Genomic DNA, 47,366 nt, shown 5'->3' with positions numbered 1-47,366 from the left:
ATTCAATATGTTGCGGGATTTTTTCGTGTCAGAAAACGACATTTTCGTCCGGTTTTTCGTCAGATTTCGGCAAAAATAACGCAATTTTAAACGGCAAAAACCGGCAATTTTCATGCCGGTTTTCAACAAGACAGAATGCCAAATGCCGTTACTTGACCCCGGTCATCTCCGAAAGCACATCCGCCACCTTTGGCCCTGCCACCAGAATAGGAGCGCCGTCTTCCAGCACATTGGGGGCATCGAGAAAGCCATTGCACCAGCCCCCCGCTTCGCGCATCAAAACAATGCCCGCCATGCAGTCCCACGGGTTGATATGTGGTTCAAAATAGCCAATCAACCGGCCCGATGCCGCATAGGCCATCATCAGCGCACAGGAACCATTGCGAATAAACATCCCCTCGCGGTCCAGAAGATCGGTAAGAAAGGGCACAAGTGCGCCACTTTCCGTCCGGTGTGACATGCCAACGCCCATCACGCCCGCATTGACATTATCCACCTGGCTGGCGGCAATCGGCTTGCCATTGACCGTCGCCCCCTGGCCGATACAGGCGGCAAACAGCTCGTCGCCATTGGGTTCGTAAATCAGGCCAATAACCGCCCCGTTCCCCACCATCAGGGCCACCGAAATCACCCAGGTCGGCATTTTATTGACAAAACACGCCGTGCCATCAATCGGGTCAATCACCCACAGGCAGTCATTTTTGCCGCGATCAATGCCCATTTCCTCGCCGAGATACCCATCATCGGGAAATTTCGCCGCAATCTCGCGACGGATAACCGCTTCAACCTCTTTATCGGCAATGCTGACCACATCAAGCGGATTGGCCTTGCTTTCAACAACCAGTTCATCCACCCGACGATAATAATCCATCGCCACCCGGCCCGCTTCGCGCACCACCGTAATGGCATGTTCAAAACGCGCCGCAATGTCACCATCGCCCATCACCGCCGTTACCGCATCTGCCGCTTCTGCCATGTTTTTTTCCTTTTCTATTACAGGTCACTGACCCGAGACAAGCGCAAGACCCCGTGCCGCAAAGCCGATCCCAACTTCGCTGCCCGCCCGGATCGGCGCATCGATCCGTCCGTCAATCACAAACAGTTCGCCCACTTCACACTGCACGGTGTAATGCATGGCGCTACCAAGATATGTCGCATGCGTCACGTTACCCTTTAGCGACATTTGCGCCCCTTCCGCGCCATCGCTCAGGCGCACCGCATCGGGCCGAACGGCAACTTCAACACTGCCAAGGCCATGTCCACGCTGGCGCAGCGTCACCCGCTCCCCGCCAATATCCACATCGGCCATCTCCCCGTTCAGGGCAAAAACCTCGCCCGTCACAAGGTTCGCATCGCCAATAAAATCGGCAATAAAGGCCGATGCCGGTTCTTCATAAAGCTGGCGCGGGGTGCCCTGCTGGGCAATCACGGACCGGTTCATGACGATAATCCGGTCCGAAACCGCCAGGGCCTCTTCCTGGTCATGGGTCACATAAACCGCGGTTAAGCCCAGCTTTTGCTGCAAATCACGAATTTCGGTGCGCACATGGCGGCGCAGTTTTGCATCCAGGTTTGAAAGCGGCTCATCAAGCAACAAAACCTCTGGCTCCAGCACCAATGCGCGCGCCACCGCCACACGCTGCTGCTGCCCCCCCGAAAGCTCGGATGGCAACCGGTCGCCATAATCCGCCAGTCCCACAAGGCCCAGCCCCTCGCGCGCCCGGTCATGGGCTTCGGCCTTTTTCTGCCCGCTCACCGTCAGGCCATAGGCCACGTTTTCCACCACGCTCATATGGGGAAACAGCGCATAGGACTGAAACACCATGCTCACATCGCGGTCCGTCGCGGGCAGATGCGTCACATCCTTGCCCCCAATCATGATCCGCCCGGTCGTCGGGTGTTCCAGCCCGGCAATCATGCGCAATGTCGTTGTCTTGCCACATCCGCTTGGCCCCAACAGGGTCACAAGCTCGCCAGGGTGAATATCAAACGACACATCATCAATCGCCGTAACCGCGCCCTTGCCATAGGTCTTGGTCACATTTTCAAATACGACCGACCCGGCCCGTGTTTTCAGTGTCATGAATGTTTCTCCCGTAAGCCATTCAGGGCAGTTTTCCCGCCTGTTGTCGTTGTATCGCTGGCAACCCGGTCTTCGCGGCGCAGCTTGCGTTTGCCAATCAACCCCTGCACCACGACAATCACCGTCAGCATCACCAGGATCAGCACGCTGCAATAAGCAATCGCCACGCCATAACGCCCGTTTTCCACCAGCCCGATAATGTAGGATGTCGCCATGTTATGGTCCGCACTGACCAGAAAGATCACGGCACTGACCGACGTAATCGCACGCACAAAGCTGTAAACAAGTGCGGCAACAATGGCCGGGCGCAACAGCGGCAATATCACCTTGCGAAAGGTCGTAAAGCTGTTCGCCCCCAATGTGAGGGAGGCTTCATCCAGGCTTTTGTCAAGCTGGCTCATCGCTGCAATCCCGCCACGTACCCCGACGGGCATATTGCGAAACACAAAGCAGATCACGAGGATCACACCCGTGCCGGTCAATTCCAGCGGCGGCACGTTAAAGGCCAGAATATAACTCACCCCAATCACCGTGCCGGGGATGGCAAAGCTCAGCATCGTGCCAAATTCAAAGGCATTTTTGCCCCTGAAATTTTGCCGCACCAGCAAATAGGCCGTCGTCAAACCAACTGCCGCCGTCAAGGGGGCCGCCAGGATCGAAATATTCAACGTCGTCCAGAATGAATCCCACGCCGCCCCGGCCCAAACGATGCCGTGGTCGCTCCAGCCAATGCCAAAGGCCTCAACATAGTTATCCAGCGTCAGGCTGTTATCAAAACCCCAGCGTTTGACAAAGGCACCAAAGAAAATCATGCCGTAAATGACAATGGTAAACAGCGCCCAGGGAATGGCCGTGCCATAACATACCCGGCGCAAACCGGTGCTTAGCCCCACATGCGCGCCATTATCGGCCTTGCCCGAAACCGTGGCGTAGGATTTTTTACCCAGCCAGAAACGCTGTGCGGCAAAGGCCGAAAGTGTAAAGACCAGCAGAATAATCGCCAGCACTGCCGCCCGGCCCTGGTCATTTTGTGCACCGACAATGGCAAAGAAAATATCGGTCGATAAAACCTCGTAATTGCCGCCCAAAACCATCGGATTGCCGAAATCGGCCATGCTTTCGATAAAGGCCAGCAAAAACGCATTGGCAAGGCCCGGCCGCATCAAGGGCAGCGACACATTGACAAATGTCTGCCACCGATCCGCCCGCAGGGTTTGCGATGCTTCCTCCATCGACGGGCTGACACCCTCGACAACGCCTATCAAAACCAGAAAAGAAATCGGGGTGAAGGACAAGGTCTGGGCAAGCCATATTCCAGGGAGGCCATATAACCACCGACCTGCCTCCACCCCGAGGAGATCAGCAATAAACTGCGTTACAGTTCCCGATCTGCCAAAAAGAAGGATAAGGGCCAAACCAATCACGAAAGGCGGGGTAATAATCGGCAGCACCGTTAAAACGCGCAGCGATTTTTTCCAGCGAAACCCTGTTCGTGTCACCACCAGCGCAAAGGCCAGCCCCAATAACGTTGTCGAACTTGCCGTCAATATCGCCAGAATGGCCGTATTCCACGCCACCCCGCAAACACCCCCGGCAAAACATCCCAGTCCCCACACCGTGGGCGAGACAAAATTGCGCATAAAGGCCGCACCCGAAAGCGCACCGTCCATATCGACAAAGGCGCTCATCAAAATGCGTGAAACCGGGAAAAACACAAATGTCGCCACCAGCACAATGATGGTGCCAATCGCGGTTGTCACAAACACATCCCCGCGCATGGTGCCGCGCGCCGCCAGCCCGGCACAAAACAGCACCACAAAACTGGCCGCACAAAACAGCGCGCCATATCCCAGGCCATATTGGCGAACATCCATTTCGCCAAACAGGCTGGTCAGCCAGGCGTAATTGAACCCGAAAACACCAATGGCAAATCCCTGTGCCAGCATATAGCCAAGGCCAAGTGCGCCCGATGCAATCAGCACCCTGCCAAAAACCGGGTCCTGGCGCGGTCGGCCAATCACGGCCAGCGGGGCAATCAAACATATTGCAACCGGCAACAGCCACGGCCTGTCATACACAAAACCCTGCAAAATCGCCGGGGCATAGTCGCCATAAAACGGATAGCCATCCGTCAGCCATTCCAGCGTCCAGAAACCATATTCCTGCTGGTACCACGGCAATATGACAAATCCGATCCAGCCGATCGACAGCCAGAACCACAACAGTCGGCGCACGGGGCAGTCTCCTGTTTAAAAATCATATCTCGGGAAAATAATCAGGCAGCAGGAAAGGCAGGCAAACCCGCCCTTCCACACCCAAAACAGAAGCAACAACGCACTTATTGCGGCGCTGTTTTCACTTCTTCATCCCAGCGCGACAACAGGTGACGGCGGGTCTTCTCCGAACCATATTTGGCAAAATCGTAATCGATCAGCTTGATGTCCGTCAGGCGCGGGGCATTTTCCGGCACCGTGGCATCTTTGTTGGACGGCACCTGATAGGATCCGGCCTTTTCCGCCATCGATTGTGCTTCGGCACTTAACGCAAATTCATACCAGATCTTGGCATTCTCAAGGTTGCGTGCCCCCTTGATGATGCTCATCGATCCCACTTCATAGCCCGTCCCCTCGCAGGGCGAAACGATTTCAATCGGCGCACCCTGTTCTTTTTGCGTCACCATGTCGTGCATAAAAGTAATGGCAATGGTGGTTTCGCCAATCGCGGCCGCCTTGATCGGGGCAGAACCGGACTTGGTATACTGGTTCACATTCCTGTGCATGTCCTTGAGGAATTTAAACGCCTCTTCCTCGCCAAACAGCTGCACCAGGGTTGCCAGCGCGGTATAGGACGTCCCCGATGAATTGGGGTTTGCCACCTGGATTTCGCCCTTATAGGCCGGGTTCGCCAAATCCTTCCAGCATTTCGGGGCGGGCAGGCCCTTGCTTTTTAAAAGGTCGGTATTATAGCCAATGCCAAGTGCGCCGGCATAAACGCCCACAGTGCGGAAATTGGCATTCTCGGCCTGGCGTTTCGCCCAATCCTGCAAATTATCCAGCAAGGGCGATTTGTATTCCGTCGTCAGGCCTTCGGCCGCAGCCTGCAAATGCGGGTCGCCCGTGCCCGCCCACCAGATATCAAGCTTCGGGTTGCGGGCTTCGGCACGCACCTGGGCATAGGCCTCGCCAGAGCTTTTGCGCACCATCGATACATCAATATCGTATTTTTTCTCGAACTCGGCTTCCATCAGTTCGCACCAGGCATTATCGGCCGAACATACAACATTCAAACGGCCCGCCGCCTCGGCGGACAGGCTAAAAGTCAGGGCACCGGCCGCAAAGGCGCTCCCCAGCAGAATTGTCTTCAGTTTCATTGGAATCCTCCCGATTCAGTCGCATTTCGTTGAATGCACACGTGTGCGCTACTCGTTTGCGCTTCCACATTGGAATAAATAACCCAATTTCGTTATCGATTGACAGATAAATTCCATTTCTCTGTCATAAAAATGTAACAAAAATTGTAAATATCTGTTTTATATACTGTTTTCTTATCGGGATTTAACAGCCAAATGCTCCAGGGACCACTCAAACTATCCGGTTTCAGGCCATCCTCAAATGCACACGTGTGCGCATCTACATTCAAAGACGCCAAATATCAACGAGTCACAGTAATTCAGCCCATTTCTTAAACGGTGCTATATTGCACCGCCTGCCCGTCAGGCACTTGTCCGGCGGATCAGCTCAACAGGTAAAACCGCACGTTTCATCCCCCTGCCGTCAGGCCCCGTCATAAACCGGGCCAGCCGCGAAACGGTTAATTCGGCCAAATCTTGCGCACTTTGCCGGATGGTTGTTAAGTCGTAGGCCCGCTGGCTGCTCGCGGTAATATCGTCAAACCCCACCACCGCCAGATCCTGGGGAACTTTCAATCCCAGTTCAAAACGCGCCGCATCCATCAGGCCCAGCGCGATATGGTCCTTGCCGCAAAAAATGCCATCTGGTGCATCCGGGCGGCCCAAAATCTCCAGCCCGGCCTGAAATCCGCCGTCATAATCCGCACTCCTGCAGCCCAGCGGCGTAAAACGGACCTCGCCACTGGCAAGGCGCGGCGCAATGGCGGCAACAAAGGCCTCCCCGCGGGCATTACCGCTATAGGTACCGCCGCTCATATTCAAAAAACCCAAATGGTGTTTGCCTGCCGCCAGCAGGGCTTCGGCGGCCAGGCGACCACCGGCTTCATTATCGCAATTCACCACATCCGCCCCTTCCAGCAACCCGGCCCGGTTCACCAGCACCACGGGCACATTGCGGCGAATAAAATGCTGCCCAATCTCCGGCGACGGGCTTCCCGATGTCACCACAACCCCGGCCACCTGATATTGCAATAAATGCAGCATGGACCGCGACATATGCTCGGGCTCGGACACATCAATCACCAGGGGCCGATAGCCAATTTTCTGGATCGCACTGATCAAATGGTGCAAAAACTGCACCCGAAACGGGTCTTGCAGCCCCGATGTCACCAGCCCGACCAGGTCGCTTTTGCGCCGGTTCATCGACCGCGCAATCTGGTTAATCTGGTATCCCAGCCGCTCGGCCGTTTCCAAAACCCGCTGGCGGGTTTCCTCGGAAATCCGCCCGTCGCCCGACAGGCACCGCGACACCGTTGATCGTGCAACGCCCGCCTCCCGCGCCACATCGGCCGATGTGACGCCCCGATGATCCGGGCTGGTATTTATTTTATCTGGCCTTTGCTGCTCATCACCCACGCCAAAAACTCCCGCGCTTGATCATCCGCCAACCACCCGGCATATGAACCATTCATGTGGGCTCGTCCTTTCCGGCCAGCCCCATGCCGGTCCCATGCCAGTCCCGTGCCAGCCCAATTTGTATGACTTTATTGTTTTGCGCACAAGCGCACACGTGTGCGCGCATTGCGCCAGAAAACCACATCCACAGGATGCAGGGCACATCGTCAGTTTTCTTTGACCACAGCCGGTTAAAAAATCTATGCTTGTTTCCTCATATTCTTTGCCCCACCGGCGCGCAGTTTGACCTGCCCGACAATAAAGAAATCAGGAGACAACAAAATGGGTAACGCCACCCCTTCCAAAACCTGGACCTGGCATCAGGGTACCTGGCACGAAGGCAACCCGGCCATTATCGGCCCGGCAACACATGGCATGTGGATGTCTTCCACCGTGTTTGACGGTGCGCGCCGCATCAATGGCAAAACGCCGGACCTCCGCCCCCATTGCGCCCGCGTCCTTCAATCCGCGCGCCTTATGGGGCTCGAACCGACCATCACAGTCGATGAAATCCTCGCGCTGGTTGCCGAGGGGCTGACCAAATTTAATCCCGATGTTGCGCTTTACATCAAACCGATCATTTACGGCGAAACCGGCTTTTTGGCACCGGATGCCGACAGCGCCCAGTTTGTGCTCTGCATTAACGAAAGCGCCCTGCCCGATGCGATTAAAACCGGCTTTAGCGCGCGAAAATCCAGTTTCCGCCGCCCTTCCCCCGAAACCGCCCCGACAGAGGCCAAGGCTTCCTGCCTCTATCCCAATGTCGGCCGTGCAGTCAACGAAGCCAAACAAAGCGGTTTTGATACCGGCGTCATGCTCGACCCGATGGGCCACGTTGCCGAATTTTCCTATGCCAACCTGTTTTTCGCCAAGGATGGCACCGTTTACACCCCGGCCATTAACGGCACCTTCCTTAATGGCCTGACCCGCCAGCGCGTGATCCAGTTGCTTACGGATGATGGCATCACCGTTGTCGAAAAAGCCGTGAAATACAGCGAACTAGAAAATGCCGACGAAATCTTTGGCACCGGCAATTTCTACAAGGTCGCCCCCTGTGTGAAACTCGACGACCGCAACCTCCAGCCCGGCCCGCTCACCAAACGCGCCCAGGAACTTTATTGGGCTTTTAGCGAAGCCAGCTAACCCGGCCCCAACACCCTTTCATATTCCACGCGCAAAAGCCGACACCATCCCGTCGGCTTTTGCCTTTTGGAGATATGCCACCACCCCGTCACACCACGTCACGCCATACTATGCGGATCATTCATGCCTGAAACCTTCCTTAATGACGCAACCCCGCGCTGGCTTTTGGGGCAGATCGCCAGTTTCATCGCTCTCGGCCTGTTCATTGCCGGTTTCGCCAGCAAGGATGACCGCAAACTGTTGCTTATTCTAATGGCGGCAAATACCGCTGTGGTGGCACAATTTGCCCTGCTGGGAAGCTGGGTTGCCAGTGCCATGACCGGGATTGTCATTTTGCGCATCCTGCTGGCACGCCATTATCACGGCAATTACCCGGTCATGATCAGCCTGCTTTTGCTGACCATCATCGCCGCCTGTTTCACCTGGCAGGGATGGAGCGACGCCCCTGCCCTGATCGCCGGGCTGCTGGGCACCATTGCCATGTTCCTTTTTCATGGCATTGTGCTGCGCTGGTGGCTGTTTACAGCGGCCTTTTTCTGGGTGCTCAGCAACCTTGTCGCCGGGGCCATTGGCGGCATAATCGCCGAAGCCCTGGTGATGATCATGAATCTGGTCACGATCTGGCGGTTAAGGAAAGATGCCCAACAGCACCCTTCCCTTTAAGTTGATGGCCGTTACATTACGGCCCGCACGCCGCATTTCCGAGCTTCAAAATATGATCCCTGATACAGGGGTCGGCATCCTTCAGCGAAAACTGGAGCAACCCGTCATCTCGGCCGCTGACTTTGACATAAAGCTTCTCGCCATTCGTGCGGATCAATTCATAAATCTGATCCCCCACATTATAAACGAGCTTGACCTTTTTAAATGTCCCCTCAAGCAAAGGCTGTTTCACACGGGTCAGGAACACCCAGTTTCCGTCGGACACACGCTTTACGGCAATGAAATCATTATCATGTTTGCCGCCCCGCGTTGATTGCGCCAATATATAGTCTGATGCTCCGCCCGGGATCACCTCGGCACCGTTTTCATCAAAAAAAGTCGTTATATTCCCGCGTTGCGCCTTATAATATCCCCAGTCCTCCAAATAAAATATTTCATCATAACCGGGTTCGATAAAAACCTTTCCGGCATCAAGGTCAAACAAACCAACCTTGCGATCATTCTTGATCCGGACAAAATCCCTTTGCGTCATATTTTGCCCGTTATACCAAAACCCCACGTCGTCATAGATGGGTGGAATAAGCAGCTTCATATGCGCATCATACATTTCGGTTTTAAGCTTTTCGCCCTTGCGCCGTGTCACAATAACACGCCCGTCATCGTCGAAATAAATACCGTCTGACGGCTTTAGCGACAAAAGCACCTCGCCCGTGTCGGACGCAACAACGGTTTCCTTTGAATCGGCCGTAATCAACGTATCGCCCAGCAGCCGCAGCCCGTGCCCATTGGAATCGATCTCGTAATAGGACCCCACGCGCGACGAACCATGCTTTGCAACGAACGCATCAAAAATATTCTGCACTGACGACATATCGGACTGATCAATCAGCGTCGCAATCGCCATGCAATAGCTCGGGCTTTTCGAGACGCCCGATATGTTCAGATATACATCCTTGCCCTGATACGGTTTTTGAGCCTTGAGCAGATAACTGACAACGCAGCTATTCTCGAAACGATCCTCTGATCCAATGGAATACTCGAAAATTTCAAACCGCCCGTTCTTCCTGGAAACACTGGCATCGGAATAGTCTCTCCAGTCCCGGTCAATAGCAGCCCACGTTTCGCGCAGCCGTTTTTCATCAAGAATCTCGACATAACCCTGCAATTCTGGCGCATTTTCGTCCCCCGGATCAAACCGCCAGTCCTCCCCGAACTGTGTTAAAAAGCCATTCGGCTGCAAAACATTCTGCACGTGATTCAGCAGCATTTCCTCAAAACCGGATTGTGCATCCGGATACATATCCGGAATGGGCGAGGTCAAATAATCCTCCACCACAATGTCCGTTACCTTATCACCCGATACAGCCGATTTTATAATGGCAACAAAATCCTTGGCCTCGGCCAGATCAACCGCATTTCCCGAAATGAAATATCGTTCCTGATCATCCTTTAGCGTTTTGATAATCCGATAACCGCCATCGGCCTTGCGACCGACCAGAATGCCATCGCCCACATCCCGGAAATTTTTGTATTTCCTGTAAAATTTGGCATAAATGTCGTCTTCATACGACAACCGGATTAGATAAAATTCAATTTGCCCCAAGGGCCTGTCTTCCGGTGACGTCGCCCGCAAAACATCATCGGACGCAAAATATGTCATCGGCACATTAATCGAAAAACGGTTATAGAAAACGCCTTTTCGCCACCCGCCCGTCAGGGGTTTTACGGCTTCCAGTTCGGCAAAGTCCTGTTCCGCAGCCCGGTTCTCGGTGCGCCATTTTTCAATCACCGGGGCGTAAAATCCGGAATCCTTTGAAATCACATACGTTTTAGGGGCATACATCCCCGTTTCACCCCCTGAAGCGCGGGACGAAAAATGAAACTGCTTTTGCTTCTGCCTGTGGGGAAGCAACACAAAGGCGCCATCCTGCACCGTGTAGAACGCACCGGAAAGACGTGTGGAAAACGGATAAAGATATTGCAGGAACGGGACATCGAGATAATAAACCGGGCCGCCGCCATTTTCCCAATGCAACACCAGGATCGGAAGATATGAATAAGCCTCAATCCAGTCCTGCTTTTCATCGTCCGGGGCAAAGTCTTGCTCAAAATAATATCCCGGCGCAATACCGCGAAAGACAATAATAACCAGAAAAAGACATAGCAAAACAGCCATGCCGATCAGGCCAGCCCGCAGGTTACGCTTCATTATCTCAACCATCATTTGTTTTTAATTTTATAGAACACTAACTTACCGACCACCCTGCACCGGCTCAACCGGAAATTTTCTTTCCAACAGCCCCAAAAAATAAAGCCAGTCTCATCGACTGGCTTCCAAAAGTTTCAGGTGCAAATAAGCAATGCCATGCCCGCAGGGCGGGCTTATTGCCCCGTGTCGGCAGGCACCATCGGCGCGCTTTGCCCGGCCATATAGGGGTAATTGGCAAAAATCGCGGCAATTGCCTCGTTAATAGCGGAATCCGGGTAAGAATCCCCGTCCGTTCCCAGCCAGTTGCCGGTCTTGCCTTCCCACACGGTTTTGTTGGTTTCCCTGTCAATCAGGTCAATCACCACCTCGCCGCGCACATAGGTTTCTACCCGGCCGGTATCACCAAACAAGGGCACGCCAACACCAATACCGCTTCGCCCGCCAGACCCGTAATAGCCGCCATAGGACGGCCCCGGTCGCACCACCTGCTGGTCACGCGTATCAATATGGTAATCCACCAGCAGATCCGGATGATGAATATCAAGCTTGTAGCCATGTGCCTGCATCTGGGCGGCGATCCGGTCTTCCATGCGCTGCCCGGTCAGGGTGGTATATTGTCCATCCCTGTCCTTGCCTGCCGATTCCACAAAGGCATAGCTGTGATAGGCGCCAAAATCGGTCGCCGGGTTCTGGTCAACATCAACACGCGGCCCGGTTGCACAGCCCGCCATCATCAAACCGGCAACAACAACCAGCCATTTAGGGCGTTTAAATGCCATCTCGTTACTTTCCGTTTTGTTTACCTGGGTCAAAACTGCCAGTACCGGCGGACATAATCATGAAACTACGGCATTTTTTTGCCGGTCTGATTTTATGGACAATTTTGAATCAAAAAGACCCGCCATGTTCCGGCGGGCCTTCGTCATATCGCGCGGTCTTTGGGAAAATCAGGTGCCTTACGCGCCCAAATCTTCGCCTGCCAACGCGCGGTCGATCAAAGCAACGCTTTCGTCAATGCCATACAGCGCGATGAAGGATCCCATGCGCGGGCCCTGTTCCTGGCCCAGCAGAATTTCATAAAGCGCCTTGAACCAGGCCCGCAGATCGGCAAAGCATTCGTGCTTCTTGCCAATTTCATAAACTGCATTCTGGATCTCGCTGCCGCTGGTGGCTTTATCCAGCCCCACCAGCACATCGCGCAGTTCCACAAGGGCGGCGCGTTCTGCCTCGCTGGCTTCGCGGTATTTTTTCGTCGGTTTAACGAAATCGCGGTAATAATTCACCGCATAGCCCACCAGCTTATCCAGGTAAGGCGCATTTTCCGGCGTTGCCCCATCGGCATAGCGCGAAATAAAGCCCCACAGGACATCCTTGTCGTCGGTATTACAAACCGAGACCAGGTTGAGCAAAATACCAAACGAAATCGGAATATCGCGGTTCGGGGCCGTACCGGCATGAATATGCCAGGCCGGGTTCTGAAGCAGCTTCACCGGGTCGGTTTCGGTTTTCAGCTTCTCGGCAAATGTCAGATATTCATCCACCGTTTTCGGGATGACATCAAAATACAACCGCTTTGCCGCCTTCGGCTTCTGAAACATGAACAGCGACAGGCTGTCTTCCGGCGCATAGGTCAGCCATTCCTCCACCGACAGGCCATTGCCCTTGGATTTGGAAATCTTCTGGCCATTTTCATCCAGAAACAGTTCGTAGTTAAAGCCTTCCGGCGGGGTGCCGCCCATTGCCTTGACAATCTTGTTGCCAAGCTCGACCGACGGGATCAAATCCTTGCCCGCCATTTCATAATCCACACCCAGCGCATACCAGCGCATCGCCCAGTCCGGCTTCCACTGCAATTTGCAGTTCCCGCCCGTTACCGGGGTCTCCACAAGCTTGCCGGTTTCCGGGTGTTCATAAACAATGGTGCCTTCGGCGGCCTTGATTTCCACAATCTTGGCCATCAGCACTTTCTGGGTATCCTGCTCGACCGGCATGAACGGGCTATAGGTCGCCCGGCGTTCTTCGCCCAAGGTCGGCAGCATGATTTTCTGGATCCTGTCGTAAACTTCCAGAACCCGCAGCAAGGCGGCATCAAACATGCCCGAACGATAGCAATCGGTCGATGACTTGAATTCATATTCAAAGCCAAAACCGTCAAGAAACTCGCGCAGGCGGGCATTATTGTGATGCGCAAAGCTCTCGTATTTGCCAAACGGGTCCGGCACGCTGGTCAGGGCCTTGCCCAGATGCTCTGCCACCATCTCCCGGTTGGGAATGTTATCGGGCACCTTGCGCAGGCCGTCCATGTCGTCGGAAAAGCAAAACAGCTTGGTCGGAATATCGGACATGGTTTCAAAGGCGCGGCGGACATAGGTTGTGCGCGCCACTTCGCCAAAGGTGCCGATATGCGGCAGGCCCGACGGGCCATAACCGGTTTCAAACAGGACATAGCCTTTTTCCGGTTTCTTGTCTTTGTAACGCTGCACCAGCTTTTGGGCTTCGGCAAAAGCCCAGACATTGCTGTTTAACGCGGCATCACGAAGATCGGCTGTCATTTTTGAAACCTTGAACAAGTGTTTTACAGAAAAAGCGGATTTTGCGCCGAACAGTTTATCATGATTCGGCGCCGCCAGAAGCTAGCCCCGCTTGCGCACAAGATCAAGCATAGAGCGCACATAGCCCCATGCTCGCCCAAACATGGCTGAAATTCCCGCGCAAACCGGTAAAAACACTTACGATGCCTGGCGAATTTCGCGCAAAAAACCATTCACCGCATCGCCCAGGCTGGCCGCCTCGCGCAGCAGCCCTTCGGCAATGTGCAACACATCGCCCACATCCTGGCGCACGGTTGCGGCGGCCTCCGACAGCACCTGCACATCTTCATTGGCCCGCTGCGTGCCCACCGCAACTTCCTGGGAACGATCCACAATCGATTGCGTCAGGCGCGCCTGTTCGCCCACTGCGGCGGCAATTGCCGATGAATTGCCCTGGATTTTCTGCACCCCGTCGGTCATCAGGGCCACCACCGATGCCGTCTCGCGCGAGGCATCCTGTGTCGCGGCAATCTGGCGCGAAATATCGCCCGTCGAGCGCGCGGTCTCCCCGGCCAGATGTTTCACCTCGTTGGCGACCACGGCAAAACCCTTGCCCGCGTCCCCCGCCCGGCTGGCCTCGATATGGGCATTCAGGGCCAACAGGTTGGTCTGCCCGGCCAACCCCTCGATCAGGCCCACCACGGTGCCAATTTCCGTGGTTGCCTGGGCCAGCCCGGCAATGGTGGTTTTCACCTGTTCGGCCCCGGCGGCGGTATCGCCAATCACCTTGGCGGTTTCACCGGTGCGCTGGTTGATATGCGAAATCGATGTCGAAATTTCGCTGGCTGCCGAAGCCACCTGCTGAATACCCGCCGCCATTTGCGTTGAAACTTCCAGCGCGGCATTGGCCCGCACACTGACCTGATCGGCAATATTGTTCAGGGCCCGGGCACGTTCCGTCATTGTCTGTGCCGCGCCGACCAGCGCCTGCACAATGCTCAACACATCGCGTTCAAACTGTTCGGCAACGGCAATCCGGCCCAGCTTGCGCTGTTCGGATGCCTCACGGCGTGAAATTTCCATCTGTTCGCGGGCCTCATCCATTGCCCGTGCATTGCCAATAAACACCTCCAGCGCCGTGACCATTTCGCTGATTTCATCACTGCCATCATTGCGCAGGGCCACCTGGCGGTCGCCATCTGCCGCCCGACGCATCGCCAGGGCCAGGGTTTCCAGCCGTTTAACAATTCGCCGTCCCACATACAGCCACACCACCAGAATGGAAAACACCACACCAGCCACCGCCAGCGAGATTTGCAAAACATTGGTCTGGTCCAGGGCTGCCTGGGTTTCCCCGGCCCCGGCCGCGGCGGACTGTTCTGCCGCCGTCACAATCGTTGCCACATCATCGGCCAGTTGCGTTGCCGCCTTGCGGTTTTCGCGCATCAGCGCATCATTGGCCGCCAGGGTTTCAAGCTCCTGTCCGCGCAGGGCCAAAATACCGTTATCGCCAAATCCGGTTGCCAGCAATTTGTCAATCAGCCCGGAAATGGTTTTGTCATCCGCATCAAGCTGCGCTGCTTCCGTGCCAATCTGTCTGGCAACCTGTTGCAGGCTCTGGCGCAATTGATCCAGTTGCCCGGCACTGGTGGCGTTGCCCGCTTCGGCCAAACGCCCGACCAGCAAATTGACATCCGCCAGCAACGTGCTCAGGCGGATATAGCTTTCCTGTGCATCAGGCACCTGTACCCCGGCCAGTTGCTGTGTCTGCTCGGCAATCTGCTGGCCCGCCCCGGCAATATGGGTGCGGAAATTCAGCATCATGGGCAGCAAAAAGTTGCTAATATCGCCATCCAGGGCCACGATTTCGTCAACATACTGCGCCAGTTTGTCTGCCAGTTCCGCCTGCTTTTGCGATCCCGGCTCGGCGCGAAGCTGGTTAATGCGCAGCATGTAAATATTTTTGTCATCCCCGCCAAAGGCCGCCAGCTTGTCAATCGCGCCCAGCACCATTTTGGCCGCCGGGTCCTTGGCAAGCGGGCGCAAGGCCCCCTGAATATTGGCAAGGGCTGAATCAAAATCGGTGGATCGCGACATCACCTTGGATGGTTCGGTTTCATAAGCCCCCAGCAATAGCGACTTCGTCAATGCCGCCGTTGCCCCGCGCAACTGGAACATCGGCACAATACGCTGGGACAAATCATCACTGATCGAACTCGATGCTGTTGTGGTTGCCGCCGTCAGGCCCTCAATACTGCTATCCAACGCCTTTTGCGATTTTTCCATCGCCGGTTTCAACTGTGCCAGCAAGGCATCGTGCTGCTTTTCCAGTTCACCAAGCCGGGCCACACGCTGTGCCTTTTGTGCCAGTCGCGTGCCTGTCGCCTCCACCAGCCGGTTGAGGCTGGCATTCAGCGCGGCCACCTTTTGCACCATGTCCTGCGCGGTCACATCATCAAGATGATTTTGCGACAGCCGGTCCACCGCCTGTGTCATCTGTTGCTGTTCGGTGGCACTTTCCTTTTGCAACCGCGCCAGTTCCGCCGCGTCACTGGCGGCATCAATCCGCGGTCCCAGCGCCAGGATACCCGCCGCCGTCGTTGCCAGCCCGTGTGCGGTTTCCAGCAACGGCACCTGGGACTGGGTAATATCGGTCACATGGTCGCGCACCGCCCGGTAGGAAAGCCAGCCGATTGACGCCGCAATACAGGGGACCAGCGCGATTACCCCGAATGCCAGCAACATCTTGGCCTTGATCCCCGTTTTCCCCTTGCCCGGTTTGGCGCCCATTTTAACCTGTCCTTGTGCAGTGCATCACCGGCACGAAACTAGTCCCGGACCGGCAAAAACGCAGCAACGCTTCAGTTAAGTTTTGATGACCCAAAATATATTTATAAATCAAATACTTGAGCCGAAATTTTCCGGCGAAAAATTTGTCTTTACCCCAAACACAAACCATCGGATAGGTCGGCAAAATGTGAATATTGTCACAGGTGGAGTCATCCGGAACGCGCCGCACCTCGCGCAAAAACACCCAAAACAAGAATTTCCTTGCAGAGCATAACCCAAGGTTGACAAAATTGGCTCTCACAGAAAAAATACGACTTGGAAATGTCTCGTTGAACCAGTGATATTGATTTAAAAATCAATCACTCACGACGTTTTTTGTGATAACTATACAAAAGTGGAGCCTTCAAAAAGCAACCTGGAAGGCCGACTTACATAGCAATGCCGGATAGCGGCAGTTTTTATCCACAAAAGTTTGAAGATCGGGGGATTTCATGACTGACGCGGACCAAACCACCCCACCTCCGTCTTTACCGGCCTTCGTCCCGGAAAAGGAGGAGAATGAGGAAAATGACCGGTTTGGCCGTGTTGTCGAACACGCCCCCAATGCCATGATCCTGACCGATCCGCACGGCACCATCACGATGGTCAATGCCGAAACCGAAAAGGTTTTTGGCTATCTGCGCGAAGAACTGCTGGGACAGGCCATTGAAATGCTGGTGCCCCAACGGTTTCGCCATCATCATTCCGGCCTGCGCGACAGTTTTGTCCAAAATCCCGGGCCACGCCCAATGGGGCCGGGCCGCGATTTATATGCCCTGCGCAAAGACGGCAGCGAATTCGCCGTTGAAATCGGCCTTAATCCCATTCCGATGGGCGATCAGATGCACATTCTGGCCGCCATTGTCGATATTTCCGACCGTAAAACACGCCAGGAACATCTTGAACGCTCCCTGCGCGAAAAGGAACTTCTGCTCGCCGAAGTTCATCACCGCGTCAAAAACAACCTGCAAATCGTCTATAGCCTGCTTGATATGCAAAGCGCACAAATCGACGATCCGGGCATTCGCGAGATGCTGCGCGACAGTTGCAACCGTGTCCGCTCGATGGCGCAGATTCACCAGACCCTGTATCAAAGCGAAGATGTCTCCCGGGTCGATCTTGGTGATTTCTTTGACGATCTTCTGAAATCGCTCCATACGTCCTATGTTATTGATTCCGAACGCATCACCATCCATACCGACATATCCCAGGTCTTTCTGCCCATTGGCGTTGCCGTGCCGTGCGGGCTGATTGCCAACGAGTTGCTGTCAAACGCCCTCAAACACGCCTTTCCCGACGGGCGCGAAGGCAAAATCGATATTCATGTCGGTAAAACCGGCGCAAATACCGTGAAAATCACTGTCAGTGACGATGGCGTCGGCCTGCCCGACAATCTCGATATTGAAAATTCGGTCAGTCTGGGTTTGCAACTGGTCTATATGCTGGTGGACCAACTGCACGGCAAACTCGACATCAACCGCATGAACCCGACCTCCCTCTCGATCGAATTTCCGCTGACGGAGGCATCATGAGTGACACCCCCCTCAAAACCACCACTTCGCCCGCATCCTCTGCAAATGCTGGCACGCACATCATGATTGTCGAGGATGAACGCATTGTTGCCCTGCATTTGCGACAACAACTAACCCGCCTGGGCTATGGCCGCATCACGGTCTATAGCTCGGGAGAATCCGCCCTGGCCGCCATTATGGTCGATACCCCCGATCTGATCCTGATGGACATTCACATCGATGGCGATATTGACGGCATCGAAACCGCCGCAGGTGTGCCGGGCTATCTGCATGTTCCCGTCATTTACCTGTCCGCCTATTCCGAAGACCAAACCCTGGAGCGGGCAAAACGCACCCATCCCTATGGCTATCTGATCAAACCCTTTGCCGAACGCGAACTTCACGCTGCCATCCAGATGGCGTTGCAACGCCGCAAGGTTGAACTCGCCCTCAAACACAGTGAAGAACGCCTCTATCTGGCGATGAAAGCGGCCAATATGAGCTGCTGGGAAATTGACCTGAACACCCGCAAAATCGAAACCACCGGTCCCACAGGCATTCTGTATCCCGACGGCAACAGCAGCGGCGTTGCCATTAATCTGGACACATTTCTCGAACGTGTTGTTCCCGAAGACTATAGCTCCGTCAAAAATGCCTTCGAGGATGCGATTGGCAATGGCAATTTTTTTGATGTCGTCTTTCGGGCAAAGGATAGCAAACAGTCTGTTTTCTGGTACCGGGCTCAAGGCAAAACATTCGAGAGAACAACGCAAAATCCGCGCCGTATCATTGGCGTGGTTCAGGATGCCACCGAACAGCAAGTCGCCAGCGCCCGGTTGCGCCAGGCATCAACAGTTTATGAAACCTCGCAGGATGGCATTCTCATCCTTGATTCCAACTTGCGAATTACCAGCGCCAATCGCAGCTATGCCAGTATTACCGGCATCTCCATCAACGCGGCACTGGGCCAACGTCCGCACATTCTGGCCCGCAAAACATTTCCGCTGTCTTTTTACCGCGACATGTTCAAATCCCTGGAAAGCCGAAAACACTGGCAACGCGAAATCAGCACCCAAAATGCCGATGGCGACCCTATCATCCTGATGGTCCAGGTCATCGCGGTGATTGATGATAATAACGGCGACATTTCCCATTATGTTGCCATCATTTCCGACCGTACCGCCATTCGCCGGGCCGAGGAAGAACTGCAATATCTTGCCCATTATGACGGATTGACAGGGTTGCCCAACCGTATGCTCGCCTCCGACCGGCTGGAACGCGCCCTGGAACGCGCCAGTGCCCGGGGCACCCACCTTGCCTGCATGTTTATTGACATCGACAATTTCAAAACCATCAACGATACAATGGGCCATAATGCAGGCGACCAGTTGCTTATTGTGGTGGCGCGACGGCTGAAATCCCTTGTCACTTCCACCGATACAATCGCCAGGCTGGGGGGTGACGAATTTTTGCTGACCGCCGAAGACATCAAAGACCGCCACGCCGCCGCCGACCTTGCCAACCGCCTGCTTCGGGGATTGCGGGTTCCTGTTACGATCGCCGATCGCGAAATCAGCATTTCCGCAAGTATCGGCATCAGCCTGTTCTCCGAGAGGGCCAACAATGCCCAGGATCTGGTCCGCCAGGCCGATACCGCCATGTATGCCGCAAAAAACAGTGGCCGGAACGGGTTTACCTTTTACCAGTCCGCCATGACCGAAGACGCCACCCATTTCATGACCCGCAATCAGCAATTGCAGCGCGGGTTGGAAAATGGCGAACTGGTCCTGTTTTATCAGCCTCAATATTCCCGCAACACCGGGAAAATTTCGGGTGTGGAAGCCCTGATTCGCTGGAATCATCCCACCGAAGGTCTATTGGGGCCGGGCGAAATCATCCCGGTGGCCGAACAAAGCGGCCTGATCAACGAAATCGGTCAATGGGTTGTCGAAGAAGCCTGCGCACAGGCCATGCGCTGGCGCGACGAGGGGCATCCGGCGCTGAAAATCGCGGTCAATGTCTCGGTCCGGCAATTGCGATCCGATGATTTCGTCGCAATCGTCCGGCACGCCCTGGAGATGACAAAAATTTCACCCCGCCAGTTGGAAATTGAAATTACCGAAAGCACCATTCAAAACGACACCCGCATCATCTCGCGACTGCATGAGCTGCGCCGGCTTGGCATATCCCTTGCCATCGACGATTTCGGCACCGGCTTTTCCTGCCTGGGATCCATCAAAAGCCTGCCAATCGAACGCATCAAAATTGACCAGTCCTTTGTCCGTGGCATCCCCAACGACCAGGACAATACCGCCCTGACCGAAGCAATCACGGCACTGGCCGCAAAGCTGGGTCTCGCCGTTACCGTCGAGGGCATCGAGGAAAAACCGCAGCTCGATTTCATCAACAACCTCGAATGCACCGATTTTCAGGGATTTTATTTCTCCCGCCCCATTCCCGCTGCACAAGTCTTCGAGCTACCGGAAATCGCATTTCATACATCATAAATTGCATATTGATATTGCAATATTGCCAGAGCAGTACAATACTAAAGTTTAGGATATTTACCGACGAGAACCTAAACACACATACCTATGAACGAAACCGCCTTCCGCGCGGCACAGGAAAACCGTTCAAAAGTATAGTAACCTTATCAGGAAGACTATAATGCGTTTTTCCAATATGTCTCTTGGCACCAAGCTGACCTGCGTCAGCGCCCTGGCAATTGCCTTCTGCCTGATTGTGGGAATTTTCCTTCAGACAGCGCAAACAAATGCCACGACTGAAAAACTGACCCTTGGCGAAGCCGAAGCTGTTGCTCAATATCAGGCCTCGCAGGCCGGGCGTTTTCTCAATACCGGGATGCTGATTGCCAAAAACCTGGCCGGGACCTTTCGCGCCGCGCGCGAACAGGGTGTTGTCGAACGCAAGGCCTATAATGAAATTCTCAATCGCACCCTGATGGAAAATCCCCAGCTTGCCGGAACCTGGGCAGGGTTCGAGGCAAACGCACTGGATGGCCAGGATGCCGCCTATAAAAATGAAGGCGAACCGTTCGGGGATGGCAGCGGTAAATATGTCACCTATTATTACAATTTCGGCAACGGCATTACCCCCTATCATTTAACCGGCCTCGATAACCCCGAGGTGAACGAATATTACACTGAACCGAAACGCACCAACAAACCCTATGTCACCGATGCCATAACCTATGACATCCAGGGGCGTAACGTTGTTCTCACATCCTTTGTCGTTCCGGTACAGGACGCGAATGGCAAGTTCCTTGGCGTTCTTGGTGCCGATCTTGAACTCAATGCCCTCTCGGAGCGTTTTGCCAAACTTGCGCCTTTTGGCACCGGCACGGTTGATCTGGTCTCAGCCCAGGGCACCTGGGTTGCGCATAAGGACCCCGAAATACGCGGCACCAAACTGGACCCGTCCAATAAAACCCAGGCCGCCATTCTTGCCGCGATGAAATCGGACAAACCAACCCGCCTGGATGACGACAGCTTTATGCGCATCGTTGTCCCCGTCGTCATTCAGGGCTATCCCAACCAGTGGGGCGTTGTCGTCAATGTACCGCTGGCAACCGTTTTTGAACCGGCCAATGCCCTGCGCAATGCCACACTGATTGGCGGCGTGGTTTTGCTGCTGGTGGTGATCGGGGTTATTCTGCTTTCAACCAGCCGGCTGGTCACGCGCCCCATGACCCGGGTGGCCGATGTGATTTCCCATTTGCAACAGGGCAATTTCAACGTCACCATTCCCTATCTGAAGCGGGCTGACGAAATCGGCGCCATTGCCAAGGCGCTGGAAGCCTTCAAGGAAGCCTCCGAGGGGATGCAAAAGGCCGAACGCGAAAAACGCGAAGCCGAACAGCGCGCCAGCGAAACCCGCAATCGCACCCGCATGCAAATGGCCGATCATTTCGAGAAATCGGTCGGCTCCATCGTGGTCCATGTGACGGGTAGTGCAGAAAACATGGAAAAAGTCTCGCACCGGATGCGCAATGCGGCCGATGAAAGCTCCCGCCAGGCCGCCGTTGTTGCCGCCGCCGCAACCGAGGCCAGCACCAATGTACAAACCGTTGCCTCTGCCAGCGAGGAACTCTCCGCCTCGATCCAGGAAATCAGCGAACAGGTCGCACGCTCCGCACAAATTGCCGGGAATGCGGTGGACGAAGCCTCGCGGGCCAATACAATGGTCACCGGCCTTGCCGAAGCTGCCGAACGGATTGGCGAAGTTGTCAGCCTGATCAATGACATCGCGGCACAGACCAACCTTTTGGCGCTGAATGCCACCATTGAGGCCGCCCGCGCGGGTGAAGCAGGCAAAGGCTTTGCCGTTGTCGCCCAGGAGGTTAAAAACCTGGCCAACCAGACAGCCAAGGCCACCGACGAAATCGCCCAGCAAATCGGCTCCATCCAGTCGGAAACCCACAATACCGTGGGCGCGATTGAAAAGGTGACACAAACCATCACCGGCATTAACGAAATCACCTCGGCCATTGCTGCCGCTGTCGAGGAACAGGGCGCGGCAACCGCCGAAATTTCGGGTAATGTCCAGCAGGCTGCGGCAGGCACCAACGAGGTATCCGCCTCCATCGGTATCGTGCGCAATACGGCCGGTGAAACCGGCGACGCCGCCTCAAACGTCCAGAACGATGCAACCGAACTGGCCAAACAGGCCCGCAATCTCGATCAGGAAGTCAAAAACTTCCTCAATCAGTTGCGCAATATCTAGGGCCAGGATCTACCGTCTCGTTCAAACGGGCATATCAACGGCGATGAAACCTTCATCGCCGTTTTTGCCGTGCGATAGCTATTTGCGAAACGCCGTTTTCGCTCTACTCTCGGGGCCATAATCATTCTGGCATTCAGGAGAAACGCCACATGCTTTATATTCCGGCAACCGCATTTCTGACCGGCATTTTCACCCTGATGCTGGTCATTCTCAGCCTGAATGTCTCTTTTCGGCGGCGCGACCTCAAACTGGCCTTCGGTGATGGCGATGACAGCATATTGCGCCGCCGGATGCGCGCGCATGGCAATTTCGTCGAATATGCCCCGATGATGGTGCTGCTGTGCGCCGCACTGGAAATTACCGGCTATGCCAGTACCCGCGTGATCTGGGGGCTTGTGGCCGCCTTTATCATTGCCCGCCTGTTACACGCCCTGGGTATCTTGCGCCTGCCGGGCGGTTCCCAAGCCATCGGCATGGTTCTGCAACATATCGCCATGCTGGTTGGTGCCATCATGTTGCTTGTCGGGCTGGCATAAACTTAAAGACACAACCGGCATCACACGCAAGGCGCCAAACCCTTCACACGAACGATCCAGTGTAGCGTCACACAGTCCGGTCTGCTGCATTCTCCAGCGATGTGCGCAATTTGACCAGCTTGTGGTTAAGGTCAGCCACCTCGTCAAGGTCCAGCCCGCAGGCTTCAAACACGCAGCGGGGCACGTCTTGTGCGTCCTGCTGCAATTTGCGGCCCTTTTGCGTTAACACCACCCGAACCTGGCGTTCGTCTTCCCGGTCACGGTTTCGGCTCACAAACCCGGCACTTTCCAGGCGCTTGATCAGCGGTGTCAGGGTGTTGCTTTCCAAAAACAGCTTTTTACCAATGCTGCGCACCGTTTGCCCGTCTTCCTGCCACAGGACCACCATCACCAGATATTGCGGATATGTCAGCCCAATCCTGTCAAACAATGGTTTGTAGATACGGTTAAAGGCATGGCCTGTCGAATAAATCGAAAAACACAATAACTGATCGAGTGTCAGCGACGATGCACCCGTCATTTTCATCTCCGCTTTTCCCAAACCTCAAAATTTAAATCGCGCACGATTAAATATCAAGCGACTTTATCGCATGACAGAAATCCCAAAAATTAAATCGCGCACGATTTAATCGTGCGATATAACGATTGCAACAAATGGACTTTGGAACGTCACGCGGTGCCAGACGTTACCGATATGCCAACAGAAATCGGTCGGCACGCACCACCGACAAACCCCAACAGGGTTGCAGCAACGGGGTTGCACCCTATCTGATGTGCCCCAGTGCGCATCGCTTTTGAAACAAAGGAAGATGAACATGTCTGTAAAAGTCGTCTATAGCACTTCCGGCTCTGCAACGGGTGGCCGTGATGGCAATGCCAAAACCGAAGATGGCTCGCTTGAAGTCAAACTCGCAACACCGAAAGAAATGGGCGGTGCCGGGGGCGATGGCAACAATCCCGAACAGCTTTTTGCAATGGGCTATTCCGCCTGTTTCATCGGCGCGATGAAGGCCGCATCCTCCCAGGGGGCACCCAAAACCCCGAAGGATGCCTCGGTCAAGGCAACCGTGGGCATTGGCCCGCGCGATGAAGGCGGCTTTGGCCTTGATGTGGACCTGCACATTTCCCTGCCGGGGCTGGATCAGGCCGATGCCGAAAAACTGATCGAACAGGCCGATAAAATCTGCCCCTATTCCAACGCGCTGCGTGGCAATGTCGATGTTCGTCTTCACATCGCCTGAAGTAAAACGTCATCTTTATGGCGGGTCACTCCCCCAGAACTGATCCGCCCATTTCCCGCCCGGCACATCTCCCGTGTGCCGGGCTTTTTTTGGGGGGCACCAGGCAAAACCAACTGTGCTAAAATAAACAGCCTTAACAAAACCGGCCCAAGCTGCTTTCATTCCCCCTCTGCATGATGCCACCTTTGGCGGAAAAAGCCGCAATGACACCCAGCCTGGTCTCCCTGCTCGCCCAACTCGATAACGCCAAATCCCGGCTTGATGCCAAATTGCCACTGCCGCGCTACACGGCATCCTCGCTGCGCGAAAAACTCAATTTGGACTGGATCTATCATTCCAACGCCCTGGCCGGAAACAGCCACACCCTGCGCGAAACCAAGGTTGTTCTCGAAGGCATTGCCGTGGGGGGTAAAAAAATCGCCGAACCTCTGGATATCCTCTGCCACCGCAATGCCATTCATTACATTGAAAACCGGGTCGCCCAAAATATCCCGCTGACCGCACAAACCCTTGAGGACCTGCATCACATTCTGCAAACTTTTGATCATAAAACCCGCACCAAGACACCCGCCGCCGAAAAAATCCGTGATCTGCTCGCGCAACGCGATACCCTCTGCGATACCCTGCCGGTCGTGCATCCTCTTATTCGGGCGGCACACTGGCATGCGCTTTTTATCCGTCAATCCCCGTTTCCCGGCGACAATGGCCGCCTTGCCCGGCTGCTGCTCAATTACGACCTTTTGCTGGCCGGGTATCCTGCGGCCATCATTTTTTGCACGGAAAAACCGCAATACATTGCCGCCCTCAAACAGGCCGCAACATCATGCGATGCGCTTGCCATTTTGATTGCCAATGCCACCCTGCGCACCCTGCATACAATGCTGGCCCTGCTCGGCCCTTCTGACCCGGCACTTTCATCATCTTCATCTTCACAATCCGCCAAACCATAATTCGGGCAACACCTTTCAAACATTGCCATAGACCCGGCATGAAACACGGGGTATCTCCCTTTTCATGTTGTCATCCATCCTGGTTTATGGCGGGCTTTTTCTGTCTGCCTTCACGTCGGCCACCCTGCTGCCCGGTTCGTCCGAGGCGGTGCTTGCCGCCCTGATTGCGACGGGCGACCATACCACATGGCTGCTTGTGCTGGTTGCCACCCTGGGCAATGTTGCGGGGTCGCTGGTCAACTGGGTGCTGGGCCTGGCGATTGAACACTTTCGCAATGCCCGCTGGTTCCCGGTATCGGACCGCGATTATCAACGCGCCTGCACATGGTTTTCCCGCTTTGGCCTGTGGGCGCTGCTATTTTCCTGGCTTCCCGTCATTGGCGACCCGATCACGCTGGTGGCCGGGGCAATGCGCGTGCGTTTTGTGCCCTTCATTCTTCTTGTCACGCTGGGCAAAGCGGGACGCTATGCCCTTGTTGCCGCCGCGGCCAGCGGGGTCATCCATTTTTTCAGCACAGCATCCTGAATTTTTCGATGAAAACGGCCTCCCGGACAATTTTCTTCAATAATTTGCGTTCGCAATCAGCTTAGCTGCCACAAACAAAAACCATCGCGACACAGGAAACGCTATGTCTGGCAGTCTCAGTCTTTATCTTTCAATGGCAACCTTTGCCCTGGTGTCCTCCATCACGCCGGGGCCGGTCACAATTCTGGTTCTCGGGTCATCGGTAAAATACGGCTTTCAGCCCGCCCTGCGCCCGGTTTTCGGGGCAACGGCGGGGTTTTGCCTGCTGTTACTTATTGTCGGCTTTGGCCTGCATCAACTGATCATCCAGGTACCCGAAATCACCCTGTTCATCAAATGGGCCGGGGTGGCGTTTCTGGGCTGGCTGTCCTGGAAACTCGCCACCGATAACGGCAAAATAAACACCGAACGGGCCAGGAAATCGCCCTCCGTGCTGGCGGGGGCCGCGGTGCAATGGCTGAACCCCAAGGCCTGGATGGCATCTGTCGCCGGGACGGGGGTGTTCATTGCCGATGGCGACCGCGTTCTGCTCTGGCAGTTTGTTATTCTGTATTTTGTTGTCTGCTTTTCATCAGTCGCCCTTTGGGCCGTCGCCGGGTCGTTTTTGCGGCACTATCTTCACAATGACGCTCTGGTGCGCATTTTCAACCGCTGCATGGCTGCCCTGTTGCTTGCCTGCGCCATTTATCTGCTTTTGCACTGATAGCGGCCAAATCGCATCGGCCTCCCCCCGGCAATTCCCCGGCTTCAGGCGCACAAAACCTGCGCATATTGCCGGGGGGTTGCCGTCATCTGGCGTTTGAAAACCCGTTGAAAATGCGCCTGATCGGCAAACCCGCATTCCAGCGCCACATCGACAATCCGTTCCCCGCGCTTCAGGGCATGGCGGGCGCGCTGGATGCGGCAATTGGTCAAATAGGCGTGCGGTGTAATGCCATATTGCTGACCAAAGGCCCGCACCAGGGCCGATGGTGTCATATCCGCCTGCCCGCAAATATCGGCCAGCCTTAACGGTTCGTCACAATGGGCACGAATAAAATCCGCCACCCGGGCCAGTTTGCGGCGCTCTGTCTGCCCCGCAACAGCCCCGCGCCCGTCCTGCTGGCTTGGGCTTGGGCTTTGCCCGCGATGTCGCCCGTGCCCCGCCCGTGAGGATAGCAGGCTGAAAAACCCGGTCGCCGCCGTTTCCTTGCCCAAAACCGGCACATCCGGGTCCGCCAGCACCCTGCCCAACCGGGCCAGCCCGGCAAAAATCAGCGGGTCCTGGCTCAATACCGGGTCAAAGGCGGCAAATTTGCCCCCGTCATCGGCATCATTTTGCGCCTGCACATCACGCAACCAGGCCGTATCAACATATAACATCTGAAACGCCCAGCCGCGTTCCACCAGCGGGTGGCAATCATGCACATCTTCCGGGTTGATAAAAATAACTGTCCCGGTACTCAGCTCATGTTTGCCCCGGCGCATTTTGCACGCACTCGCCCCGCCCAAAATCGCGCCAATGGAAAAGGTATCATGCGTATGCCGGTCCGAGCGAATGCCCCGCCCCTCGCGCACAAAACGCGCCTCGATAAACGGCAAATCCGTATCGTGCCAAAAGAACTGGTTATGGCCAGCCCCCTGCGGTTTCGCCATCATCTGATCCCGTCCATATCCTGTCGAAACAGCCAAATCCAAGCCTCTGTAACAACCATATCAAGGCCCGCCCTGCCGCGCAATCACACACCCGTAAACCACGATCACGCTGCCCTCCCGGCAGGCGGTATTCTCTCAGGTCAATTTGCCAGGTAAATCATCCCTGTCAATCATCCCTGTCAATCATCCCGGCCTTTAAACCCGGCCAAAGCCCCCAACCGCCGACAATGATGCAGCACAACCAAAAGGGTTAACAACAGCAACAACATATCTGCCACAGGCCGGGCCAGCCAAATGCCACCTTGCCCCAACCACAGGGGCAGCAAAAATGTTGCGGGCAAAGCGAACAAATATGGTTTTGCCAGCCCCAGCAATGCCGCTAACGCCGCATCGCCAATTGCCTGAAAAAATGTTGCCACCATCATCATCGGGCCAACGGTAAAAAATGCCATCATCACAATGGGTAAAATGCGCGCCACTTCGCCCTGCACCTGCACATCAGGCACAAAGGCCCGCCCCAGCACCCCGGCAAATCCCCCCCAATGCCAGCTCCATCAAGGCGCAATATGCCAAGGCCACCAGCATCGCCAGTTTCAGGCTGCCAAGCATACGGCGCATGTGCCCGGCTCCATAATTATGCCCCGCAATCGATTGCAACGCCTGTGCCAAGCCCAAAATCGGCAAAAACACAAAACTTGTAACCCGCGTAACAATACCAAAGGCACCAATGGTCACGGCATAGTGCGTTTCAGCCATTCCCGTCAGTTGCAAGGCGGCAATCACCGCCCCGGCGCCTAGCGCAATGCCAAGTATGCCCAGGCATTGCGGCACACCCAGCACCACAATTTCCCGCCAGGCACAGCCAAAATCGCGCAGCATTTTTTGCTCAAACCGCAAGGTTGCCCGGGGGCCTCGACGATAGGCCACAACCATCAAAAGGGCGGCTATCTGTGCCACCACCGTCGCCAGTGCCGACCCTGTCACCCCCAACCCCATTTGCGCGATCAGAATATAATTCAGGCCCATATTCCCGATGCTGACCAACAGGCTCAACCCCGCCATCAGGCCCGCACGCCCTTCATTACGCAGCGCATCGCCATTCACGGCAAGCAAAAACATCACCGGCACCCCCGCCACCAGCACCGCCAGATACCGATACCCAAGCCCCGCCAGCATGGCATTCCCATCTGCCAACAACATCGTCAAAGTGGGCCCCAGCAGAGCAAATATCCCCATCAAACCCACCGCCATCATCAGGGAAAATCCATGTGCCCCGGCAAAAACCGCACGGGCCTGCACCATATTCCTGGCCCCCAAATGGCGTGCCAATACACTCGACATACCACTTCCCACCAGCGCCGCCAGGGCATTCATCACCATGAAAAAAGGAAATATCAGGGTCACGGCCGCCACCGCATCGGCCCCGGCATACATCCCCAAAAACACGGCATCAATAATCGCCAGCGAGCCATTCATGCCCATCACAAAAATGATGGGCAGCGCCGTTTTGGCAAATACCTTGCCAAGCGGCGCGTTTACAAAGGAACTTTGGGAAACATCCTGTATCGACATCCCGTTCTCCTGCCTTTCGGCATCCCGCCTGGGCCTGGCACATTTCCCAATCGGGCAAAATGTGACGGGTAAAATGGATGCTCGCATTGCCACCTGCGCGGAATGCAGGGTGAAAACAGTATGAAAACAGGGTCCGTTTCAGGAAATCACCCGGGCTTTACCATTGACCTGTTGACAGGATCACAAGGTCATGCGAACGGCAGGTGCCGGGAACCGATGCTTTATATACCCATACGCCGGTTGATGGTCAATTGGCACATCAACATACAGCTTCACCCGCGATCCCAACCACAAAGGTCCCTGTTAAAACCGGCCCCGCCAAGGTGTCTGACAGCAATTTTCAAAACACCGACAAAAACCTGTTTTCGACAGTAGCGTCCCCGCACGGGAATCCCTATAGTCCCCAAAATGTTCGATGATCGTTCCGATACACGGCCCCGTTTTTTGCCCCCCAACGCACCGGTCATGGTGGCCGGTTTGCGTCATGCCGTCTTTTTGACGCCCGATGGCGAAATCGATGAAATGCCCTTGGCCGCCGCCGCGCGGCGCGCGCGCGATGAACGGCCCATCGTCGTGCATATGCCCGCCACGGCCAAACGCCTGCGGCTGGATGGTTTTCATGCCCACGACCTTTTGGAACTGTTTGCCTTTGTTCGCCCGGCGCAATTTTGTGTGCCCACCCCGCGCGGCATTGCCCTTGCCACCGGCCAGCGTGCGGCTGATGATCTGATCGGTCAGGCAGAGGCCCTGGCCGAATCCATGAAACGCCTGCTTCAGGAACTTGCCGTTCTGCCCGCCGAAAAACGCGCCCGTGCGCTTTCCATCGCCTGGCCGATGGCACGCGGCCAATGGCCGTGGGGTGTACCGGTTTTGGCGGCCCTGGGGGCGGATGGCGACGGGCCGCACCGCTTTGCCGTTTATGAAGGGCTTAAAATCTGGAAAAAGCTGGGCGAATGGTCCGAACATGCGCCGCCACCACCACCCGGCAACAACCCGGTTGAACCGACCGAAGCCCGCGAACGCCTGATCAAACTTTTGGGCGAAGGGGCGGAAGAACGCCCGCAACAGGCCGATTATTCATCGGCGGTATGTTCCGCCTTTGCCCCGCGCACAGCGGACGGCACCCCCAATATCGTATTGGCCGAGGCCGGGACCGGCACGGGCAAAACATTGGGTTATGTCGCCCCGGCATCCCTTTGGGCGGAAAAAAACGAAGGTGCTGTCTGGATTTCCACCTATACCCGTAACCTGCAACGCCAAATCGACAGCGAGCTTAACCGCCTGTACCCCGAAGAACGCGACAAACGCCGCAAGGCCGTGGTGCGCAAGGGCCGGGAAAATTACCTGTGTCTTCTGAATTTTGAAGAAGCCCAACGCCCTCTGGCCCAGCAACCGCGCCAGGCGATTCCGCTGGGGTTAATGGCACGCTGGGCGGCGGCCACCCGCGATGGCGATATGGTCGGCGGCGATTTTCCCGCCTGGCTGACGGAACTGATCGGCACGCGCTTTACCTCCGCCCTGGCCGATCAGCGCGGCGAATGTATTTATGCCGCCTGCCCGCATTATTCGCGCTGCTTTGTTGAAAAAACCGTGCGTCGCGCCCGCTCCGCCGAAATCGTGGTTGCCAACCATGCCCTTGTCATGGTGCAGGCCGCCCTTGGCGGGCTGGATGATACCCTCATGCCCACGCGTTATGTCTTTGACGAGGGGCACCACCTTTTTGATGCCGCCGACAAGGCCTTTTCCGCCCACCTCACCGGGCAGGAAGGGGCCGAACTGCGCCGCTGGCTTTTGGGGGCGGAAAACAAGGGAAGCTCGCGCGCACGTGGCTTAAAACAGCGCCTTGAAAGCCTGATCCACGACCGCGAAGAACTGCGCGATGCAGTCAATGCCGTGATTATCGCCGCCCAGTGCCTGCCCGATCAGGGCTGGCTGATGCGATTGCAGGATGGTGTGGAACATGCCAGCGGCCCGGCGGAAATTTTCCTGGCGCACGTCAAGGCGCAGGTCATGGCGCGGGCAGCGGAAAAGGACCGGGGCTATTCGATCGAGACCGACTGCAAACCCGCACTCAACGAAGTTCTTGCCAGTGCTGCCGACCTTGACCGTGCGCTGGCCGCACTGGAAAAACCGGCCAAGGCGCTGATCAAAATCATCGCCCATATGCTTGATGAAAAAGCCGACGAACTGGATTCCGCCGAACGCCAGCGCCTTGATGCCGCCATTCGATCATTGGAGCGGCGCGCCATCATGCAGGTGGCCGCCTGGCGCGGCATGCTGGAATCATTGGTCGATGCCACCCCGGCCGAATTTGTCGACTGGTTTGCCATCGAACGCCAGTTCGGCCGCGATTTTGATATTGGCATGCACCGCCATTATATTGACCCGACCCTGCCGCTTACCGCCGCCCTTGCCCCCACCACACATGGCATGGTGGTGACATCGGCCACCTTGCGCGATGGCACCGGGGACGACATGTTTGACTGGGCCGTGGCCGAAGACCGCACCGGGGCCTCCCACATGCCGATGCCTGCCGTGCGCGCAGCAATGAAAAGCCCCTATAACTACCGCGAACAAACCCGCGTTTTCATCGTCAATGACATCGCACGCGACAATGCCGACCAAATTGCAGCCGCCTATCGCGAACTGTTTTTGGCCTCCAACGGCGGCGCATTGGGCCTGTTTACCGCCATTACCCGCCTGCGTGCGGTGTACGAGCGCCTGACCGGCCCGCTGGACGAAGCCGGCTTGCAGCTTCTTGCCCAGCATATTGATGGCATGGATGTTTCCACCCTGATCGATATTTTCCGGGTGGAACGTGATGCCTGCCTTTTGGGCACCGATGCCATTCGCGACGGGGTCGATGTACCCGGCGACAGCCTGCGCCTGATCGTGTTTGACCGTGTGCCCTGGCCCCGGCCCGATATTTTGCACCGCGCGCGCAAGGCCGCCTTTCATGGTGCAAGGTATGACGACATGATCACGCGCCTGCGCATGAAACAGGCCTTTGGCCGCCTTGTCCGCCGTGCGGAAGATCGCGGGGTTTTCGTCTTGCTTGATAACCGCATGCCCTCGCGCCTGCTTGGTGCCTTTCCCGAGGACGTGACCGTTCAGCGGGTTGGTCTAAAAGAAGCCATCGAACAAACCCGCCTGTTCCTGAATCCGGATCGTGCAGGCACAACCGGCGAAGCGGACGGATTTGACGACGAATTGCCGTTTTAAAGTCTCCGTCTTGATCAGGCCTGCCGTCGCAGCGACACCATCTCAACCCCAAATAGATTTCAGTCAAATTTTCGCCATATTGCTCACAAAGGTTGGGCCCTTGTCCCCACGAGCAAACAAAATATGGAGGAACAACCATGAAATCTGCATCGCGCCGGAACCTGACGCGCTGCGCCCTGTCGCTCCCCTTTATTCTCGCGGCAACGGTTTCCGCCCGTGCGGAAGAAGATCCCTGCCCGCCGCTGATTCCGCCGGTCGATATGCAGAAAATCATGACCGACCCGGACCTGACAGATATGGAGCGGCTGAAATTACTGCAAAATTCCGGGCGCGACATTCGGGAACCCGCCACGTGGTCGGGCTGCCATACGGTTCTCGATAAAACCGATATTTATGCGCCCATTACAATCGAACCGGGCACCACGCTTAAATTCAAGGAAAATGCCGGGCTGGACATACACTCAGGTGGTTCCCTGAATGCGTCGGGCACAGCAGACAAACCGGTCACTTTCACCGCCGATGACGAGATGCCGGGGTACTGGTACGGGCTGTATTTTGATTCAAACAGCAGTAAAAACCGCCTTGTTCACAGCACCATTACCTATGCTGGTGGCAACCAGAAAGGCAGCGGCTCGCCCATGAAACGCGCAACAGGGGATTCCAACCCCGCCACCCGGGCCGTCATGGTCCATGAAGGGGCATCCCTGCGCCTTGAAAACACGCATATCAGCCACGCCAAGGGATATGGCATCGAAGTGCTCGGCGCGCTTCAGGATTTTAAAAACAATAAAATTGACCATACCGATGTTCCCGCCCGTCTGATCCCCGATACTGTTGGCACGATCGACGAAAACAGCACCTTTACCGACAATGAAAAAAACCGGATCGACCTTGTCGCCCTTGGCACGTTAAAGCAGGATGCAAGCTGGGTTGATCCCGGTATTCCCTATATCTGGAACCACATCACCACCATTGCCGCCAATCTGGAACTTCAGCCCGGTGTTGAAATCCGGATGGGGACCGAATCGCGCATGAGCATCAGTGAAACAGGCTCGCTCAAGGCGATTGGCACCGCCGAAAAACCGATTGTCATTCACGGTGTCAGCTCGGTTCCCGGGTCGTGGGAAGGCATTTATATCAAAAGCAATAGCGACAAAAATGTCTGGAAATATGTCCGCGTTGCCGATGGCGGGGATGGGGGCAGTTTCAAAACCAGTGTCTATGTTGGCGGCTATCTTGATATCAGCGACAGCTGGATTGAAAACAGCCGCAATATCGGCCTGCTGGTCAATAAAAGCAGCGGCATTGATGCCACCATCAAAAAATCCGGCATTCAGTACAAAGACAACAAGATCGACTACCAGGAAAAAGACTAGTTCCTGACCCTTGAATGGCAATAAAAGCAGGTGTTTCCGACATCAGGCTCGCGGAACACCTGCGATTGACAACGCGGCAAAACAGGCATTTCGGGATTATGAAGCCCGTTTCTCAAAACAGCATCCCGCAGGTTTGACAGTCTCCAAAAAACATTATATTGCACTCATATAGTGTCGTGGATCTGGATATTTGCCGTGCGCACCAAACGGGGTTTGTCAGCAGGAAATTTGCGCGAAACCATCGCATCGATGGTGGCCTGCATTCTGTTGGTCAATACCGTTCTGTTTGGTTTCATGCACGCCCCGCTGGCCGCACAGGCCCGGGCCGATGGCAACAACTATATCCCGATTCTGATTTGCACCTCGCAGGGGATCAAGGCGATCCGCGTGCCCGGCAATGCCCTGGATGACAAGGCAGCGCCAAAAACATCGGGTCAATATGACAGTTACGAAGCCTATCAATGTGCCCTGTGTGGCATTGGGCTTCATGCCGTCACCCCCGGCGTCGCGCCCGAAATTCCCGAAATTCACCGCATCCTGCTGTCAAATGCGGTAACAGCCCTTCACATCACCGCTCACACACCGGATTTTTATCCCCGCGCGGGCTCTCCGCGCGCCCCGCCCCTGTCCCCCGCGGCATAACTGCGCCATCATAACCAACAGGGTCCCACGCCTTGCATGTCACCCGGCCCGGAAACGGGCCAGACAGCACGCACCTTAATGGAATATATCCGGCGTTCCCTTTGGTTAAAAATCGTTGCTTATCGGTGTTTTTACCCGGCTTTTTCAAGGCCGGGGACAGCCCGACACATATGTGAAATCGTGCTCTTTTGCGCTGTTTTCATAATGGGTTGAGGCCTGCCTTGCCATCACACCGGTCTTACTTCCCGCAACGCGCGCCTCTATGCCGCTCTGCCTGCTTCGTCCTGCAACGCCGCCATTTAACGGGCAGGCCGCCTGCCAACAGGTCCGGCCCCGTTGCAGGGTCACACATGACTGGAATTTACCTGGCACAGGGGACAATCATGCCAACCTCTTCTTATACCGCCCCCCACCGCAGCGACGGGCACAATGGGCACAACGGGGCAAATGACGCATCGGGCGCATCGGGCGCAAAAGGCGCAAACGGGTTTTATCGCGCGGTATGGCGCTGGCATTTTTATGCCGGGCTGTTTGTACTGCCTTTTATTGTCCTGATGGCGCTCACCGGCGGGGCCTTTCTGTTTCATCACGAAATTGACAATTACGTCTATTCCGACCTTAAACAGGTCAACCCATCATCCGCGGCCCCGCTGCCCTACAGCACGCAAATCAGCAATGCCCTGGCCCATCAGCATGGCAAAGCCGTCAAGCTGACAACACCTTCTTCGCCAACCGGCAGCACCGAAGTCACCATTGCCGATGCCAGCGGTGCCCGCCATGCGGTTTATGTTAACCCCTATAATGGTCAGGTTTTGGGCGAACTGATGGATCGCGGCACCATCATGTGGACGGTCCGCCACCTGCATAGCCTGGCCGAATTTGGTACCTTTCCCAACGCCCTGATCGAAATTGTCGGTGGCTGGACCATTCTTCTGGTGCTCACCGGCATTTACCTGTGGTGGCCCAAACCAAAGGACGGATCATCCCGCCTGGCCATTCGCGGCAAACCGGCCAACCGCCGCTGGTGGCGTGACAGCCACGCCGTGATTGGGCTGTTTGCCGGTTTTTTCATTCTGTTTCTGGCAACAACGGGCATGCCGTGGTCGGTGTTTTGGGGCAAATATGCCAACCAGTTTGCCAATGGCACGCCAACGGGCTATCCGTCCGGGGTGCGGGTGAATGTACCGCTGTCCACCATTCCCATGATCGATGCGTTTGGCCATACCGGCTGGACCACCGAAAATGCCCCCCTGCCGCAATCGGTCGATACCGCGCCCCGTGCCATTGGCATTGATAAAGCCACCAACATTTTCAATGATCTGGGCATGACACCGGGTTATGCCGTTAGTCTGCCCATCGGCGATCGTGGGGTATACAGCGCCTCGATCTATCCCAACGACCTTTCGCTTCAGCGCGTCATTCACCTGGACCAATATTCAGGCAAACCGCTGATCGACATGTCCTATGCCGATTATGGTCCGCTGGGCCGGGGGCTGGAATGGGCGATCAATGTGCATATGGGGCAGGAATATGGCCTGGCAAACCAGCTTTTCATGCTGGTTGTTTGCGCCGCGCTGGTCTTCATGGCGGTATCCGCCGGGATAATGTGGTGGAAACGCCGCCCGTCCGGTCAATTGGGTGTCCCGCCTTTGCCGCGTGACATGCGCAAGGTTTATGGTGTCACCGCCATTCTGGCGATTGGCGGCATCATCTTCCCGCTGGTCGGTTTGTCCATGATCCTTATTCTTGTGCTTGATCTGCTTTTGGTTGTCCGCCCCCGATTGCAGCTTCGCAACGCCTGATCCCCGCCTGTTCGGATGCACGGCCCTTTATGGGGCCGTGCGCCTTTCCCGCAAGCAAAAAGGTCCGGTCATGAACACAGATGAAGCCCTGCACCAGATCCTTCCCCATGCCGAGGATAAAAACCACCTCGTCCCTGCCGGTGATATTCTGGAAACAGCACACGGCAGCCTGAACCATGTCTGGCTGCTGACAGACGGGTTGGTGATTCAGGGATTTTACAACAGCAATGGCGCACGCGAAATCTGCCGTGTTTATCGCACGGGCGACATTATCGGCCTTGAGGCGGTTGAACCCGTTGAAAACGCCACCCTCCCGGGCAATCCGCCGCTAACCACCGAAACCATTACAAACAGCCGGTTTACCCGCATTCCCCTGCACCGCCTGCGCCAGGAACAGGCCGTCAACCTGGCTGTGGCCCGCAGCATTTCGCATTTGCTGTGTCGCGAGGTCGTTGCCAGCCATTACTGGAAAATCAATATCGGCACCGGCACGGCCATCCGCCGCATTTGCCGGTTCCTGCTCTGGGCGTCGCCCCGCGATCATTGCATTGTGCCGCCCCGCGAAAAACTGGGCAGCATTGTTTCGGTCACAACCGAAACCGCCAGCCGCATCATCGCCAGCCTGCGCCGTCAGGGGTGCCTGACCCCCGATGAAACATCCCGCGGGATCGAAATGCGCATGAACCGCCAGGAATTGCTCCATCACGCGGGCGAATTCTGGGACAACCGTGCGGCCTGAAACAGACTGCACCCGGTTTTCACCTCAATATCAGAGGCAATATCGGACTTGTGCCAACCGGTCCTATGCCGCCGCTGTATTAACGTGAATGGCATAAACGCTGGTCGTGGCCGTAATCAGCAATTCATTGCCGCGCGGCCCGCCAAATGTCAGGTTCGAGACGGTTTCAGGCACCAGAATTTTGCCCAGCAACACCCCATTGGCGTCAAAGCAATGCACGCCATCGGCGGCCGAAGTCCAGACATTGTCATGGCAATCCACCCGGAAGCCATCCGGCAGCCCCGGATTAATGGTCGCAAAATCGCGGCCATTTTCCAGTCTATTGCCCGAAACCACATCATAAACACGAATAACCGACGGCACACTGTCATCATGGCTGCACCCGGATTCCGCAACATAAAGCCGTGTTTCATCGCGCGAAAAGGCCAGCCCGTTGGGCTGGGCGAAATCATGCGCCACACTGGCAAGTTCCCCCGTGGCCGGGTCGATGCGAAACACATTGTGATGGCGTTGTTCCGGCTCGGATTTATAGCCTTCATAATCCGACATGATGCCATATGTCGGGTCGGTAAACCACACGGAGCCATCGGACTTCACCACCACATCATTGGGCGAATTCAGGCGTTTGCCTTCAAACTGGTCGGCCAGCACGGTAATCGTGCCATCATGTTCCGTGCGGGTAACAGAGCGCGTGCCATGCTGGCAACTGACCAGCCGGCCCTGTGCATCGCGGGTATTGCCATTGGCAAAATTGGAATTTTCCCGAAACACATTGACCGTGCCATCACACATCCAGCGGAAAATTTTCTGGTTGGGAATATCGGAAAACAACAGGCACTGATGAGCGGGAAACCACACCGGGCCTTCGGTCCATAAATGCCCGCCCGAGAGTTTGCGCAAACTGACATTCAACAACACCAGGTCGCGAAACCGGCTGTCATAAATTTCATAGGGGCCGTTCATACCCTGCCTCCTTTTTTACTGGCCAGCACCACCACCGACACAATGATCAGCCCGGTCAAAATCAGGCGCACACCAGCACCCAAGCCATAGGAATTCAACATCGATACCAGCAAAAACATGAACAAAGCTGCCGCCCAGATGCCAGGCACATTTGAATTGCCCCCGGCAATAGAGGACCCGCCAATCACAACCACCGCAATCGACATCAGCATATATTCGGTACCCATATTCAGGTTTGCCCCGCCCGAAAAACTCGCCAGCAAAAATCCGGTAAACCCGGCCAGCACCGCACAGCCAACATAAACGCCAAAATGCACCGCCGTCACCGGCACACCGCCCAGGCGGGCGGCCCGTTTGTTCTGCCCGCTTGCCAAAATCCAGCGGCCCATAATTGCACGTTCCAGAACAACCCATGCCAGCACCGATACACCCAGTGCGACCAGCGCCACATTGGGAATACCCAGCGTCCCGCCAGTGGCAAAATCAGCCAGGCCTTCGGGCGGTTTAATGCGCAAGCCCCGGTTGGACCAGATCGCCACCGACTGAAACAAAAAGGACGACGCCAAAGTGGCAATGATCGGCGGAATACGCATCAGCAAAATCAGGCCGAAATTAAACAACCCGCAGCCTAGGCCCACACCAATGGCAATCAACAACCCCGGCACCACCAGTGATCCGTCGCTTGCCATAAATTTCAGGGCCACCGTGCCGGCCAGTGTCATGGTCGCGGGTATCGAAAGGTCCACATTGCCCGGCCCCAATGTCACAACAAACATCTGACCAATGCCGACAATCACGGTAAAGGCGGCAAAGGTAAAGGCCGCATATAACAGCGACCCGGCCTCGGCCCCGCCGCCGGACCCGGCCATCATCGCGGCAATAAATGTCGCCCCGGCGGCCAGCCAGGCCCATATCCACGCCTTGCGCGATACCAGGCCCAAAAGCGCCGTCACACCGCGCGGGGCAGTATTTTGCACATTATTTTCAACACTCATGCCAAGGCCTCCCGACGGGTAAAGACAAGGCGCACCGCCAGAACCAAAATCAGGATCGCCCCCTGTGCGCCAATCTGCCAGTCCGATGACAAATGCAAAAAGGACAGGAAACTGGCCGCCAGCGTCAGGGTCATCGCCCCGATCACCGCCCCGATGGGCGATACCCGCCCGCCGGTAAATTCACCACCGCCCAAAATCACCCCGGCAATCGATAACAGGGTGTAACGCAGGGCAATATTGGCATCGGCCGAGGTGGTTAACCCCACCAGCGCCATGCCCGACAAAACCCCGAACAGCCCGGCAATGCCATAGGCCGTCGCCTTCAGGCCCAAAACGGACCATCCTGCCCGGTCAATGGCCTGGCTGTTACCGCCAACACCGCGCAACAACACCCCCAGCGAGGACCGTTTGATGAAATAATGCATGATCAGCCCAATCACGATGGGCGCAATAATCGCCACCGGCACCAGGGGCGGCTTGGCCTTCATCATCGCATTCAACCATGCCGGGGCCGACCCGCCGGGCGACGGCAAAATCAAAATCGCCATACCCGACCAGAAAAACGACATGCCCAATGTGACGACAATGGCAGGCAGCCCACGGGCATGGATAATCGCCCCCATCGCCGCATAAACCGCAATTGCCCCCAGCAGCATGGCATAGCCCGTTACCGGATCACTTTGCACAAAGGTGGCGGTCACACAGGCACAAAAACTAACGAAGGTGCCAATCGACAAATCAATGTCATTGACCATCAAAATCATCATCTGGGCGATGGTTGCCAGCGCCACCGGCACCGCCAGGTTAAACAGCAGGTTAAGCCCGAAATAGCTCATGGCGCGGGGTTGCAGGTAAAACACCGCTGCCAGCAACAAACCCAGCGACAAAACCGGCAGCAAAATACGCAAATGATCACGGTTCATGATGCGGCCTCCTCCATCTCGAACGATGCACGCAGCATGTTTTCTTCGGTAATGGCATCCCCGGTCAGTTCGGCGGCAATTTCACCGTCACGAAACACAAAAACCCGGTCACATTCCAAAATTTCGTCGGTTTCCGTCGAATACCACAGGAAAGTCCGGCCCTTTTCGGCCTCCTCGCGCACCATGCGGTACACTTCCTTTTTCGTGCCCACATCCACACCGCGCATCGGGTCGTCCATCACCACAATCGGGGCAGAGGATGCCAGCGCACGGGAAAACAGCACCTTTTGCTGATTACCGCCCGACAGCGACAAAATCGAGCTATCAAGGTCATCGGTCTTGATTTTGATTTTCCGGTGCCAATCCTGCGCCAGCTTTTTCTCGGCTGCACGGTCCACCAAAAAGGACCGGCTGAATTCTACCAGGGTTTGCAAACTCAAATTGCGCAGGATCGACCATAACGGCATCACGCCATCGCGCGCCCGGTCCCCGGCGACAAACACCACCGCAGGCGCCCGGTTTGCCCGCCAGTCCGATGACCGTTCCAGATAACACTGTGCCAGCGCCTCGGCCTGGCCGTGCCCGGCAAGGCCCGCCAAACCGACAATTTCGCCCTTGCGCGCCGACAGGCCATTTTTCATGCGCAAAACGTCTTCGCCCAGTTCGCGCTGTTTGCGCCCTTCGCCATTTTCGGCCCCATCGGGCACCACATGGCCCATCGCATCCACCAGGCTGTCACGGGTAAAGTTTTTCGCATCATCATTGGCAATAATGCGCCCGTCTTTCATCACCACCATGCGGGTGGCAACGTCAAAAATCTCGCCCAGCATATGGGAAATGAAAATCACCGATCCGCCATCAGCACAGAACTTTTTGATATAAGCCAGCAACTGGTCGGCAATCGCGCCATCCAGCGATGATGTCGGTTCATCCAAAATCACCAGTCGTGCATCAATGTCACGCCTTGAAAAGGCAATGGCAATTTCCACCATCTGCCGTTCGGCAATCGACAGGTCGCCGACCACACAATAGGGATCAATACCGTGACCGGGAAAAACCGCATCCAGGGCCATCCGCACCGCACTGGCCGCATTCCCGCGCCAATTGCGCCACGGCATATTGCGATAGGGAATGCGCATATTTTCCAGCACGGTCAAATTCGGACATAGTGACAGTTCCTGAAACACACTGCGAATGCCCGCCTGGCGTGCCCGCTGCCCGTTGCGAAAATCGGCCCTGCTTTCCGCCCCGTCATAACGGGCATCGCCCGCTGTTGGCGACAAACGACCATTAATCACATTCACCAGCGTGGACTTGCCCGCCCCGTTATGGCCGACCACCCCCACACATTCGCCCGGCAGAATATCCAGGGCCACATCGCTTAACGCCCGAACCGGCCCAAAAGACACACCAATACCGGCCAGGGAAATGATCGGCACCTCCCCGGTGCCGATCCCGCCCTTCTCCTTGCGGTTTACCGCCATAATCCTGTCACCTTACTTCGCTGACTTGATCAGGTTCTGTGCGTCTTCAAGGGAATATTCAACATTGGCAACCGACCCTTCCGGGGTCTTTGCCAGCATCTCTTCAAGGTTATCCTGATCCACCCGCAGGAACGGCACGGTCAGGTCCTTGGGCACTTCCTTGCCATCCAGCACCTGCTGGGCGACCCAGAATGCCAGGGTGCTTACCCCCGGTGCAATCGACAGCGAGGTGGTTTCATAGCCGTTTTTGGCATGCTGTTCGGACCACCATTTCAGTTCGTCCTGGCGGTTGCCCATAATAATGGTTGGCATCGGCCGGTTGGCGGCAGCAAAGGCCCGCGCCGCGCCATAACCATCGCCACCCTGGGTCACAACGGCGGTAATGTCGGGCAGGCTTGGCAAAATACCGGCAACCGCCTTTTGCGCCACATCCTGGGCCCAGTCGCCATGCACGGAACCGACAATTTTAAATTTGGTATCCTTAACCGCTTCATGGATGCCCGCGCTGATTTCATCGTCGACGAAAACCCCGGCCAAACCGCGAATTTCCAAAAGGTTGCCGCCATCGGGATAACGTTTTTCCAGATATTTGATCTGTTCACGGCCCATCTGGCGGAAATCCACCGCAATGCGCCAAGCGCAGGGTTCGGTGACAATCCCGTCAAAGGACACCACGGTAATCCCGGCATCACAGGCTTCACGCACAGCACCGTTAATCGCGGTTGGCGATGCGGCATCCACCACAATCGCGTCATAGCCCTGCAAAATCATGTTCTGAATTTGCGCCGCCTGTTCCGTTGCCTGGTTTTCCGATGTGGTAAAGGCATCCGCTGCGGCCACAACGCCGGTTTTTACCGCTTCACCCGTGACCTTGTCCCAGCTTTGCAGCATGGCCTGGCGCCAGGAATTACCGGCATAGTTGTTTGAAAAGGCAATCCGTTTATCGGCTGTATCGGCCATTGCATGGCCAGATGCCAAAATTGTCGTTCCGGCAATCATGCCCAGAAGCATCATCTTGAATTTCATTTTTCCTCCCTGACGTGACAGCGCACGTCTTGGTCAATACCGGTTATATCACCTTGTCCGCACCTGTTCGGGCACGGCAGTATCTTGTTTTTATTTTCAGGATGATGATTTACCGTTATGGCAACAAAATCGTAAAGAGCGCACACCGCACCCGCTTTGCGGGTTCCCGCAACACCCTTGCGTAAACCCGCAAGACAATTTCTTCCCGCCCGCCTATGATCGGCGCAGGAGGAAACACAACATGTCGGAGCTTGCCCACTATCTGCGCATTTCCAATTTGCTGGCTGGCAATCTCGATATTAATTCCGCCTTGCAGTCGGTCAAATCGGAAATCGAAAAGATCATCGAATTCGATCATCTGGATGTCTGCCTGATCGACGAGGGCAAAACCTGGAACACTTCCTATGAAATCGGTCTGCAAACAAGCTGGAGCACCTCGCGTTCTGCCGTCAGGCTCTCGCCGGTGCGCGATATTCTTTATGGCAAAACCGACCATCTTCTGACCGGCAATGCGCTGAAGGATCCGCGCTATATTTTTCCCGATGCCGTCAGTGCCCCCATCCTGCATCACGAATTTCGCAGCCGGGTGAATGTGGCGATGAAGGTTCTGGGCGAAGTCATTGGCTCGCTCAACTGTTCATCGACAAAAGAAAATTTCTATGACCACAGCCATGTCGAACAGATGCGCATTCTTGCCGATATTCTGGCCCCCTATTTTTACGCCTTGCGCGCCAGTGAAAAGGCCAACAAGGAAGCCATCTTTCGCGCCGAAATTCTGGCCCGCGAGGAAGGTTTGCGCCTGGGCGCACTTAGCCTGACCGATGCGCTCGAGGCCGAACGCCAGCGCATTGGCATGGATCTGCACGATCAGACCCTGGCCGACCTGACGCGCATTGCCCGCGACATTCATCCGGGCCTGACCATTGACCAGCATCATCATTTACAACAGCAAATCCAGAACATGATCCAGGATTTGCGCGGGATTATTGATACCTCCATCCCCTCCATCCTTGAACTGTTCGGGTTTCATCACGCAATTGCCACCCATCTTGAACGCGCCATCAGCCCGGAAAGCCCCCTGCGATTCAGTGTCGATGACCATACCAGTGGCGCGGTCGATGCCCTGCCCGAAACCATCCGCATTGCCATTTTCCGCATCTGCCAGGAGGCGATCAACAATGCCGTCCTGCATTCGGGCGCACACCATATTGCCGTTTGCGTGCGCGCCGATGCCAGCCATTGCCTGGAAATCACCATTGCGGATGATGGCACATTCAATACCGCCAATACCGCCCGCCGCAAGCCCGGCGGCGGCCTGGCGCACATCAAAACCCGCGCCCGGCTCATCGGCGCGGACTATCACATCCGCACCGAAAACGGCACGCAAATCACCCTCAGGCTGCCCGGCGCGGGCCAGAACACCACAAGGTCAGGCGATGAAAATACTGCTGGTTGAAGACGATAAAATGCACGCCGATTTCCTGCACGAAATTGTCGAAAATGCCCTGCCGGAATGTAACGAAATCCTGCTGGCCCGCGACGGGCGAGAAGGCGAGGAACTGGCACGTGCGCATAAAATCACGGCGATTGTGATGGATTTGCGCATGAAAGAGCAAAACGGCATCGAAGCAGCACGCCTTATCTGGGCGCGCTGCCCGGAAACCCGCATTCTGTTCTGGTCAAACTATTCCGACGAGGCCTATTTGCGGGGCATTGCCAATATTGTACCGGGCGAGGCCACCTATGGCTATGTCCTTAAAACCGCAACCGAGGAAAGGCTGCGCCTGGCCCTGCGCGCCGTCTTGATCGAAGCCCAGATTGTCGTGGACCGCGAGGTCCATCAAATCCAGAACCGGCAAATGCGATCGCGCAGTGCGCTGACCGAATTTGAATATACCATCCTGCTTGATATTGCCTTGGGCCTGCCCGACAAGGCCATTGCCACCCGGCGCAAATTATCGCTCCGCACCGTGCAAAACCGTCTTTTGTCGCTGTATGACAAGCTTGATGTCGGGGCGCTGGATCAAAATGAAATGGGGATTGTGCTCAATAAACGCGCCCGCGCTGTTTCCAACGCCATCGCGCGCAAAATCATCAATCGCGAGGGACTTTCTTCCGCCGAAAAAGAGCTTCAGGCCTGGTTGAGCCGACGCAGCGCCAAAAACGCGCTGCCGCCAAATCCCTAATGGACCAGGCCCGGTGTGCTGGCACGCTTGCGCTGTGCTTCTAGCAGTTTTTCCATCTCTGCTGCGGGCAGCGGTTTGCTGAAATAAAATCCCTGCAATTCATCCACCCCCTCGGCACAAATCCGCTCCAGTTGCTTTTTGGTTTCAATCCCCTCGGCATTGATTGTCATGCCAAAGGACCGCGCCATAAACACCACGGCCCGCACAATCGCCGAATTGCCGTCTTCCTGGTCCAGATCAATCACAAAGGAGCGGTCAATTTTCAGTTTATCGACGGGAAACCGTTTCAAATAGGCCAGCGACGAATAACCGGTACCAAAATCATCAATGGCAATGCGAATACCCTGATTGCGCAACATGCCCAGCGTAATCGCCGCCTCGCGCGGGTTATCCATCATCGCCCCTTCCGTCACCTCAAGCTGCAACTGGCGCGGATCAAGCCCGGTTTTTTCCAGAACATGCCCCACACTTTCGAGCAAATCTTCGTGTCGGGCCAGTTCTATGGGCGAAAGATTTACCGAAATCAAAAGCGTGCCCAACCCTGCCTCCCGCCATTTGCGGGTTTGCAAACAGGCGGTATTCAAAACCCATTTACCGACCTCGGCAATGATGCCCATGCGTTCGGCCACCGAAATAAACTCAACCGGGCTCACCATCCCCCGGGTGGGATGGAACCAGCGCACCAGGGCTTCCATGCCCACAATCCGATGGTCCGCCGCATCGACAATCGGTTGATAAAACACCTCGAATTCGCCATTGGCAATCGCACAGGACAGGTCACGTTCCAGCGCCTTGCGTTCCTGCACATCAAGCTGCATGCGTTCCCTGAAAAACTGATAGCGGTTCCGCCCCTCCGCCTTGGAACAGTAAAGTGCAAGATCCGCATTGCGCAAAAGGTCTTTCTCGTCCTTGCCGTCACGGGGATACAGGCAAATCCCGACCGAGGTCGAAACCGTAACCTCATTGCCTTCCAGCACAAACCGTTCGCCAATCCGCTCGATCAACTGCTGCGCAACGTTGGCAATGTCACAGGACGAACCCGGGTCATACATCAAAACGGCAAATTCATCGCCGCCCAGGCGGGCGACAACATCGTCGCTGCGCAAACACACGCGCATCCTTTCGCCAACACCCTGCAACAGCAAATCGCCAATCGGATGGCCCAGCGTATCGTTAATGTCCTTGAAATTGTCCAGATCAAACAGCATCAGGGCAAAATCACAATTTTCCCGTTTGCACCGTGCGACCGCATCGCTCATCCGTTCCTGAAACAGGGTCCGGTTGGGAAGCCCCGTCAACCCGTCATGATGGGCCAGGAACTGAATGCGTGCTTCGGATCTTTTACGCTCGGTAATATCGGTAATCGATCCCTCGATCAAAACCGGCACCCCGTGCTCGTCACGCACCAGCCGGGCATTTTCCTCGATCCAGATAATCCGGCCATCCTTGCGGCGCAGTTCGGCCTCGAACCCCTGAACCGCCCCGTCGCGCAGCAACCGCCCGGTAAAACGCAACCGCATGCCTGCCTGCAAATAAAACCCGTCACGGATCATTTTTTCATCCGCAACCAGGTCTTCTTCATTGCGATAACCCAAAATGGCCACAAAGGCCGGATTGGCCGACAAAAGCTGCCCCAGGGGCTTTGCCTGATAAAGTCCCTCGGCCGAATTTTCAAAAATGCCGCGATATTTTTCTTCCGCCAGCCGCAAGGCGCGTTCGACCGCGTTTTTCTCGGTCACATCCTGGCCGATGCAAATCACGCCGGCGACATTGCCGTTTTCGGCAAAATGGGCGCGCGCATTCCACTGCAACAGCCGGATCTCACCATCCTTGCGACAAATCGAAATCACTTCATCCTTGATGATTTCGCCCGCAATCATGCGTTTGATCCGCAGGGCAACGGCCTGCCTTTCCCGTTCCACCACCAGCAAATCAAAAAAGTTGCGGCCTGCCGCCTCCATCCACGAATAGCCAAATGTCCATTCGCTTTCGCGGTTATATTCCAGAATGCGGCCTTCAGTATCCAGAAACATGATCACGCTGCCCGCCGTTTGCACCAGCGCCCGATACCGTTCCTGACGGCGACGCAGGTCATGTTCGGCCTGGCGGCTTTTTGTCACGTCTATCAACGTAACGCTATAGCCCAGCAGAATGCCACCTTCACCATAAATGACGGTGGCGTTCATCCGGATCCAGATCTGGCTGCCATCCTGACGGCGCATTTCAACTTCGCGACCGGTAAACGGCCTCCCGCGTGCCAGTTGCCGCAACAGGTCGGCCATGTCATCTTCACGGGCATAAAACCGTTCGGGATTAACAAGATAGGCGCGCTTGACCTCGATCGTACTGTCATAACCAAACAGGGGGGCGACGGCCTCGCTGACCGATGTCAACCGTCCGTCCGGCGACAGATCGACAATTCCCTGCACGGAATGTTCCAGTGCCCGGCGATAGCTTTCTTCCCGGGTACAGTCGCGGCCAAACAGCGCAATCCCGCTATTATCCAGCAGTTCCGTCCGCCGCCATTGAAAAATCCGCTGTCCATAATGCACGGAACGCAAATATTCACCGGGCTCGGACTGCCCGGTCAGGGGGCGCTGGTCCTTGGGCTTTGCCAGGGCGGCCACATTGGGCAGGCCCACTTCCAGGGCAACCAGTTCGGCAGCCGCATTGCCGTGGTAAAATTCCCCATCCGGGGTTAACAGCAAAACCGGCAGGGGCGAAATCATCAGCCCCGATGAAACCAGCCGGTCCTGCTGCCCCAGCACCATGACACGGATCAGGTTTCCGCCCTCTGCGGGCAACCACCAGCCAATAAAATACGCGCGTTGCGGATCCTCAATCGGCAACACAAAGATATCACCCTGTGGCTCCAGTCGATCCTTGCACGCCAACGCCCTGTCAATGATCGCGGCAACATGCGCAGTGTTACCGGTATCGTGCCAAACGCCACTTTCCTCAATACAGCCGTCAAACCTTTCCCTCCATGCTGCATTTGCCTGCATTTCATGGCGGTCTGGCGCAATAACAGC

Annotated in this window: 36 protein-coding genes (1 of these 36 only partly in view); 17 read left to right on the top strand and 19 right to left on the bottom strand. The window is 55.8% G+C overall.

The genetic code is table 11. From position 1 onward, the window contains the following. Positions 1 to 148: 148 nt before the first annotated feature. The 5 genes from TH25_RS14265 to TH25_RS14245 all read right to left on the bottom strand — a co-directional run bounded on the left by TH25_RS14265 (position 149) and on the right by TH25_RS14245 (position 6,848). Positions 149 to 976 (bottom strand): inositol monophosphatase family protein, encoded by an 828-nt coding sequence (locus tag TH25_RS14265; RefSeq protein WP_258549164.1) that lies wholly within the window; start codon positions 974 to 976, stop codon positions 149 to 151. 24 nt (positions 977 to 1,000) lie between these two features. Next, positions 1,001 to 2,083, bottom strand: coding sequence for an ABC transporter ATP-binding protein (locus TH25_RS14260; RefSeq protein WP_114089082.1), 1,083 nt, complete (start codon positions 2,081 to 2,083; stop codon positions 1,001 to 1,003). Then, complete coding sequence (locus TH25_RS14255) at positions 2,080 to 4,317, bottom strand: ABC transporter permease (protein ID WP_258549163.1); 2,238 nt, start codon at positions 4,315 to 4,317, stop codon at positions 2,080 to 2,082. The genes TH25_RS14260 and TH25_RS14255 overlap by 4 nt, the downstream gene beginning before the upstream one ends. A gap of 104 nt (positions 4,318 to 4,421) precedes the next feature. After that, on the bottom strand, positions 4,422 to 5,453 hold the full coding sequence (locus TH25_RS14250; protein WP_114089081.1) for an ABC transporter substrate-binding protein: 1,032 nt from the start codon (positions 5,451 to 5,453) through the stop codon (positions 4,422 to 4,424). Between the two features lie 342 nt (positions 5,454 to 5,795). After that, positions 5,796 to 6,848 (bottom strand): LacI family DNA-binding transcriptional regulator, encoded by a 1,053-nt coding sequence (locus TH25_RS14245; RefSeq protein WP_114089080.1) that lies wholly within the window; start codon positions 6,846 to 6,848, stop codon positions 5,796 to 5,798. Between the two features lie 321 nt (positions 6,849 to 7,169). Between TH25_RS14245 and TH25_RS14240 the strand changes: the two genes are divergently transcribed. Together TH25_RS14240 and TH25_RS14235 are read left to right on the top strand one after the other, a co-directional pair. Further along, entirely contained in the window at positions 7,170 to 8,030 is an 861-nt protein-coding gene (locus tag TH25_RS14240; protein WP_114089079.1) for a branched-chain amino acid aminotransferase, read from the top strand. 123 nt (positions 8,031 to 8,153) lie between these two features. Next, positions 8,154 to 8,693, top strand: coding sequence for a YgjV family protein (locus tag TH25_RS14235; protein ID WP_114089078.1), 540 nt, complete (start codon positions 8,154 to 8,156; stop codon positions 8,691 to 8,693). A gap of 16 nt (positions 8,694 to 8,709) precedes the next feature. Here TH25_RS14235 and TH25_RS14230 read toward each other — a convergent pair whose 3' ends face one another. The 4 genes from TH25_RS14230 to TH25_RS14215 all read right to left on the bottom strand — a co-directional run bounded on the left by TH25_RS14230 (position 8,710) and on the right by TH25_RS14215 (position 16,223). Then, the gene (locus TH25_RS14230) at positions 8,710 to 10,902 is read right to left on the bottom strand and encodes a WG repeat-containing protein (RefSeq protein ID WP_181847625.1); all 2,193 of its coding nucleotides are present in this window, start codon (positions 10,900 to 10,902) and stop codon (positions 8,710 to 8,712) included. Between the two features lie 173 nt (positions 10,903 to 11,075). After that, positions 11,076 to 11,681 carry a DUF4136 domain-containing protein gene (locus TH25_RS14225; protein ID WP_114089076.1) on the bottom strand — a complete coding sequence of 202 codons (606 nt, stop codon included), beginning with the start codon at positions 11,679 to 11,681 and terminating at the stop codon, positions 11,076 to 11,078. A gap of 177 nt (positions 11,682 to 11,858) precedes the next feature. Further along, positions 11,859 to 13,454: a lysine--tRNA ligase gene (locus TH25_RS14220; RefSeq protein ID WP_114089075.1), complete on the bottom strand. Its 1,596-nt coding sequence runs from the start codon at positions 13,452 to 13,454 to the stop codon at positions 11,859 to 11,861. 177 nt (positions 13,455 to 13,631) lie between these two features. Continuing rightward, positions 13,632 to 16,223, bottom strand: a complete 2,592-nt coding sequence (locus TH25_RS14215; protein ID WP_114089074.1) for a methyl-accepting chemotaxis protein — start codon at positions 16,221 to 16,223, stop codon at positions 13,632 to 13,634. A gap of 491 nt (positions 16,224 to 16,714) precedes the next feature. Between TH25_RS14215 and TH25_RS14205 the strand changes: the two genes are divergently transcribed. The 4 genes from TH25_RS14205 to TH25_RS14190 all read left to right on the top strand — a co-directional run bounded on the left by TH25_RS14205 (position 16,715) and on the right by TH25_RS14190 (position 23,052). Next, the gene (locus TH25_RS14205) at positions 16,715 to 17,794 is read left to right on the top strand and encodes a sensor histidine kinase (RefSeq protein WP_114089072.1); all 1,080 of its coding nucleotides are present in this window, start codon (positions 16,715 to 16,717) and stop codon (positions 17,792 to 17,794) included. Then, positions 17,791 to 20,280, top strand: coding sequence for an EAL domain-containing protein (locus tag TH25_RS14200; protein WP_114089071.1), 2,490 nt, complete (start codon positions 17,791 to 17,793; stop codon positions 20,278 to 20,280). Before TH25_RS14205 ends, TH25_RS14200 begins: the two co-directional genes overlap by 4 nt. 160 nt (positions 20,281 to 20,440) lie before the next feature. Further along, entirely contained in the window at positions 20,441 to 22,516 is a 2,076-nt protein-coding gene (locus tag TH25_RS14195) for a methyl-accepting chemotaxis protein (RefSeq protein ID WP_114089070.1), read from the top strand. Positions 22,517 to 22,665: 149 nt separating this feature from the next. Continuing rightward, positions 22,666 to 23,052 (top strand): MAPEG family protein, encoded by a 387-nt coding sequence (locus TH25_RS14190; RefSeq protein ID WP_114089069.1) that lies wholly within the window; start codon positions 22,666 to 22,668, stop codon positions 23,050 to 23,052. A 67-nt stretch (positions 23,053 to 23,119) separates the two neighbouring features. Here TH25_RS14190 and TH25_RS14185 read toward each other — a convergent pair whose 3' ends face one another. Then, the gene (locus TH25_RS14185) at positions 23,120 to 23,572 is read right to left on the bottom strand and encodes a MarR family winged helix-turn-helix transcriptional regulator (protein ID WP_114089096.1); all 453 of its coding nucleotides are present in this window, start codon (positions 23,570 to 23,572) and stop codon (positions 23,120 to 23,122) included. 295 nt (positions 23,573 to 23,867) lie between these two features. Here TH25_RS14185 and TH25_RS14180 point away from each other — a divergent pair, with 295 nt between their 5' ends. The 4 genes from TH25_RS14180 to TH25_RS14165 all read left to right on the top strand — a co-directional run bounded on the left by TH25_RS14180 (position 23,868) and on the right by TH25_RS14165 (position 26,472). Next, positions 23,868 to 24,293 (top strand): organic hydroperoxide resistance protein, encoded by a 426-nt coding sequence (locus tag TH25_RS14180; protein WP_114089068.1) that lies wholly within the window; start codon positions 23,868 to 23,870, stop codon positions 24,291 to 24,293. A 203-nt stretch (positions 24,294 to 24,496) separates the two neighbouring features. Next, positions 24,497 to 25,243, top strand: a complete 747-nt coding sequence (locus tag TH25_RS14175) for a Fic family protein (RefSeq protein WP_181847623.1) — start codon at positions 24,497 to 24,499, stop codon at positions 25,241 to 25,243. A 64-nt stretch (positions 25,244 to 25,307) separates the two neighbouring features. Continuing rightward, complete coding sequence (locus TH25_RS14170) at positions 25,308 to 25,769, top strand: YqaA family protein (protein WP_114089066.1); 462 nt, start codon at positions 25,308 to 25,310, stop codon at positions 25,767 to 25,769. Between the two features lie 103 nt (positions 25,770 to 25,872). Beyond that, entirely contained in the window at positions 25,873 to 26,472 is a 600-nt protein-coding gene (locus TH25_RS14165) for a LysE family translocator (protein WP_220151413.1), read from the top strand. 44 nt (positions 26,473 to 26,516) lie between these two features. Here the strand turns inward: TH25_RS14165 and TH25_RS14160 are convergent, their stop codons facing one another. The 3 genes from TH25_RS14160 to TH25_RS14150 form a co-directional block, all read right to left on the bottom strand. Further along, a complete protein-coding gene (locus TH25_RS14160; protein WP_258549162.1) occupies positions 26,517 to 27,407 on the bottom strand; it encodes an AraC family transcriptional regulator in 891 nt (296 codons plus the stop codon). Between the two features lie 176 nt (positions 27,408 to 27,583). Beyond that, entirely contained in the window at positions 27,584 to 27,910 is a 327-nt protein-coding gene (locus TH25_RS14155; RefSeq protein ID WP_147253026.1) for a hypothetical protein, read from the bottom strand. Further along, entirely contained in the window at positions 27,903 to 28,976 is a 1,074-nt protein-coding gene (locus TH25_RS14150) for an MATE family efflux transporter (protein ID WP_181847621.1), read from the bottom strand. The genes TH25_RS14155 and TH25_RS14150 overlap by 8 nt, the downstream gene beginning before the upstream one ends. 408 nt (positions 28,977 to 29,384) lie before the next feature. On the opposite strand from TH25_RS14150, the gene TH25_RS14145 reads away from it, so the two are divergent. From TH25_RS14145 to TH25_RS14125, 5 genes are all read left to right on the top strand, one after another. Beyond that, positions 29,385 to 32,198 (top strand): ATP-dependent DNA helicase, encoded by a 2,814-nt coding sequence (locus TH25_RS14145; RefSeq protein WP_114089063.1) that lies wholly within the window; start codon positions 29,385 to 29,387, stop codon positions 32,196 to 32,198. Between the two features lie 137 nt (positions 32,199 to 32,335). Continuing rightward, a complete protein-coding gene (locus TH25_RS14140; RefSeq protein WP_114089062.1) occupies positions 32,336 to 33,574 on the top strand; it encodes a hypothetical protein in 1,239 nt (412 codons plus the stop codon). Between the two features lie 195 nt (positions 33,575 to 33,769). Beyond that, positions 33,770 to 34,216, top strand: a complete 447-nt coding sequence (locus TH25_RS14135; protein WP_258549161.1) for a DUF2946 family protein — start codon at positions 33,770 to 33,772, stop codon at positions 34,214 to 34,216. A 350-nt stretch (positions 34,217 to 34,566) separates the two neighbouring features. Beyond that, a complete protein-coding gene (locus TH25_RS14130; RefSeq protein ID WP_258549160.1) occupies positions 34,567 to 36,018 on the top strand; it encodes a PepSY-associated TM helix domain-containing protein in 1,452 nt (483 codons plus the stop codon). A 70-nt stretch (positions 36,019 to 36,088) separates the two neighbouring features. Then, positions 36,089 to 36,757, top strand: a complete 669-nt coding sequence (locus TH25_RS14125) for a Crp/Fnr family transcriptional regulator (RefSeq protein WP_114089091.1) — start codon at positions 36,089 to 36,091, stop codon at positions 36,755 to 36,757. 63 nt (positions 36,758 to 36,820) lie between these two features. Here TH25_RS14125 and TH25_RS14120 read toward each other — a convergent pair whose 3' ends face one another. The 5 genes from TH25_RS14120 to TH25_RS14100 are packed head-to-tail and all read right to left on the bottom strand — an operon-like array spanning position 36,821 to position 42,148. Next, positions 36,821 to 37,720 carry an SMP-30/gluconolactonase/LRE family protein gene (locus TH25_RS14120; RefSeq protein WP_114089061.1) on the bottom strand — a complete coding sequence of 300 codons (900 nt, stop codon included), beginning with the start codon at positions 37,718 to 37,720 and terminating at the stop codon, positions 36,821 to 36,823. Further along, complete coding sequence (locus tag TH25_RS14115) at positions 37,717 to 38,715, bottom strand: ABC transporter permease (RefSeq protein ID WP_114089060.1); 999 nt, start codon at positions 38,713 to 38,715, stop codon at positions 37,717 to 37,719. Before TH25_RS14115 ends, TH25_RS14120 begins: the two co-directional genes overlap by 4 nt. Continuing rightward, positions 38,712 to 39,638, bottom strand: a complete 927-nt coding sequence (locus TH25_RS14110; protein WP_114089059.1) for an ABC transporter permease — start codon at positions 39,636 to 39,638, stop codon at positions 38,712 to 38,714. The genes TH25_RS14115 and TH25_RS14110 overlap by 4 nt, the downstream gene beginning before the upstream one ends. After that, complete coding sequence (locus TH25_RS14105) at positions 39,635 to 41,122, bottom strand: sugar ABC transporter ATP-binding protein (RefSeq protein WP_114089058.1); 1,488 nt, start codon at positions 41,120 to 41,122, stop codon at positions 39,635 to 39,637. Before TH25_RS14105 ends, TH25_RS14110 begins: the two co-directional genes overlap by 4 nt. Before the next feature lie 12 nt (positions 41,123 to 41,134). Next, positions 41,135 to 42,148, bottom strand: coding sequence for an ABC transporter substrate-binding protein (locus TH25_RS14100; RefSeq protein ID WP_114089057.1), 1,014 nt, complete (start codon positions 42,146 to 42,148; stop codon positions 41,135 to 41,137). A gap of 241 nt (positions 42,149 to 42,389) precedes the next feature. On the opposite strand from TH25_RS14100, the gene TH25_RS14095 reads away from it, so the two are divergent. Together TH25_RS14095 and TH25_RS14090 are read left to right on the top strand one after the other, a co-directional pair. Further along, positions 42,390 to 43,604: a GAF domain-containing sensor histidine kinase gene (locus tag TH25_RS14095; protein WP_114089056.1), complete on the top strand. Its 1,215-nt coding sequence runs from the start codon at positions 42,390 to 42,392 to the stop codon at positions 43,602 to 43,604. Beyond that, a complete protein-coding gene (locus TH25_RS14090) occupies positions 43,585 to 44,334 on the top strand; it encodes a response regulator transcription factor (RefSeq protein WP_114089055.1) in 750 nt (249 codons plus the stop codon). The genes TH25_RS14095 and TH25_RS14090 overlap by 20 nt, the downstream gene beginning before the upstream one ends. On the opposite strand, the gene TH25_RS14085 is transcribed toward TH25_RS14090, so the two are convergent. Continuing rightward, positions 44,331 to 47,366, bottom strand: the 3' portion of a protein-coding gene (locus TH25_RS14085; RefSeq protein ID WP_114089054.1) for a sensor domain-containing protein. It continues 72 nt past the right edge of the window; only the last 3,036 of its 3,108 coding nucleotides appear in the window; the start codon falls outside the window, past its right edge; it ends in the stop codon at positions 44,331 to 44,333. The genes TH25_RS14090 and TH25_RS14085 overlap by 4 nt on opposite strands.

This window comes from Thalassospira profundimaris (assembly GCF_003326755.1).
Taxonomy (GTDB): Bacteria; Pseudomonadota; Alphaproteobacteria; order Rhodospirillales; family Thalassospiraceae; genus Thalassospira; species Thalassospira profundimaris_B.
Note: the sequence above shows the minus strand (reverse complement) of the source record. Positions and strands in the feature narration are given on the sequence as shown.

Coding starts and splice junctions, on each gene's coding strand:
- TH25_RS14265 (WP_258549164.1), bottom strand. CDS start 976: ATGGCAGAAGCGGCAGATGCGGTAACGGCGGTGATGGGCGATGGTGAC.
- TH25_RS14260 (WP_114089082.1), bottom strand. CDS start 2,083: ATGACACTGAAAACACGGGCCGGGTCGGTCGTATTTGAAAATGTGACC.
- TH25_RS14250 (WP_114089081.1), bottom strand. CDS start 5,453: ATGAAACTGAAGACAATTCTGCTGGGGAGCGCCTTTGCGGCCGGTGCC.
- TH25_RS14240 (WP_114089079.1), top strand. CDS start 7,170: ATGGGTAACGCCACCCCTTCCAAAACCTGGACCTGGCATCAGGGTACC.
- TH25_RS14235 (WP_114089078.1), top strand. CDS start 8,154: ATGCCTGAAACCTTCCTTAATGACGCAACCCCGCGCTGGCTTTTGGGG.
- TH25_RS14230 (WP_181847625.1), bottom strand. CDS start 10,902: ATGAAGCGTAACCTGCGGGCTGGCCTGATCGGCATGGCTGTTTTGCTA.
- TH25_RS14225 (WP_114089076.1), bottom strand. CDS start 11,681: ATGGCATTTAAACGCCCTAAATGGCTGGTTGTTGTTGCCGGTTTGATG.
- TH25_RS14220 (WP_114089075.1), bottom strand. CDS start 13,454: ATGACAGCCGATCTTCGTGATGCCGCGTTAAACAGCAATGTCTGGGCT.
- TH25_RS14215 (WP_114089074.1), bottom strand. CDS start 16,223: ATGGGCGCCAAACCGGGCAAGGGGAAAACGGGGATCAAGGCCAAGATG.
- TH25_RS14205 (WP_114089072.1), top strand. CDS start 16,715: ATGACTGACGCGGACCAAACCACCCCACCTCCGTCTTTACCGGCCTTC.
- TH25_RS14200 (WP_114089071.1), top strand. CDS start 17,791: ATGAGTGACACCCCCCTCAAAACCACCACTTCGCCCGCATCCTCTGCA.
- TH25_RS14195 (WP_114089070.1), top strand. CDS start 20,441: ATGCGTTTTTCCAATATGTCTCTTGGCACCAAGCTGACCTGCGTCAGC.
- TH25_RS14190 (WP_114089069.1), top strand. CDS start 22,666: ATGCTTTATATTCCGGCAACCGCATTTCTGACCGGCATTTTCACCCTG.
- TH25_RS14185 (WP_114089096.1), bottom strand. CDS start 23,572: ATGACGGGTGCATCGTCGCTGACACTCGATCAGTTATTGTGTTTTTCG.
- TH25_RS14180 (WP_114089068.1), top strand. CDS start 23,868: ATGTCTGTAAAAGTCGTCTATAGCACTTCCGGCTCTGCAACGGGTGGC.
- TH25_RS14175 (WP_181847623.1), top strand. CDS start 24,497: ATGACACCCAGCCTGGTCTCCCTGCTCGCCCAACTCGATAACGCCAAA.
- TH25_RS14170 (WP_114089066.1), top strand. CDS start 25,308: ATGTTGTCATCCATCCTGGTTTATGGCGGGCTTTTTCTGTCTGCCTTC.
- TH25_RS14165 (WP_220151413.1), top strand. CDS start 25,873: ATGTCTGGCAGTCTCAGTCTTTATCTTTCAATGGCAACCTTTGCCCTG.
- TH25_RS14160 (WP_258549162.1), bottom strand. CDS start 27,407: ATGATGGCGAAACCGCAGGGGGCTGGCCATAACCAGTTCTTTTGGCAC.
- TH25_RS14150 (WP_181847621.1), bottom strand. CDS start 28,976: ATGTCGATACAGGATGTTTCCCAAAGTTCCTTTGTAAACGCGCCGCTT.
- TH25_RS14145 (WP_114089063.1), top strand. CDS start 29,385: ATGTTCGATGATCGTTCCGATACACGGCCCCGTTTTTTGCCCCCCAAC.
- TH25_RS14140 (WP_114089062.1), top strand. CDS start 32,336: ATGAAATCTGCATCGCGCCGGAACCTGACGCGCTGCGCCCTGTCGCTC.
- TH25_RS14130 (WP_258549160.1), top strand. CDS start 34,567: ATGACTGGAATTTACCTGGCACAGGGGACAATCATGCCAACCTCTTCT.
- TH25_RS14125 (WP_114089091.1), top strand. CDS start 36,089: ATGAACACAGATGAAGCCCTGCACCAGATCCTTCCCCATGCCGAGGAT.
- TH25_RS14120 (WP_114089061.1), bottom strand. CDS start 37,720: ATGAACGGCCCCTATGAAATTTATGACAGCCGGTTTCGCGACCTGGTG.
- TH25_RS14115 (WP_114089060.1), bottom strand. CDS start 38,715: ATGAGTGTTGAAAATAATGTGCAAAATACTGCCCCGCGCGGTGTGACG.
- TH25_RS14110 (WP_114089059.1), bottom strand. CDS start 39,638: ATGAACCGTGATCATTTGCGTATTTTGCTGCCGGTTTTGTCGCTGGGT.
- TH25_RS14105 (WP_114089058.1), bottom strand. CDS start 41,122: ATGGCGGTAAACCGCAAGGAGAAGGGCGGGATCGGCACCGGGGAGGTG.
- TH25_RS14100 (WP_114089057.1), bottom strand. CDS start 42,148: ATGAAATTCAAGATGATGCTTCTGGGCATGATTGCCGGAACGACAATT.
- TH25_RS14095 (WP_114089056.1), top strand. CDS start 42,390: ATGTCGGAGCTTGCCCACTATCTGCGCATTTCCAATTTGCTGGCTGGC.
- TH25_RS14090 (WP_114089055.1), top strand. CDS start 43,585: ATGAAAATACTGCTGGTTGAAGACGATAAAATGCACGCCGATTTCCTG.